Here is a 57671-nt window from a genome sequence, read left to right on the forward strand (position 1 = left end):
TTCAGCCAGTAGGTATCGGACAGGCTGTGCTTCAAACGCAGCACCAGGCACATGTTGCCCAGGTACTTGACGCGGCGCAGCTTGGCCAGCCACTGGTCGTCGGCCTTGCCTTCGAACAGGTCGGCGATCAATGGGAACGACGGCGTGAACAGGAACTTCTTGCCGGCGATCTCGCCCTTGTCAGTGGTCACGGCGGTGATCTGCTTGCCTTCGGTGACCAGGCCCTGGACTTTGGTGTTCAAGGTCACTTCGCCACCGTGCTCGCGGATGGCCGAGACCAGCGCTTCAGCCAGGCGACCGAAACCGCCCTTGAAGTAGGCCAGCTCTTCGCCGCCCTTGTCGTTACGGGTGCTGCCGCGCAGTACCAGCTTCTTCCACATCCACACGGCGTTGACGGCTTCGGCGTAGACGGAGAACTTGGAGTCGATCAACGGCTCCCAGACCACCTTGTACACCGACTTGCCGCACATGCCTTCCAGCCATTCACGAATGCTCAGGTGCTCGATGGACTTCCAGTCCTTGATCTTGCGCACTTGGAACACCAGCAGGCCCAGGCGAATACGGTCGACGAAGGACAGTGCCTTGAAGCGCAGCAGGTCCAGCGGCGTGGAGAGTTTCCACATGCGGCCGTTGAAATACATGCCGGTGCGGGTCGGCAGCAGAATCACGTCGCCTTCCAGACCCAGTTCCTTGACCAGTTCAGGTACGAACACGTCGTTGTTGAACCAGTGGTGGTAGAACTTCTCTACACGCACGCCATCGTCGAATTCGAAAATACCGGCCAGGCCGCCAGGGGTGGAGTCCGCTTCGATGACTTGTACGCTCTTGCCTTGCTTGGCCAGTACATACGCTGCGGTGAGGCCGGTAAAACCGCCCCCTACAATCACTACGTCGTAGTTATTCATTGATGATTACCAGAATGGATAGGGTCTTGATCACTTGCGGGCGGCCTTGAACAGAGCCGGCCGGGACCAGATGGCCAGAGCACCGACGATAGTGGTCGGCAGCCAAAGCGCCAGGTGTACGATCACGGCGTAACTGCCCGCTTGCGCGGAGGTACCGCCGATCAGGGAAACTGCGGTGAATGCCGCGAGGTGGAACGGACCTACATAACCGGGTGAAGACGGCGCAAGCGTGGACAGAGTGGTGATCGCCATGACCAGCAGAGCCATCAACGGCGTCGCCTCGAGGCCAAGACCTTGCAGGGCGAAATAGAACAACCCCGCCTCGCCCATCCAGACCAGAACCGACAACAGCAGCATCGAGCCCAGCACGCGCGGGCGCGACATCACGTCGAAGCTTTCGAACAGGCCAGCGATGGTGCGGAAAATCTGCTGCAGTTTGGCCGAACCCCTACTCGCTTCAGTGCCGCCGCCCAGCTTGTTGAACAGGCGCGCGAAACTGCCGGAGAAGAAGAAGCCCACGGCGAGGGCGATACCGCCCAGCAGTGCCAGCACCACTGCGCTTTCGCGCAATGCAGGCGGGACTTGCAGCGTCTGGATGGCGAGCACGCCCAGGGCGAGGCAAGCCAGCAGTGTGACCAGATCGATCAGGCGCTCGACCACCAGGCTGGTTGCCGCTGCAGTTTTCGTCACGCCCATGGCGCTCGGAAATACCAGCGCACGAACCACGTCACCCAGACGCAGCGGCAGCACATTGTTGAGCGCAATCGCACCCAGGAACGGCGCGGCGCAGTTCTTGAAGCTGACGTGGTTACCCGTAGCCGAAAGCATCACCGACCAGCGGAAGATCCGCACGCAGTAGCCGAACGCCAGGGACAGCACACCCAGGATCAGGTAGTGCCATTCGAACTGCTTGAGGGCGTCAACTACTTCGGAGAACTTCACCAGACGGAAAATCGCCGCCAGACAGATGAGCGTGATGCCGCCCCCTATCAGGTGCTTGATCCAACGCCTTTCTTTTACCGCTGTCGCTTGAGTCATGTGTTTGCTCAGATCCGCCACGGGGCTTTGTTGGCGGCCCACAGGGCTTCGAGCTCGCGCTTGTCACGCAGCGTGTCGCAAGGCTGCCAGAAACCTGTGTGGTGGAATGCAGACAGTTGTCCGTCCTTGGCCAGGTTTGTCAGCGGCTCGCGCTCCCAGGAAATGCTGTCGCCATCGATGTACTTGATGACTTCGGGCTCAAGGACGAAGAAGCCGCCGTTGATCCAGCCAATCTCGTCGCTTGGTTTTTCTTCGAAGCTCGACACGGCATTGTGGGCGTCGATGTTCAGTACGCCGAAACGGCCAGGGGGCTGGACCGCAGCAACGGTGGCCAACTTGCCGTGCTGACGGTGAAACTCTACTTCGGCACTGATGTTGATGTCGGACAGGCCGTCACCGTAGGTCAGGCAGAACGTTTCGTTGTTCAAATAGGGAGCAACGCGCTTGAGACGGCCACCGGTCATGGTTTCAGGGCCGGTGTCGACAAGCGTGATTTTCCAGTCTTCGGCCTGGCTGTTGAGGATCTGCGTATCGCCGGTTGACAGGTCGATGGTCATGTCCGACATGTGGCGGTAGTAGTTGAAGAAGAACTCCTTGATGACATAGCCCTTGTAGCCCAGGCAGATGACGAAGTCCTTGATGCCGTGATTGGCGTACGAACGCATGATGTGCCACAGCAGCGGCTTGCCGCCGATCTCGACCATCGGTTTTGGCTTGGTGTCCGACTCTTCTGCGATGCGAGTACCCAGGCCACCGGCCAGAATGACAGCTTTCATATTACGCTCCTTATAATTTGAGATCGGAGGGATCGAAATTGAGACTTTGCTGGATCACCGCGACAGGGTCAGCGCGCAGGACCAGATAGATACGCAGAATGTATTCGCCGATGATACCCAGCAGGAATGAATTCAAGCCAATACCGAACAACACCAGGATGTGAATGCTGGCAAGACCAGGCGGCAGCTCAGGGTGGAATAACCTGAGTATCACGTAATAGAGTGCGCCGATCAGGCTCGCTGCGAGGATCAGGCTGCCGACGAAGGAAGCGGCTCGCAGCGGCACGGTCGAATGGTTGAACACCGCCGTCAGACCCAAGCGAACCAGACGGTTGACGTTGAACTTGCTCTCACCAGCCACCCGCGCGTCGCGGTCATAGGCGATGCCAGTCTGGTTGAAACCTATACCTGCGATCATGCCCCGCAGGTACGGGTTGGCGGTCTTGGTCTTGAGCAGTACGTTGACTACCTTGCGGTCGATCAGGCGAAAATCGCCGACATCGCGAGGGATGGGATGCTCGCTGACCTTGTCGATTGCCCAGTAGCCCACGCGGCGAAAGTTGTTCAGCAACCAGCTTTCCGGGCGCTTGCGGCGCACGCCATAGACGACGTCGAAACCTTCCTGCCAGCGTTCGAAGAACGCTTCCAGCAATTCGGGCGGGTCTTGAAGATCGGCATCGATCTGCATGACGGCATCACCGCTGGTATGCATGTAGTTAGCAAGAATCGAACGCTGGAAACCGTAGTTCTTGGAAAACCGGATGGCACGAACTCGCGGGTCGGTTGCGGCCAGCTCGGTGAGCATGTCCCAGGTTGCGTCATCGGAGTGGTTGTCAGAGAAAACGAATTCCAAGTCGCAACGACTTTCCATCTTCGTGCCCAGTGCAACCAGGCGCTTGTAAAGGTTTGCGAGATTGCCCGACTCGTTGAGGACCGGAATCGATATCGAAACCAAAGGCTTTTTGTTTGATTCAAGCATGTGCGTATCGGAACCTTGCATTAACCATTCATCCTTGACTTCATGTATTCAACGACCGCTGGCAGCGTGTCTCTGAACGAATGGGTCTTGAGTGACTCAGGGACGCTAAAGACCCTGTCGAAATTATCCTGCGCAGGTTCCGGTACGGCGCCTACCTGCAGAAGATGAGTCTTGCCCTGGGATTCGAAGACGGCCTGCGCGAGGCTGCGCAGGGTTACCGGCTGGCCATGGGCCAGGTCAACCGGACCGATAACGTCGCTCGACACCAAAGCCTTGATGGCCCGCGCGTCATCTTCCACATGGTGATATTCACGCAGCTGCTTGCCCAAAGTCATCGCAAAGGCGGTATCACTGCGCAGCGCAGTCAATATCTGCCCCAGGAACATGAACGAGCTCGGCTCGCCCTCACCGTATTGCGTGTGGATGCGTACATGCGTCGCCCTCGCACCCGCCGCGTTGGCCTGCTCCACGAATTCGCCGAGCCTGACCTTGCTTTTGACATAGCGATTGTCGGTCATGCCATGTTCCATGGCCGTACCGAACGTAACGACTTTTGTTCCGAGACCTTCGACGCCTTCGATCACCGTGCGCGGCAGGTGATAGTTGACTGCCAGCAACGCTTCGTCGCTCAGGCGCGGGTCCAGCAGACCCGAACAGACGTAGATAACCGAGGGTGCAGATTTGACCTGGGAAAAGTACGACCTGACAGCGTCGGCACCTGCTGTTGGCCAAGCCTCATAATCCGCCCTGTCGAGGCAGATGAACTCGCTCGGCTCGTAGAGCGCAGAAAATGCCTGACCCAACCTGCCCCGTCCGCCCAGGATATAGATCACTCCTGAATGCCCGCGCGCCATTCGTTGACCTGGGCCAACGTGATCTCGCGGGCTTTTTCTGGATTGGCGTAGAAATCGCGATACCAGATGGCTGTCTGCCGAACGACTTCCTCGGTATCCCACACGGGAATCCAGTTCAGCTGGTTTCGCGCGATGGAGCTGTCCAGCGCCAGCGAGCCCGCCTCGGGCAGTGGGTTGTCCATGTACTTGAGGTCGGGGCGCTGCCAGTGCTCGCTCATGAGTTCCAGAACGCTTCTGACCGAGTACTGCTTGAGTTCCTGAGGACCGAGGTTCCAGGCCTTGGCGACGCGCTGCGGGTTATCTGATGCCAGTTCACCGAGGATAACCAGATAACCATGTACCAACGCCAGGACGTGCTGCCATGGGCGTGTCGCGTCCGGGTAGCGCAGGGTCATCGGCTGACCTTCGATAGCGGCGCGGACGAAGTCAGGCACCAGGCGATCTTCCGACCAGTCGCCACCTCCGATGATGTTACCGCCGCGGGCGGTGGCAATCGCCGGCCCCTGCCCTTCGGAGAAAGGATAGGAAGCCGCATAGCTCTGAATGATCATTTCCGCTGCAGCTTTAGAGGCGCTGTACGGATCCTTGCCACCCAGCGGGTCGTTTTCGCGGTAGGGCCAGGCCCACTCGTTGTTCTTGTAGACCTTGTCAGTGGTGATGCACAGCACACCACGCACGCTCTTGACCAGGCGTGCCGCTTCCAGCACATGAGCGGTTCCCTGGGCATTGACGAGGAACGTCTGAACCGGCTCGCGATAGGATTTGCGCACCAAGGGCTGGGCGGCCAGGTGGAGAATCAATTCAGGCTGAAAGGCTTCGACGGCCTTGTGCAGTGATTCGAAATCACAGATGTCGCCCAGCGTACTGTCGACGTCCTGATCCAGACCCATTTGCTCATAGAGCGAAGGGGATGTATCCGGAGCCAGAGCATAACCGGCAACTTTCGCACCGATAGATGTCAACCAAAGGCATGCCCAACTTCCGGTAAAACCGGTGTGTCCCGTTACAAGAATTTTCTTGCCAACAAGTTGGTTTTCAATCTTCAGGCTGGATGTCATCACACGTGCACCGTCAATGGTTTAGTTCGGTCCTGACCCACGAACGGGAGAACGCATATAGCCGCCAATAATACCTTGGAAACAGCCATTTGGGTATCACAGGGGCCGGCCGATAGCCGCCCCGGCGCCCTGCCATTGCCCCGGTCATTGGCTATGAACGCCACCAGGGCAATGCTTTGAAGGACTGCAAGGGGCAACATCAGCGCCCCCTTTGACACCTCAGCATTCCTGCCGAGTGCGCTCCGTTTCCTGCGCGGTATCGAGCGCGGCATCGGCATGGGCGATCGTCGACGGCGCTGTCTGTTCGATACCGAACAGCGCTTTCTTCAATTGCTCCGCACTTTGCTTCCAGGTCAGCCACGGCATCTCGTCGGAACGAATGGTGTTGCCCTCGGCATCGTTGCGGACCCACTGGTGCACGGCATCGGCCAAGGCCCGCGGCGTATCCCCTTCGAAGAAGGCGGCATGTTCACCTGCTACCTCACGGAACACTGGCAGCGCGCGCGCAAGGATCGGCAACTCGTGCTGGGCGGCCTCGATCAATGGCAGACCGAACCCCTCTCCTTCCGAAGCGGCAAGCAGGCACGACGAAGACTCGTACAGCTTCTCGAGGTATTCGTCGCTGATGCCTTCCAGCCAGAACAGGCGCTTGTTCAGCTGTGGATGCTTGCGCAGACTGGCCGCGAGCTTCTCGACCATCCAACCTTCCTTTCCGACGAAGACCAAGTTCAGCTCCTCGCCCTCGCCCCACAACAGGTCGAATGCCGCCAGCGTTTGGGCGTAACCCTTGCGCGGCTCGATGGTGCCTACCGAAAGGAAGCTCGGTGCACTGCGCAGGCGTGCGAGAATCTCGGCTGCCCCGTCCGGCATACCGCTGCTGGGCACCGACGAGTTCAGGTCGGCGCCCAGGTGGAACCAACTGGTTTCCAGGCGTTTGTGATCCGGACGCGGGGCGCCGTGTACAGCCAGCCAATACTGAAGGTCGTGAGCAACGGCCGCAGAAATGCACAGGGCAGAATCGGCTTGGGTGATTTCATACAGCCACTGGGCATGGGCATCCTTGGTACCTGGCGGGAAGTGCTCCTCGAACAGGATGGGGATCAGGTCGTAGACAACGAACGACGTTCTTACACCCCGCTCGCGCATACGAGCAAAGACCTTGGCCTTGCCGCCTTCCACGGTGTACGAGCCGCAGAAATCCAGGCCTAGGAACTGCTCTCCAGGCTGCATGTCGACCGGGTCATCGCGCAGCCATTCGTTGGCGCAGCCCATGAGCGTCATCATGAAGCTGCGCGCGTAGCGCCAGTGCCATGCACCACCCACGTTACTCAGCAGCACAGGCTCGAACAGGTAGCCTGGCGGCGGCGACTCGATCAGTGCCAGCAGTAACGCGCGTACCACGCGCTGAATGCCGGTGCGCAAATCAACGCGCGCCATGGCAGATACATCGACATAGATACGACGCAGGCCGATGGTCGGTGGCTGGTTGAGCGCGATGCACTTGGAGGTTTCAAGGATATCGACGTTGGCTTCGTCGCTGGCGACTACGTTGGCCACCGACGCCACGAAGGTCTTGTAGCGGCTGTGTTCTTCGTAGTGAGCTTCGATTCGCTCCATGTACAGCTTGGCGCACTGTGCTGGGGCGTGATCGGCATGCACAAAGGCAGCAGCCCGGTCGCCCAACTTACGGCAGAACTGGGGGTGACCGCGCAGTTGCTCAAGGGCATCGGTCAACTGGCTGTCGCTGAACTGGTCAGGCAGTTTGATCAATACGTCATCGGGCAGATCTGCCATTGCGCCGTTCGCGTTGACTATCGTACCTAAGCCGTAGTTGAAGCAATCAAGCACGGCCGCCGATGTTTCGCCGCGTGACAGCTCACGTAGCTGCACGCCCACGTCCGCCGCAGCCAGATACAGCTCGTAGGTCGAGTTGTCGGTCCAGCCGACGATATTCACGCCTGAAGCTTGCCTGCGCGCTTTGAGCTGTTTCTCGATGGCCTGGCCGTAATCGGACGCTTCGTTCTGACCTACGAAGAACAGCTTGCACTTGCGGTCCTGGCTCAAAACCGCAGAATCTTCCCACGCCGTGAGCAAGCGATGGTTGAGTTTGGTTTTGCCCATGAAACCGAAGGTGCACACCACGAAGTCGTCGGGCTTTAAGCCCAGTGCCTTACGTGCTCTGGCCCGGTCGGGTGCAGCCGCAGGAACACGCAGCAGAGGAATCATGGAGCAGTGTTCCGAGTTGCCATACCAGTGCCGCGCCAGCGACAGTGAGTATTCGGAATGCACGATCACGCCAAGCGCCTTGCTGAGCACACCCAGGCTGCCCGGATAGCGGGGAAGCGTGTCATGCACGCCGTCCTCGAAGAAGTCCGCTACCGCCTTGTAACCATGGCCTTGATACAGCTCCTGTACCCATGCGCCGGGTTTGAGCCCATGAGCCTGGCGATACCAATGCACGTTGCCCAAATAGAAATCGTGCAACACCACGATGCCTGGAATGTCCTCGAGCAACTCGAACATGAAGGCATGCATCGGGTTGTTGCCTAGGTGATAGATAACCCGCTGATAACTTGTGGCATTTTCCCGGAACCAATCAACGGTGCGCAGTGTGCAGTTGTCCAGCACCCACGCGTCGGTTACTTCCAGATGGCCCGTCACCACGTCGATATCATAGTAAGCGCTGAGCTCGGGAAGCAGCTCGGCGCTGTACCCGGCAATGCCACTTTTCTGTGGTGGCAAAGGCGAAACATAAGCCAGGCGATGACGCAACGCCGGCTTCTCCAATGGGGGAACGCCACTTCGCTCCAACAGCGCGAGCACTGTCAACGCGTCGCTACGCAGGTCTTCTTCGTTGAAGTCGGTAGCCGAATCGGTGGTCAGCGAAATGATCCGCCCGATAGGTATGTCCAACGCCTGGCTGACGGTTCCAGCTTCCAGCGGGCGCAGCAGCAAGATGCTGTGAGTCTGATCTTCCCGTTCGAACTGATGCACCCACTGCGGGCGCGGCACGCCTTCTTCGAACTCGCTCGCGCTTTCGACGATCACGCCGATCGACATACCGCTGGGCAACGCACTTATTAGCGACGCAGCTTCAATGCTGGTAGTGGCGCATGGGTAGGACAGCAGCAACAGGTCCGGCTCGAGATTGGCCAGGAAGGTTTCCCGCACCAACTCGGCTACCTTGGCGCGCCCGCCGTTTTCGCCATGCTGCAGGTCAATAGGCCCAGGCGCCGACCAGACACGAATGTTCTCGCTGGGTAATATACCGTGAAACTTCGCACGAATGGCTTCGATGGTCCCGTCGAGCAGGCTGCTCAGGGCCAGGAATATTTCGTGCTCTCCGCAATTTTCGACCAGGCTTTCTACAAGGTCCATGACGTAGCAAGGCGACTCGGAGGTAGCGCAATGAACCTGAGCGCCCTGCATGTCTATAACAATCCGCATTAGCCCCGGTCCTTTTGATCAATAGCTTTTTTCAGGTCGTGATAAATCTGACGTGCTTCGACCGACAGGCCCTCCAGGTGCGCAGGCACTGAACTGTCCGAAGGAAGACTGGACGCCAGCGCGGCATCGGGCATCATTCCATGGTTGTGCACGACGCTCTTGAGTGCCATGTACAGGCGCGGAGAACGCTTGAGGGCGGTGTTGAGCCGCTGATGCAGCATCGGGCGGCCCAGCACGAACTGAACAGCCGCGCCCAAGACCTTGCGACCAGAGCCGCGCACGATCCCCACCGCTGCACCGGGGGCGGTGCGGACCGTATGGACCGACCAACGGGCAGGACTGGTAACGCGCCAGAAGGTACTGCTCTGCATCTCCTGTAGTTGCTGCTCGTAGGCCACGGCGCGCAGATACCAATGATGGGCATGCCCCAGCGAAGCGTTGAGTTCGCTGCGAACCTGCTCCAGTTCCTGCACCGCGTTACTGTGGTGCTCGTGGGCTTGCGCCAGGCTGTTCTGCAAGTGGAAGCAACGCTGTTGCAGCTCGATCACGCTTTCGCTGAACCGATGCTGGTGCGCCTCCACTCCCTGGCTGAATCTTTGCTCCTGCGCGAAGGACGCTTCGATGATGCGCTGTTCCTGTGCCCCTAGCGCATCAGTGAAGCGTTGCTCCTGAGCAATGACCAGATCCTGGAAGCGTTGTTCCTGCGCCAGTACGGCTTCGGTGAAACGTTCTTCCTGGGCCAGCACCGCACCCGCGAAGCGTGCTTCCTGGGCCTGGGCTTCCTGACTGAAGCGGTCTTCGTGAACTTCGGCCGAATGCTGAAAATTCTCGTGCAGCAGCTTCAATTGCTCCGCGTGGTGGGCATGGATACGCTCAATCGCGTCCTGCAGACCTGGATAGCTAACATACTGCTCGCCGGGGTCCTGGCCGGGATTTTCCGCCAGCTTGGTTTCCATCGCGCTCAAGCGCTGCTCGATCGCATGGTCGTAACGCATTGCCAACTCGTGCAGCGCGACGCCATAGGCCACGTCGAACGCAGACGCAAAGGTCTCGAGCTGTTCGGCAGCAGCTGGCTTTTGCGCAACTACGGCGTAATCCGGGCTAGTGCCCGAAATCACGTCCCACACCCCGATTTTCTGGTCTTCGGCGCGCAGTTCGGAGCGCTCTTGAAGGCGGACGATTTTAGCGCGGGCAAACCCCGAATGCTCGGCCAGAAACGACAGCAGCAAACCCGGCAGTGGCCGTTCGTGGGTCGGGTCAAGATAGAACGTATTGGTCCCCACGACGAGACTTTCGGCATTCGGCGTTTCAAGGATCAGCAGCCCGGCTGGGCGCAATACGCGCTGGGCTTCGGCCACCACTTCCTGAAGAACGGGAAAAGGAATGTGTTCGGCAATGTGAAAGCCCGTCACGGCCACCAGGCTGTTGTCCGGCAGCTCTTTGAGCGCGGCAAGGGCATCTGCGTTACGCGCAGGCAAACCCAACGCCTGGCAGGCCTGCAGCATCCCCTCATCCAGGTCTACACCCACGGGAGCGTAACCTTCACGCTGAAGCAACTCTAGCCATTCGCCACGACCGCAGCCTAGATCCAGTATCGGATAATCTTGATAAAGGTCTTTGAGCGGGTCGAGAAATGGCAAATAGACTCGCAGTCGCTCGGTGATCAAATCCCGAGATCCGCGATAGCGGTCTTCGAAAGCGCGATAGAAACTGTCGTCCATCACTTGCACTCCACAGTCGGAGGTATCCAGGCCAAGCCGACGAAGCTGCCTTTGGACATGTTGACTACGTTGAACAGCAGCGCTAGATCGCGCCATTCGTAATTGTCGGCGATATGACTATCGGTGGCGTGCAGTGCGACGGCCACGGAATACGAACCCACACCCAACATGGCCGGGAAGCGAAATTCATATGTCAAGACTTCGCCTTCCTGCAGGTCGGTTCGCACGCACTTGAGATGGTGAGTGTTGGTGCCGAAGACATCCTGACCCAAGCGATCCTTGATCACATAGCCAACAACCAACTCTGGCAGTTCAACGTTGATCTTGACCTTGATGGTCAGGCACACGTCCTCGCCCACCGCTATGTACTCGACCGGGGCACCTTCGGTGTTGTAAAGCGTTACGCTGTCGATGGACGCCTTGCCACTGCCAGATTTGGTCTGGCGACCGCCATCGGCCAGCGTGTTGACTTCGACCACCGAGTTTTCTTTCTGGGCAATGATCGCGTTGTAGTAGTCCATGACTTCTTCAGGCGGGCCATCCTTGATGATGGTGCCGCCATCCAGCAGGATCGCACGACTGCACAGCGCCTGAATCGAGCCCCTGTCGTGGGACACGATCAGCAAGGTAGTACCCGCTTTCTGGTACTCCTTGATGCGCCCGAAGCTTTTGTGCTGGAAGTAACTGTCACCAACGGAAAGGGCCTCGTCGATGATCAGAATTTCCGGGCGGAATGCAGTCGCTACCGAAAACGCCACACGCATCTGCATGCCGCTGGAATAAGTCCGTACCGCGTGATCGAAGTACTCGCCGATTTCGGCGAAAGCCTCGATGTCATCGATCGCGCCATTGATTTGGCTGGCATTGAACCCCATCAGACCTGCGGCGTGATAGACGTTCTGCCGCCCTGTCAATTCAGGGTTGAAGCCCATCCCCAGCTCCAGAATGGCAGCAATGCGGCCATTCACCTGGACCGTTCCCTCACTGGGCTGCAGAGTGCCAGTGATCATTTTCAGCAATGTGGACTTTCCTGCGCCGTTCTGGCCCACCAAGCCAATGGCTTCGCCAGCGCCCAGTTCGAAGCTGATGTGCTTGAGGACCCAATGCTCTTCGGTGGGTTTCACAGGAAGGTAGAACCAGCGCGCCATGCGCTGCCACTCCGAGCGATAGGTGCGATACGCCTTGCCCAGATTGGTGACGGCTAGAAGTGTCATAGCGAATCCACCATTTCTGCCGATGCGCGACGGAACAGGAACAAGCCCACCAACATCAAGCCTGAAGCGATCAAGACGGTGATGCCAATTTGTTGGATGTCAGGCGGCACTTTGTAGACCAGTACATTGTGGTAGGCGGCAACGATGGGATACATCGGGTTGGCGTCCAGCGTGCCACGCAGGTACTCCGGCACGATGTTTATCGAATAGACGATCGGGGTGAACCAGAACCACACCTGCAGAATGATCGGCATGACCTGACCGATGTCGCGGACGAATACGTTCAGTACGCCCAATATCAGGCCAATGCCGACGGCCAAGGCAACGACGGTCAGCGTCAGAGGGATCAACCAGAACATCTGCATGTTCGGCGCATGACCCAGCGCGGCGAAGATGATCAACACAGCAGCGAACAGCAGCAGATTATTGAGGATGGCAGAGCCAACAACGATGATCGGCAACGCAATGCGCGGAAAGCGCATCTTCTTCATCAGGTTGCCCTGCTCGATGAACACCGTCAGGCAACGCCCGACGATTTCCGCGAACAGGTTCCAGGCCAGGATGCCGGCAATCAGGTACAGCGCGTAGGCGTACTTGTTGTCGATGCCCGGCAAGCGGGCGCCGAGCACGTTGGACAGGATGAGCGCGTAGATGGCGACCTGGGCCAGCGGATGAATGATCATCCAGAGGCCACCCAGTTTGCTGCGCGCAAAGCGCGCAACGAACTCGTTCTTGATGGAAGTTACAATGAAGCCTCTGTAGTCCCAGATGCCTCTCAACATGCCAAACATAATTATCCTTTGATCAAACGCTCTATCTCAGCAACACGCTGAGCCACCAATTCTTCGCTGCCGCGGCTTTCCACGTTCAGGCGCAGCAGTGGCTCGGTGTTCGAGCCTCGCAGGCTGAAGCGCCAGTCGGCGAACTCGACGCTGATGCCGTCGGTGCGGTCGACGTTGGGGTTCTGTGCGGTGTAGAACGCGAGGATCTTCTCGATCGAGCCTTTGACGTCGGCGACTTCGTAGTTGATCTCGCCGCTGCACGGGAACGCCTGGATGCGTTCGTCCACCAGTTGGGCCAGGGTCTTGCCGGTGACGCTCATCAGCTCGGCCACTAGCAGCCACGGGATATTGCCGCTGTCGCAGTAGGCGAAGTCGCGGAAATAGTGGTGAGCGCTCATTTCGCCGCCGTAGACGGCGTCTTCGGCGCGCATGCGCTCCTTGATGAAGGCGTGGCCGGTCTTGCTCTGGATGGCGACGCCACCGGCGGCTTCGACCTGTTCGATGGTGTTCCAGGTCAGGCGCGGGTCGTGGATGATCTTGCTGCCGGGGTGTTTCTTCAGCAGCATTTCAGCCAGCAGGCCAACCAGGTAGTAGCCCTCGATGAAGCGGCCCTTGTCGTCGAAGAAGAAGCAGCGGTCGAAGTCGCCGTCCCAGGCGATACCCATGTCGGCGCCGTTTTCCAGCAGGGCCTTGCGGGTCAGCTCGCGGTTTTCCGGCAGCAGCGGGTTGGGCACGCCGTTGGGGAAGTTGCCGTCTGGTTCGCCGTTGATGACGATCAGTTCAAGCGGCAGCTTGGCCTTGAGCAGTTCGATGGTCGGGCCGACGGCGCCGTTGCCGGGGTCGGCCAGCACCTTGAGGGGCTTGAGCGACTTGACGTCGATGTAGGTCAGCAGGTGCTCGATGTAGGCACTCTTGTCGAACACTTCGCGCACGTGGCCAGTGGTGGCGGCCTTGTCGTCGAAGTTGCCGGCTTCAACGCGGGCACGAATGGCGTCGAGGCCGGTGTCGCCGCTGATCGGCTTGGAGTGCTCGCGCACCAGTTTCATGCCGTTGTAACCCTTGGGGTTATGGCTGGCGGTGATCATGATGCCGCCATCGGCCTTGAGGTGGCTGGTGGCGAAGTAGACTTCTTCGGTGCCGCACAGGCCCAGGTCGAGCACGTCGGCGCCGGCCTCGGTCAGGCCCTTGATGAGAGCCGCGGCCAGGCCTGGGCTTTCCAGGCGCATGTCGCGCCCGACGACATAGGCTTTGCCGTGCAGTTCGGACACCAGCGCGCGACCGATACGGTAGGCGATGTCGTCATTGAGGTCGGCAGGGACTTGGCCACGAATGTCGTAGGCCTTGAAGCAACGGGTCTGGAGAGGGGGATACATGGCAATCGCTCGCTCTATGTGGCCGACGCGCGATGAGCGCGGACGTCGGTAGATTGGACGGTCGCTGACGAACGACCAGCGCAGTTCGGCCCCTGCGCATGCATTGGAGGCACGCGCAGAGGCCGAAGCGGGGTTTATCGGTCAGGCCTTGTCAACGCGGCCGTAGACGTCTTCGAAACGGACGATGTCGTCCTCACCGAGGTAGTCGCCGCTTTGCACTTCGATCAGCACCAGGTCGATCACGCCCGGGTTCTTCAGGCGATGCTGGTGGCCGGCACGAATGAAGGTCGACTCGTTAGTGTTGAGCATCAGCTCGCGATCATCGTTGACCACCACGGCCATGCCGCTGACGACGATCCAGTGTTCGCTGCGGTGATGGTGCATCTGCAGCGACAGCGACGCCTGGGGCTTGACCACGATGCGCTTGATCTTGAAGCGCTCACCCTCTTCCAGGGTGGTGTAGGTGCCCCATGGGCGGTGCACGGTGCGGTGCAGCTTGTGCAGGTGGTGGCCGCTGGCCTTGAGCTGGCCGACGATGTGCTTGACGTCCTGGCCGTGATCCTTGTGGCTGATCATCAAGGCATCCGGGGTGTCGATGACCAGCAGGTCTTCGACGCCAACCAGTGCGGTCAGGCGGTCTTCGCTGTGGACGAAGTTGTTGCGGGCATTGTGCGAGAGCACTTCGCCTTCGAAACGGTTGCCATTTTCGTCGGCGCCGGTCAGTTCACTGACGGCGTTCCACGAACCGATGTCGCTCCAGCCGATGTCGCACGGCACGGTGGCGACTTTGTCCGAGCGCTCCATCAGGGCGTAGTCGACCGAAATATCCGGGACCTGGGCGAACGCGTCGGCGTCCAGTGCCAGGCAGCGGTAGTTCGGTGCTTCGGTCAGGCGCGAGGCTTCCTTGACGGCAACGGCGGCGGCAAGAACGTCCGGCGCGTGTTTCTTCAGTTCTTCGAGGACGCTGCGGACCTGGAAGCAGAACATGCCTGAGTTCCAGAAGTAGTTGCCGGCGGCAACGTAGCCCTTGGCGGTTTCCAGGTCTGGCTTCTCGACGAAGCGGGCGACTTTCAGGGTACCTTCCAGGCCGGTGCCGACGCCGGCCTCGATGTAGCCAAAGCCGGTTTCAGGGTACTGCGGCTGAATGCCGAACGTGACCAGCCAGCCTTCGGCCGACAGCTTGACGGCTTTGGCGACGGCGGCGGAGAACGCGGCTTCGTTCTGGATCAGGTGGTCGGCCGCTAGCACCAGCATGTGGGCGTCGGGACCGTGGGAGTCATTGAGCTGCAGCGCGGCCATGGCGACGGCGGCGGCGGTGTTGCGGCCGAACGGCTCGAGGATGAAGCCCTGGGCGTGGCCGGTCTTGTTGACGGTGCGGTATTCGTCTTCGGTCTTGAACAGCAGTTCGCGGTTGGTGACGGTCAGCACTTCGGACACGCCCTCGAGCTTAGAGGCGCGCAGGAAGGTCTTCTGGATCAGGTTCTGGCCGTCAGGCAGTGCCATGAATGGCTTGGGATGGGCCTCGCGCGAAACGGGCCACAACCGGCTGCCAACGCCGCCGGAAAGAATAACGGGGATCAGGTTCATGCGTATTGGATCCTTTGTTTGCCGGTGTAGCGGCACTGTGAAAATCGATCTGTAGACCAGCTGTACATGGGGTGGAAACCACCGCTGCGCATCGAAGATCTGGCGGCTCCCTGCGCCGCAGACAACATATACGTCAAACCCTGAAGCCGCTCGCTGCTGATGAGTCAAGGAAGTGGCGGCTAGAATATCAGGAAACCCGGGGCCAAGCGCAAATCGTTCGCGCTTGGACACCCGGCCTGGCCCAGTAGTTCAGCGATCATTGCTTGGTGCTGATCTCGGCCAGCATTCGCTTCACGCCCACTTCCCAATGCGGCAGCGTCAGGCCGAAACGCTCGGTCAGTTTGGTGGTGTCCAGGCGAGAATTCAGCGGGCGCAGGGCGGGTGTCGGGTAGGCACTGGTGGGAATGGCCTCGACCGTTTCCACGGCCAGCTTGGTGCCTTGGCGGCGGGCGTTTTCGATGACCAGCTTGGCAAAGGCGTGCCAGGACGTTTCGCCCGTGGCGGCGAGGTGGTAGGTGCCGGCCAGGTCAGGGTTCGCCACGGCCATGGGAATGGCATGGGCGACGACGTCGGCCAGCAGCTCGGCGCCGGTGGGTGCGCCGATCTGATCGCTGATGACGCTCAGGCTCTTGCGGTCCTTGGCCAGACGCAGCATGGTCTTGGCAAAATTGTTGCCACGGGCTGCGTAGACCCAGCTGGTGCGGAAAATCAGGTGCTTGCAGCCGGACTCGCGAATGGCTTCTTCGCCGGCCAGCTTGCTCGCGCCGTAGTAGTTGACGGGGACCGTGGTGTCGCTCTCCTGCCAGGGCTTCTCGCCCGTGCCATCGAACACGTAGTCGGTGGAGTAGTGCACCAGCCAGGCGTCCAGATCGAGCGCTTCACGGGCGAGCACGGCGCTGGCCCGGTGATTGATCAGGTCGGCGGTGTCCTTTTCGCTCTCGGCCTTGTCCACGGCGGTATAGGCGGCAGCGTTGACGATAACGTTCGGCGCGATGCGCCGCACCGTTTCGGCCAGCCCTTGAAGCGATGCCAGGTCTCCGCAGAGACCGGCTTCATCGATGTTCCTGCCCAGCGCGACTACCTTGCCCAGCGGCGCCAAGGCACGCTGCAGCTCCCAACCCACCTGACCGTTCTTGCCCAGGAGCAATATTTTCACAGTTCACGCCCTTGATAATTCGTATCGATCCATTGCTGGTAGGCGCCGCTCTTCACGCGGTTGACCCATTCGGGATTATCCAGATACCACTGCACGGTCTTGCGAATACCGGACTCGAACGTTTCTACCGGCGTCCAGCCCAGCTCGCGCTGGATCTTGCTGGCGTCGATGGCGTAGCGAACGTCATGGCCGGGGCGATCTTGTACGTGGGTGATCAAATGCGCATGAGGACGATGGGGTGACTGCGGGCAGAGCTCGTCGAGCAAGGCGCAGACCGTGTGCACGACTTCGATGTTCTGTTTCTCGTTGTGGCCGCCGATATTGTAGGTCTCCCCTACCTCACCTTCGGTCACCACTTGATACAGCGCACGTGCATGGTCTTCGACATAAAGCCAGTCGCGAATTTGATTACCTTTGCCATAAATGGGCAAAGCCTTGCCTTCCAGGGCATTGAGGATGATCAACGGAATGAGTTTTTCCGGGAAATGGCACGGCCCATAGTTGTTCGAACAGTTGGTGATCAACGTCGGCAGCCCGTAGGTGCGCTGCCAGGCGCGGACCAGGTGATCGGAGCTGGCCTTGCTCGCTGAATACGGCGAGCTGGGCTGGTAAGGCGTGGTTTCGGTGAACAGGTCTTCAGGGCCTTCGAGGTCGCCATACACTTCATCCGTGGAGATGTGGTGGAAGCGGAAGGCGGCCTGGGGCTCGGCGTCGAGTTGCGACCAGTATTGGCGCGCGGCTTCGAGCAAGGTGTAGGTACCGATCACGTTGGTTTCGACGAACGCGGCAGGCCCGGTGATCGAGCGATCGACATGGGATTCGGCAGCCAGGTGCATGACCAGATCCGGCCGGTGCTCGGCGAACACTCGATCCATTTGCGCGCGGTCGCAGATGTCGACGTGCTCGAAGGCGTAACGCGGCGTGCGCTCGCTGCCCATGAGCGAATCCAGATTACCGGCGTAGGTCAATTTGTCGACATTGACCACGGCGTCGTCGGTATTTGCCAGGATATGGCGAATGACTGCCGAGCCAATGAAGCCTGCACCACCGGTTACGAGGATTTTCACGTTAAACAACACCATCAAGTTAAAAATGAGACGCGCTGGATCGATTCAGGGCGCGTCTGACGCATGCATGATTTTCAAAGGCCGGATGATACCAAACCACCCAAGGCCTGTCCCCACGGCACATACGGGCCGACAGCGAGGTTTGTAACACCGGTTGAACACACTGCCAAAAAAGTTGTTACGAGAGGTAACCGATCGTTCACATCTGGCGTCCGGATACCGGGCCTGTTCGATTTGCGAGGCAATGGACAACGCATTTCGTCTTTTCGTATATGACAGTTCCCTTCATCTGACGAAAGGCGCAACACGACCCTGGCGAAACCAGTTGATGGAAACGGTTATAGTGCCGATCTCACACAAGGAGTGGCAGGAATGAAAGCGTTGATAGGCGTCGTTGTCGCGGGACTGCTGGCGGGTTGCGGCACGATCAATACGGTGTTTCGCGATGATGTGGTGACCAGCGACAACTTGAAGGAAGCCGAGTCGTTCTGCGGCGCTGTACCTCGGGTGTACAGCGGCGTGGTCTATGACTTCTGCCTGCTGCATGGCCAGGCGCCCAAGCCCGGCCACTCGCGCAGCGGACCGCAGATGAGTTTCGTCGCGCTGGACATCGGCGTCTCGGCAATCCTCGACACGCTGATGCTGCCCTATACGCTGTATCGGCAACACAACGATGGCGGCATCGAGGTGGTGGGTCGCTGACCGCGGCCCTGGGGAAGCCTAGGGATTGAGGAAGCCGTCGAGGCAGGTCACAGAGGCACCGGTGACCTTGATCGACTGGTCGGTGATCGACAGCTGCATCTTGCCAGCGCGACCCAACGCAGCGCCCTGGGCGACTCGCAGCTGGGAGCCCAGCGAGGCGGTCTGCCCGGTGGCACGAATGAACGCGGCGACCGCCCCGCCGCCGCTGCCGCAGGCTGCATCTTCTGTGATGCCGCAGGTGGGCGCGAAGGTGCGGACTTCTATGTGCTCGTTGCTGCCTTCGGGGTGCGGGCCGAAGATCACCACGCCAGTGGTGCTGGTGCGGTGGTCGTTGATGGCCATGCGCGCCAGGTCAGGAATGACCGCCAGCACGGTTTGTGCGTCGCGCAGTTGCACCACCAGCCAGCGCGGGCCAACGGTCACGAAGCACGGCCTGCGGTCGCGCACCACGCTTACCCCCAGTACGGCCTGCAGCTCGCGATGATCACTGTCGTTGACCGGCTGGATCGTTGCGGGCGGCAATTCGAAGGTAATCAGCTGCGAGCCATCCGGCTGGCGGACCACATCAAGGTCGATCAGACCCAATGCACACTCCTGCACCAGACGGCCGTTGCGCGGCTCGATCAGGCCGGCTTCCATCAGGGCGTGGGCGCTGCCGAGGGTGGCGTGGCCGGCGAAGGGTAGCTCGGAGTTCGGGGTAAAGATGCGTACGCGGTAGTCCGCTTCAGGGCGAGTGGCGGGCAGCACGAAGGTGGTTTCGGAGAGGTTGTTCCAGTGGGCGATTTCTTGCATCTGTTCGCGCGTCAGGCTTTCGGCCTGCAGGATGACCGCCAGCGGATTGCCCTTGAAGCGCTGGGTGGTGAAGACATCGACTTGCTTGAACGCTAGACGGTGCATGGTCGGCCCTGGAAATGGAGGTGTGGAGACGTAGCACAGGTTCGCATGTTTTCTGTAGCAGCGGCGCGAGCCGCGTCCGGCAGCACCGTGATTTTTCCGACCTACCGTGTGTACCGCCGACGCGGCTTGCGCCGCTGCTACAGGGTGTGGGTTGGTTAGAGGGTGATGGGTCTGCGGCCGGCGAAGGAATGGGCCAAGGTGCCGCCGTCGACCAGTTCCAACTCGCCGCCCAAGGGCACACCGTGGGCGATGCGCGAAGCCACCAGGCCTTTCTTTGCCAACAGCTGAGCGATGTAATGAGCAGTGGCTTCGCCTTCGACAGTCGGGTTGGTCGCCAGGATGACTTCGGCGAAGGTGCCCTGCTCGTCTATACGGCTCATCAGTTGCGGGATGCCGATCGCCTCCGGGCCCAGACCGTCGAGGGGCGACAGGTGCCCCTTGAGCACGAAGTAGCGGCCGCGGTAGCCGGTCTGCTCAACAGCATAGACGTCCATCGGCCCTTCCACCACGCACAGCAGCGTATCGTCGCGACGTGGATCACCGCATTGCGGGCAAAGTTCTTCTTCGGTGAGGGTGCGGCACTGGCGGCAATGGCCTACGCCTTCCATGGCCTGGCTCAACGCCTGGGCCAGCCGACTACCGCCGCTGCGGTCGCGTTCGAGCAGCTGCAGGGCCATGCGCTGGGCGGATTTCTGGCCAACGCCGGGCAAGGTGCGCAGGCTGTCGATCAGTTGACGGATCAGTGGGCTGAAGCTCATGGAAGGCGGCCTGACGTAACGACGAGACGCGGTTTATACCCGCGCCTCCGAGTCACGTCAAATGCTCAGGCGTCGGAAACCTTGACCACCAGCTTGCCGAAGTTATGCCCTTGCAGCAGGCCAATGAATGCCTCCGGCGCTCGCTCCAAACCGTCGACCACGTCCTCGCGGAACTTGATCTTGCCGTCACGAACCCACGGCACCATGGCAGAGAAGAATTCTGCATGGCGATCGCCAAAGTCGTCGAACACGATGAAGCCCTGCATGCGGATGCGCTTGGTGAGCAGGGTGCGCGGCAACAGCGCGAAGCGGTCCGGACCTTCTGGCAGGTCGGTGGCGTTGTAGCCGGCGATCAGGCCGCACACCGGAATGCGCGCGCGAGCATTGAGCAACGGCATGACGGCGTCGAAGACTTTGCCGCCAACGTTTTCGAAGTAGATGTCGATGCCCTGGTCGCAGGCTTTGGCCAGGTCGTCGGCGAAGGTTTCGCTTTTGTGGTCGACACAGGCATCGAAGCCCAGCTCTTCAACGACGTAGCGGCATTTTTCCGGCCCGCCGGCAATGCCGACGACTTTGAGGCCTTTGATCTTGCCCACCTGCCCCACTACCGATCCTACTGCGCCGGAGGCGGCTGCGACGACCAGGGTTTCGCCTTCCTTGGGCTGGCCAATGTGGGTCAGGCCCATGTAGGCGGTCATGCCGGGCATGCCCAGAACGCCGAGTGCCATGGAGGGGCTGGGGATGCCGGCGGGCAGCGGCGTGAGATTGCTGCCGTCGGAGATGCAGTGGGTCTGCCAGCCGGTCATGCCGACGACCAGGTCACCTTCGCGGAACTTGGGGTGCTTGGAAGTTTCTACGCGGCTGACAGTGCCGCCGGTCATGACCTCGTCGATTTCGACCGGTGCGGCGTAGGACGGTGCGTCGCTCATGCGGCCGCGCATGTAGGGGTCCAGGGACAGGTACAGGGTGCGCAGCAGGACTTGCCCGTCTTCAAGATCCGGCAAGGCTTCGCGCTCCAGACGGAAATTCTCCGGCGTCGGCGCCCCGGTTGGACGGGAAGCGAGAACGAAGCGCTGGTTGAGGGTCAGGTCTTGGGACATTGCGGGGTATTCCTTCAGCAAGTGGCTATAGGAAAAGGACAGCATGGGGTGGCGGGATGTTCAACTGGGTGCTTGGCAAACAGCCGGCGGCTTGGCTTTCGCGGCCGATGACCGCTCCTACGGGGGGATTGGATTACGCGCGTATCCTGTAGGAGCGGTCTGTGGCCGCGAAGGGGGCACACGATGTGTCTGGTAGACCGCAGTGTAGCTTTCGCGGCCGATGACCGCTCCTACGGGGGGGATTGGATTGCGCGCGTACCCTGTAGGAGCGGTCTGTGGCCGCGAAGGGGGCACTTGGGTCACTCAGATACAAAAATGCCAGGCTGCGGGCCTGGCATTTTTGGGTCAGAACGGCATCTTGAAGCCGGGCGGCAGTTGCATCCCCGAGGTCATGCCGGACATCTTGTCCTTGCTGTTGGCTTCGATCTTGCGCACGGCGTCGTTGACGGCGGCGGCAATCAGATCCTCGAGCACGTCCTTGTCTTCCTGCATCAGGCTGTCGTCCAGGCTCACGCGCTTGACGTCGTGACGACCGGTCATTACCACGCTCACCAGGCCTGCGCCCGATTGGCCGGTCACTTCCGCCTTGGCCAACTCTTCCTGCATCTCGGCCATTTTTTCCTGCATCTGCTGGGCCTGCTTCATCAGGCCGGCCATGCCACCTTTCATCATGGGGTTCACCTCAAAGGTCAATGGGTATGACCGCGCAGTGCCGAAGGCGTCCTGCGCGGGCTTGGGTAAGAGCACTTAACGCGTTGGGCCGGCCACCGCCTCGACTGGTTCAATCGTATCGTCGCGAATGATGGCACCGAACTGTTGCAGCATTTGTTGAACGTACGGGTCTTGTTGAATCGACTGTTCGGCATCGGCCTGGCGATTCGCACGCCAGCGCGCGGCGGCCTGCGCCGGGGTTTCCTGTTCCGGGCGGATCAGCTCGATGGTCAGATTGAGCGTGCGCTGATGATACTGGTTCAGCGCATCGTTCAGGCGGCGCTGCTGGGTGCTGTTGAACAGCGCGCTGTGCGCCGGGTCCAGGTGCAGCAGCCAGTCGTCGCCCTCCACGGCGATCAAGGTACAGTTGGCGGCGATGCTGCCAGTCATCCCCGAGATCGGCAGTTTCGGAAACAGCTCGAGCCATTGCAAAGCCAGCCCGCTCGCTGGCTGCGCGGCGGGCAGCACTTCGGGCTCGGTTTCGACAGGCGTGTCGTGGACGGTTTCACTGGCCAGCTCGTCGAGGTAGCTGTAGGCGGCGCCGTCGGTTTCCGGGGCGTAGTAATCTTCGTCCAGCGGCGGCTCGTCGTCGCGGTCCATGCCGGCTGGTGTGTAATCGGCGGGCTCGGCATCGTCGGCAGGCGAGGCTGTCTGGGTTTCCGGGGCGTCCGGCACAGCACTGGCAGGCGTGGGCGCCGGCATTGGAGTCAATGCGGGCTGCTCGGCGACGACATCCAGGATCGGTTCCTGGGTGGGCGCAGCTGCGGGCTCTACCGGGTCGTTCCAGGGCAGATCGATAACGGGATCAGGGGCTGCCTGGGAATGCGCGGGGGATTCTTCGCGGCCGCTGACCGCTCCTACGGGGGGATTCGAGGGTGCGGGCATCTCGTAGGAGCGGTCCGTGGCCGCGAACGGCGCGACGCGGTCTGCCTGGGTATCCGCAACAGGGCCTTCGCGGCCGCTGACCGCTCCTACGGGGGGATTCGAGGGTGCGGGCATCTCGTAGGAGCGGTCCGTGGCCGCGAACGGCGCGACGCGGTCTGTCTGGGTATCTGCAGTGGGGCCTTCGCGGCCGGTGACCGCTCCTACGGGGGGATTCGAGGGGGCGGGCACCTCGTAGGAGCGGTCCGTGGCCGCGAACGGCGCGACGCGGTCTGTCTGGGTATCTGCAGTGGGGCCTTCGCGGCCGGTGACGGCTCCTACGGGGGTTGGAGCTGCCACGGAGTGGGTGGAATCAACTGTGGCCGCGCTGATCCCCACTGTCTTTAGCGGTTGACTGGGCCCATCGCTGCTGCCTGCGGGGCGGAACGCGAGCATGCGCAGCAGCACCATCTCGAAACCGCCACGCAGCTCCGGGGCCAGTGGCAGGTCGCGACGGCCGATCAAGCCCATCTGATAATAGAACTGCACATCTTCGGCCGGCAGCGCCTGTGCCAGCGCCAGCACCCGTTCGCGATCACCCTGGCCATTGTCTACCGCCTCGGGCAGCGCCTGGGCGATGGCCACGCGGTGCAGCACGTTGAGAATTTCAGCCAGCACGCCATTCCAGTCCGGCCCCTGCTCCGCCAGATGGCGGACGGCCTCGAGCACACCGCGGGCGTCACCTTCGAGCAATGCCTCCAACACGCCGTAAACCTGACCGTGGTCCAGTGTACCCAGCATCGCCCGAACATCGGCTGCCAGCACCTTGCCTTCGCCAAAGGCAATGGCCTGGTCGGTCAGGCTCATGGCGTCGCGCATGGAGCCATCGGCGGCGCGGCCGAGCAACCACAGCGCGTCGTCCTCGAAGGGTACGTTCTCGACACCCAGCACATGGCTCAAGTGCTCGACCACCCGCTCCGGCGTCATGTTCTTCAAAGAGAACTGCAGGCAGCGCGACAGAATGGTCGCCGGCAATTTCTGCGGATCGGTGGTGGCCAGAATGAATTTGACGTAGGGCGGCGGCTCTTCCAGCGTCTTCAGCAACGCGTTGAACGAGTGCGTGGACAGCATGTGCACTTCGTCGATCAGGTAAACCTTGAAGCGCCCACGGCTGGGTGCGTACTGCACGTTGTCGAGCAGCTCGCGGGTGTCTTCGACCTTGGTGCGGCTGGCGGCATCGATCTCGATCAGATCGACGAAGCGACCCTCGTCGATCTCACGGCAGACCGAACACTCACCGCACGGCGTTGACGTGATGCCGGTCTCGCAATTGAGGCACTTGGCGATGATCCGCGCGATGGTGGTCTTGCCCACGCCCCGAGTGCCGGTGAACAGGTAGGCGTGATGCAGCCGCTGGTTGTCCAGCGCATTGATCAATGCCTTGAGCACATGGGTCTGGCCGACCATTTCGCGGAACGAGCGCGGACGCCATTTACGTGCAAGAACCTGATAACTCATCGAAAACCGTCGCGACATGAAAGCGGAAGACCGCCAATGCTAATGGAGCAGGACCGAAATTGCATCCGTGCCCTGCTCTATTGCTGAGTTCGCCTGAAAAAACATCGGCAAGGATCAGCGATGGCGAGTTTTCGCCTGGGTATCGGTTTGGGATGGGTGATGCGATGAATCCGTGCGAAGACGAATTCTGGAAGAGGTGGCAACCCTACCAGCCACACCCCGGCACACAATGTTCCCGCTGTGGCTGCTTCCTTCCGGATCTGACCAGGTTCACGGGTAATCGTTGCGGGGGGACCGGCAGGGTCACCATAACGACACTCGCTTGGTAGCGAGCGGGGGCCATTGTACCGGTCCTGACAGAAGTTACAACCCGTTGCGCGAGATAAAATTTGTAGGGCTGTCAGGGACTTGGCGTGGGCTGCTTTGTACGGTACAGCGTAGGTGCGGATTGCTTGCGCGCAAGACAAGCGACAGCCGTGATGTGAATTGGTAACGTCGCGACATGTCCCCTGCCTGGTGCTTGCGATGAATGTTCTGACGCCCTACCCCGACTTGTCGCCTACACAGCTGCAGCAATTGATGGATATCGAGATTCGCCCGGAGCAGAAGCAGTATTCCGGGGATGTGGACATGGCGCTGTATACCTTGCTGGGCTGCACCGATGGTGAGATCCAAGGTTTCGCGCTGCTGGTGGATGAGGTGCCGAAAGGATTTCTGCTGCTCAAGCATGGACGATTCGTGCCGGAATGGGCGCATCCGCAGGCGGCGACCTTGCATGCATTGCAGGTGGATCGGCGCATGCAGGGCCGTGGGCTGGGGCGGGCTTGTCTGGAAGGCCTGCCTGATGCAGCGCGCGGTGCGTGGCCTGGGGTGCAACAGCTGGAGTTGTCGGTGGATGCTGACAATGTGGCGGGCATTGGGTTGTACAAGGCGCTGGGATGGGTGGATCGCGGTGAAGCGTACCGTGGACGGATTGGTTATGAGCGCAGGTTCGTGCTTGCGCTCTAGAGACAGCAGCTCTCTTTGCAGCAGCGCTACCCCGCCTTCGTGGGAGCAGGCTCTGCCCGCGAAGGCGTATGGATGGGCGGTGCACATTTCGGATCAGGCGGTGAATGTGCGGGCCTATTCGCGGGCAGAGCCCGCTCCCACAGGGGTTCGTGGGTAGGCCTGGGATTGTGGCGCTGCAGGAACTTGTGGGAGCGGGCTCTGCCCGCGAAGGCGTTTGAATGGGCGGTGCACATTTCGGATGAGGCGGTGAATGTGCGGGCCTCTTCGCGGGCAGAGCCCGCTCCCACAGGGGGGGGCGGGCATCGGCCGGTGTGTCACACCTGCAGGACGTCGTCGGCGCGGCCGCCGGCTTCCTGGACGACGACGTGGATGAAGTGCAGCTTGGCGATCACGGCCGGTGGCAGCACGAAGGGGTAGAAGTCGGGCTGGCCCATGGCGCGGGAAAGTTCGTTGAGCATGCCGGCCAGTTCGATCCAGGCGTTGACGAACGCGAGGAATGCAGGGCCGCTGGTGTGATCCGGGTCGTAAAGGGTGGCCAAGGGGAACGGCGTGTAGTCGAGGTCCATTTCCTTGGCGCTCATGCCGAAGCCCAACGCGGTGTCCACCGCGTCCATCATGTGCAGGTAGTGAGCCCAGGTTTCCGCCCAGTCTTCCCATGGGTGCATGGTGGCGTAGGCACTGACGAAGTTCTGTTGCCAATCGGCCGGGGCACCCTGGTCGTAATGGCGCTGCAGCGCGTCGGCGTAGCTTTGGCTTTCATCGCCGAACAGGCGGCGGTAGTCGGCCACCCAGTGAGTGTCGGCGATCAGCCGGTCCCAGTAGTAGTGCCCTACTTCGTGCCGGAAGTGTCCGAGCAGCGTGCGGTACGGTTCGCGCATCTGCACGCGGACCTTTTCCCGGTGGGCGTCGTCGGCTTCCTTGATATCCAGGGTAACCAGGCCATTGGCGTGGCCAGTGGTGGGCGCGTTGCCATTGAGGTCGGTGCCGATGAAGTCGAACGCCAGGCCGGTGGCTTCGTCTTCGGTCTTGGCGATGACCGGCAGGCCGAGGTTGATCAGTTGCGCGATCAGACGGCGCTTGGCTGTTTCAACCTTGCGCCAGTGTTCGGGGTTTTCCGGAATGCTCAGGTCGGGGATGGTCCGGTTCAGGTTGCAGGCGGTGCACAGGGCTGCGGGCCCCTTCTCTGCCGGTACCAGCCAGTTGCAGGCTGCGGGGGTATCGAGGTTGGCGCAGCGGCGGAACAGGCCTGCGTCGGGGGCGGCATGCAGGCGCCAGCTGCCTGCTTCGGGGCCGGCGTCGAGCGTGGACAGCACGTTCTTGGCCGACCAGAAACCGAGCAAGGCATTGCATGCCAGGCACTGGCTGTTGCGGAAGAAGATCGACTGCCCGCAGGTGCATTCCCATACCTTGCTGTGACGGTTTTCCGGTTTGGCGAATGGTGCGGTGATTCGGGTGCTGAGTTGTTCGAAAAAACGATACATGGCGATCTCCGGTGGCCTGCCATGACTAGAGCTTGCCGGCGTGGGAAAGGTTTCATTTGCGGCAGAGGTTGGGCGGAAATGCGGATGGGAGGTTGAAGAAGGTCATGTAGCAGCGGCGCGAGCCGCGTCGACGGTGGCCGCAGCCAGTCTGAATGAACGCGGTAGAACCGGACGCGGCTTGCGCCGCTGCTACAGGGGGGGGGTGGCCCTGGGCTCTGATTGCTGAGGTGCACCGCAGTTTGGGGGAAACTTGGGGTGCGTAATGTCATGATGTTACATGTTGGTGAGAAACTTCAGGAACTGCTCTTCGTCGAGGACCTTTATGCCCAGTTCGCTGGCCTTGGCCAATTTGGAGCCGGCGCCGGGGCCTGCCACGACGGTGTGGGTTTTGGCAGAAACCGAGCCGGAGACCTTGGCCCCAAGGGCTTCGAGCTTCTGCTTGGCTTCGTCGCGGCTCATCTGCTCCAGGGAGCCAGTCAGTACCCAGGTCTGTCCCGCCAGGGGCAGGCCTTCGACGACTTTTTTCTCGCTCGCCCAGTGCATGCCGAAGGTTTGCAACTGCGCTTCCACGGCCTTGGCCGTCTCGGCGTTGCGCGGCTCCTTGAAGTACTCGCGCACCGCCTCCGCCTGCCGGGCGTTGAGCGCCTGGCGCAGGTCGATGCCGTCGGCGGCGATGATCTGGTCCAGGCTGCCCAGCTTGGCCACCAGCTTCTCGGCGCCAGTCGGCCCTACCGAATTGATCTCCAGCTTGGCGATCATGCCGGCCAGGGTGGTGCTGGCGGCGTACTCGGGGTGTACGTCGCCCTCCTCCTGCAACTGCAGGCCGCGCTCGAGCAATTGCTGGATGACGCTGCGGTTGTGCGGATCTTCGAAGAAGCTGTGGATCTCGAAGGCCACTTCCAGGCCGACGTCCGGCAGATAAGTCAGCACCTGCGGCAGCGCTTCGCTGACGCGCTGCAGCGAGCCCAAGGAGCGCGCCAGCACCTTGGCAGTCTCCTCGCCCACATCAGGAATACCCAAGGCATAGATGAACCGCGCCAGGCTCGGCTGCTTGCTGTCGGCGATGGCCTTGAGCAGGTTGTTGCTGGACACCTCGGCGAAGCCGTCCAGCTTGACCACGTCGTCGAACTGCAGCGTGTAGAGGTCGGCGGGCGAACTGACCAGGCCTTCGTCGACCAACTGCTCGACGCTTTTTTCACCGAGCCCGTCGATGTCCATCGCCCGCCGCGAGACGAAATGTATGATCGCCTGTTTGAGTTGCGCACCACAGGCCAATCGCCCGACACAGCGATAGACCGCTCCTTCGCTGACGGTCTGCTTGCCCTTGCTGCGCTTGACCAGCTGGGTTCGCTCGACATGGGAGCCGCACACCGGGCAGGTTTCCGGCACCTGAACCGCACGGGCGTTGTCCGGCCGACGCTCGACCACCACCTGCATGACCTGGGGAATGACGTCACCGGCGCGACGGATGATCACGGTATCGCCAATCATCAAGCCCAGACGCGCCACTTCGTCCATGTTGTGCAGGGTAGCGTTGGCCACCGTGACGCCGGCCACCTTGACCGGCTTGAGCCGCGCCACGGGTGTAACGGCGCCGGTGCGGCCCACCTGAAATTCCACGTCGAGCAGTTCGGTGAGCTCTTCCATGGCGGGGAATTTATGGGCAATGGCCCAGCGCGGCTCGCGCGCGCGAAAGCCCAGCTCGCGCTGAGAGGCCACGCTGTTGACCTTGAACACCACACCGTCGATTTCATAGGGCAGCTGGGTTCGGCGGGCGCCGATGTCGTGGTAGTACTCCAGGCACTGCTCGATGTTTTCCGCGACCTTGAGCTCGCGACTGATCGGCATGCCCCATTTCTTGAGCTGTTCGAGGTTGCCGGTGTGGGTGGTGGCGATGTCTTCGGTAACCTGGCCGATGCCGTAGCAGCAGAATTCCAGGGGACGGCTAGCGGTGATCTTCGAGTCGAGCTGACGCAGGCTGCCGGCCGCAGCGTTGCGCGGGTTGGCGAAGGTCTTGCCGCCGACTTCCATCTGGCTGGCGTTGAGCCGCTCGAAGCCGGCCTTGGACATGTAAACCTCGCCGCGCACTTCCAGCACCGGTGGCCAGCCACTGCCGTGCAGCTTGAGCGGGATGTTGCGGATGGTGCGCACGTTGACACTGATGTCTTCGCCGGTGGTGCCATCGCCGCGGGTGGCGCCGCGAACCAGGGCGCCGTCCTGATACAGCAGGGAGACAGCCAGGCCGTCGAGCTTGGGTTCGCAGCTGTAGTGGATGGCCGCGCCGCTGCCGAACAGATCACCGGTGGGCAGGTCGAGGCCTTCGGTGACGCGGCGGTCGAATTCACGCAGGTCGACTTCTTCGAAGGCGTTGCCCAGGCTGAGCATGGGGATTTCGTGGCGCACCTGGGAGAACGCGGTCAATGCAGCGTTGCCGACGCGCTGCGTGGGCGAGTCGGGCGTGACCAGCTCGGGATGGGCGGCTTCGAGCGCTTTCAGTTCATGGAACAGACGGTCGTATTCGGCGTCGGGGATGCTGGGTTCGTCGAGCACGTGGTAACGGTAATTGTGCTGGTCGAGTTCGGCACGCAGTTCGAGGATACGGGTGGCGTCGGTCATGATCGGTTCTCGCTTGAAGCAAAAGAGCAGCCTGGGCTGCTCTTGGGTTGGATCTGGGGGTTCGGCGGCGCTCCGTTCGCGGGCACTGCCCGCTCCTACAAGGGCACGGGCTGCGGCAGTATCGGACTTACCGCTTGTGAGTCATGGCGCGGCGTTCGAATTCGACGATGCGCTGGCGGTAGTGCTCGATGGTCTGCGCGGTCAATACGCTGCGCTGGTCGTCCTTCAACTCGCCGTCCAGTTCATGGGCCAGCTTGCGCGCCGCGGCCACCATCACGTCGAAGGCCTGCTTGGGATGACGCGGGCCGGGCAGACCGAGGAAGAAGCTCACGGCACGGGTACTGAAATGGTCGATATCATCCAGATCGAAGATGCCCGGCTTGACCGCATTGGCCATGGAGAACAGCACTTCGCCATTGCCAGCCATGCTTTCGTGACGATGGAAAATGTCCATTTCGCCGAAGCGCAGGCCGCTTTCGAGGATGTTCTGCAGCAGCGCAGGGCCGCGGAAGCCGCTCTCGCTGCGCGAGATGACGCTGATCACCAGCACCTCTTCGACCGGTGGCAGGTCTTTCTCCACGGCCGGGGCACCGCTGCTGGAAAAACCCTTGCCCTCGCTGGCGAAATCGTCGTGGGCGTCACGCGCCGCTTTCATCGCAGGCTGCGGTTTGGCCGGCTTGGGCTCGCGTGCAGGCTTGGTCGGCCGGGCCTCGCGGGGCTCCTTGATCTCGTCCAGCTCCACGGCCAGGTTGAGATCAGCGTGGTCGGCCGACGGCTCGCGCTTGGCGCGCTGGTTGCCGCCGTCGCGCTGGGCGCTCATGGACGGCAGGTCATGCTCATCCAGTTGCGGCTCTTTATGAGCATCGAGTACGCGAGGCGGACCGAGCACTTCGGCGCCCGTGTCTTCCTCGGGAAGGTTGTTGATGTTGCGATCCAGGCGAAACTTGAGCTTGCCCTTGCCGCCACGCATCCGGCGCCAGCCGTCGAAAAGAATACCGGCAATGACAATGATGCCGATGAGGATCAGCCACTCGCGCAGACCGATTTCCATGTAATCCCGTGCCTCTATAAAAATGCTGAAAAATAAAGGGTGTGAACCCTCTTTAAGACGTGGCGCCAACTGTATGTTCTGACAGGCGTTTTCCCACGCGTAAACAAGACTTTGGTAAAACTAGCACGACCAGAAACAACTTTACACCGTCTGTCGCATTTGGCTCGATTTTAACGCCATGATAAGGGTTTTTCAGGCCTCGACCATGGCCAATGCCTCTTCCACGTCCACGGCCACCAGTCGCGAGCAACCGGGTTCGTGCATGGTCACCCCCATCAACTGATCGGCCATCTCCATGGCGATCTTGTTGTGGGTGATATAGATGAACTGCACCGTCTGCGACATCTCTTTCACCAACCGGGCGTAACGACCGACGTTGGCGTCGTCCAACGGTGCATCGACTTCGTCGAGCATGCAGAACGGCGCCGGATTCAGTTTGAAGATAGCGAAAACCAGGGCCAGTGCGGTCAAGGCTTTCTCTCCACCGGAGAGCAAATGAATGGTGCTGTTCTTCTTGCCGGGCGGACGCGCCATGATCGTCACCCCTGTATCGAGTAAATCTTCGCCCGTCAGTTCCAGATAAGCACTGCCACCACCGAAAACTTTTGGAAAAAGTGCCTGCAAACCGGCATTGATCTGGTCAAAGGTGTCCTTGAAGCGGCTGCGGGTTTCCTTGTCGATCTTGCGAATGACGTTTTCCAGGGTGTCCAGCGCTTCGGCCAGATCGGCGTTTTGCGCATCCAGATAGCGCTTGCGCTCGGATTGCTGCTGGTATTCGTCGATGGCCGCGAGGTTGATCGCGCCCAGGCGCTGGATGCGCCCGTCGATACGGTGCAGTTCTTCCTCGGCCTCCTGCTCGCTGGCCAACACGTCGAGGGTGGCGAGCACGCCGTGCAGGTCGTAGCCGTCGGCCTGCAGCTGCTCCTGCAGAGTCTTGCGCCGCACGCTGAGCCCCTGCCACTCCAGGCGGTGCTGTTCCAGCTGGCCGCGCAACAGCTGGCTCTGCTGCTCGGCCTGGGTGCGACGTTTTTCGACCTCGCGCAGCTCGCGATCGGCATCGTCCAGTGCCAGCCGCGCGTGGCGCATTTCTTCGTCGACGGCCATGCGCTGTCCGAGCAGGCCTTCGAGGTCCAGGCGCAGTTCTTCGAGCGGGGCCTCGCCCTCCTCCAGGTTCAAACTCAATTGTTCGCGTTTCTCGCCCAAACGCTCGGCCTGCAATTGCAGGCGTTCCAGCGCCTGGCCAGTGGAGTCGTGCTGGGCGCGCAGCGAGCCCAGGCGAACCGCCAACTGATGCGCGCGATCCTTGTGCTGGCGGGCGTCCTGGCGAATGCGCTCCAGGCCTTCGCGCAGGCTGTCGCGCTGCGCCATGAGCTGTTCGCGCTGTTCGGTGTCGATGGCCATGGCGTCGAGCGCGTCCTGCAACTGCAGGCGCGACTCACCGAGCTGCTCGTGTTCCAGGGCGCGCTGTTCGGCCAGTTCGCCGAGTTCTTCGTCGAGGCGCCGACGACGCAGCGCCAGCTGCTCGGCCCTGGCCCGGCTCGCCGAGAGCGTGGCCTTGAGCTCGCCCTGCTGACGGTTTTCATTCTGGATGCGGCGGCGCAGCTGTTCGCGCAGCTGTTCCTGGGCACCCTGCTGTTCACGGCAGGCCGCAAGCTGTTCCTGCAGTTGCGCAAGGGTCGCTTCGCGCGACTCGACGTCCAACTGCAGGGCCTGCAGCTCCTGCCCGCGGGCCAGAACTCCGCGGCTGGCGTCGTTGCCACGGCTGACGCGCAGAAAGTGCCGACCCAGCCAATAGCCGTCCTGGCTGACCAGGCTTTCGCCCGCGGCCAGTTGGCTGCGCTGGGCCAGCGCGGTGTCGAGGTCGGCGACCGTTCGCACCCCCGCGAGCCAGGGGCTCAGGTCGACCTGGCTGTGGACCTTGTGCAGCAGACTGTCTGGCAAAGCTACGGCGCCCGCAGCCGCGCTGATCAGGCGCAGTTCGCCCTGATCGAAGCCGGCCAGGTCGAGGCCTTGCAGATCATCGACCAGCACTGCCTGCAGATCGGCGCCCAACACGGTTTCCACCGCCAGCTCCCAGCCGGGCTCGACGCGCAGCCCTTCGGCCAGGCGCGGATGGCCGGCCAGCCCCTGTTGATCCAGCCACTGCGCGGTGCCCGTGCCCGGATCCAGCGCGGCCTGCTGCAAAGCCTCGAGGGAAGCCAGGCGGCCGTTGAGCCGCTGCAGCTCGCCCTGGGCCTGTTGCTGGGCCTGGGTCGCCTGTTGCAGTTGCTGACGGGTAGCGTCCAGCTGTTCGGCCTGTTGCCGTTCCTCGGCGGTCCACTCTTCGATGAGCATTTCGCTGCTGGCCAGCTGTTCAGCCAATTCCAGGATGGCGGCGTCTTCCGGGTCGGCCGCCAGCAGTTCGCGCTCTTCGCTATGCCGCCGCTGCCGCTCGGCCAGGCGCTGCATCGACAGTTCGAGCTGGGCGATGCGCGCCTGCTGAACTTCGGCCAGGCGCCGTGGCTCGGCCGAGTCAGTGTTGAACCGGTCCCACTGCTCCTGCCAACCGTGCATGCGGGTTTCCGCTTCTTCCAGCGCCGCCGCCGCTTCTTCGGCGGCGGCGCTGCTGGTCGCCTGCTCCGGCTCGAGCATGTCCAGCTCTTCGCCCAGGGTCGCCAGCAGGGTCTGGTCGTGGCCCAGGTGCGATTCGGTTTCCAGGCGAGCGCGTTCGGCTTCCTTGAAATCGTCCTGCAGTTGGCGCAGGCGCTGCTGGCCGTGCTGGATGTTCTGCTCGACCCGGGCGATGTCACCGCCCACGGAATAGAAGCGCGCCTGCACGGTATTGAAGCGTTCGGACAGCTCGTGATGGCCATCGCGCAGGCGCTCGATGCCCGCATCGGCGTTGCGCTGTTCTGCCACCAGCGCTTCGAAGGCCACCTCCTGATCGGCGATGACCGCTTCGCGCTGGCCCACCTGCTCGTTCAGGGTTTGCCAACGCAAGGCCGACAGCTGCGCCTTGAGCTGGCGTTCCTCGGCTTTGTACTGCTGGTATTTCTCGGCCGCCTGGGCCTGGCGGTGCAGGCGTTCGAGCTGGCGTTCCAGCTCTTCGCGCAGGTCGGTCAGGCGCGCCAGGTTCTCGTGGGTACGGCGAATGCGACTTTCGGTCTCGCGGCGGCGCTCCTTGTACTTGGAGATGCCGGCGGCTTCCTCGATGAAGTTGCGCAGGTCTTCGGGCTTGGCCTCGATCAGCTTGGAGATCATCCCCTGTTCGATGATCGAGTAGCTGCGCGGGCCCAGGCCGGTGCCGAGAAAGATGTCGGTGATGTCGCGGCGCCGACACTTGGTGCCGTTCAGGTAATAGGTGTTCTGGCTTTCGCGGGTGACCTTGCGCCGGATCGAGATTTCCGCGTAGGCCGCGTACTCGCCCACCAGCGTGCTGTCGCTGTTGTCGAACACCAGCTCGATGCTGGCCTGGCTGACCGGCTTGCGGCTGGTGGAGCCGTTGAAGATGACGTCGGTCATCGACTCGCCGCGCAGGTTCTTCGCCGAGCTCTCGCCCATGACCCAGCGCACGGCGTCGATGATGTTGGACTTGCCGCAACCGTTGGGCCCGACCACGGCAGCCATATTGCTGGGGAAGTTGACCGTGGTCGGGTCGACGAACGACTTGAACCCGGCCAGGCGAATACACTTGAGGCGCATGCTCAGCGCGCCGCCAGGGCGCTGAGCACCAGTTCACAGCTGCGCTGGCAGTATTCGCCGAGAACCTTGCGGATGAGCTGCGGATCGCGCGCGGAAACCGCCTGCAGCAGCCGCCCGAACAAGGCCAGGTATTCGCTCATCGAGGCCTTGCGCTGCTCCAGGGCCAGGTAGTAGGTGCGGTTCATGGCCGGCTGGAGGTTCTCGATGGTTTCTTGCAGGTACGGGTTGTTGGCGAACGGATAGGCGGCGCGCATGACGTTGAAGCTGTCCTCGACGAAGGCGGTGATGTCCTGGCGCTCGTAGCTGGTCTGCAGGCGTTGCTGGATGACCAGGAACGGTGCGAGGTCGGCCTCGGTCTGCCAGCGCTGGGCCACGGCGTCGCCGAGCATGATGTACATCTCGCCCATCAGGGCACAGAGGCTGCGCACCTTGTGCTCGGTGAGTTCGCTGACCTGGGCGCCGCGCCGCGGCAGGATCTCGACCAGGTGGCGGCGCTCGAGAATCAACAGGGCTTCGCGCACCGAGCCGCGGCTGACGTTCAGCGCCTGGGTGACCTTGAGTTCCTGAATGCGCTCGGCCGGCTTGAGCTCACCGCTGATGATGCGCTCGGCCAGATGATGGGCAATTTGCTCGGCGAGGCTGTCCGGCGCCTTGAACGTCATGGGTTTCCTTCGACAATCGGTAATCGGCAAGCTGTGATCAAAGCATGCGGCGCAGTGTACTCCAATTGAACGGCAAAGGCGGCAGTTGGCACGGATGTGGCTTGGCAAAGGCATGACTGCCGGGGTGCAGGCAACGGGTTCGCGAAACTTCCTGACCCGCAGGTCAGCTAATCGTTGACCGCTTCCCGGCCGCCGCATAGATTCTGCTCAAGGCAGACCCAAGAATCAGGTGTCGTGAGGCCATCCGTGATCCAGTTTCTCTTGAATCAACAGCTGCATACCGAGCACGCCCTGGACCCGAACCTGACCGTGCTCGACTACCTGCGCACCGATCTGGCGCGCCCAGGCACCAAAGAGGGGTGCGCCAGCGGCGATTGCGGTGCGTGCACGGTGGTCATCGGCGAACTGGTAGAAGACGGCGCGCAGGCGCAGATGCGCTATCGCAGCAGCAACGCCTGCCTGACCTTCGTCGCCAGCCTGCACGGCAAGCAACTGCTCAGTGTCGAGGACCTCAAGCATCAGGGCCGCCTGCACAGCGTGCAGCAGGCCATGGTCGACTGCCATGGCTCGCAGTGCGGGTTCTGCACCCCTGGCTTCGTCATGTCGCTGTTTGCCCTGCAGAAGAACCAACCCCAGGCCAGCCGCGATCAGGCCTGCGAAGCACTGGCCGGCAACCTGTGTCGCTGCACCGGCTACCGGCCGATTCTCGACGCCGCGGCCCAGGCCTGCGGCGGAACTGCGCTGCCCGATCAGTTCGACAGCCAGCGGGCGCAGACCATCGCCAGGCTGAAAACCATTGCACCGGCGCACACCGACGAACTCCACGGCGGCAACAACCGTTGCCTGGTGCCCTTGACCGTGGCCGATCTGGCCGAGCTGTACAGCGAGCAGCCCGAGGCACGGCTGCTGGCCGGCGGCACCGACCTGGCGCTGGAGGTGACCCAGGCGCACCGGGTGCTGCCGGTGATGATCTACGTGGGCCATGTGGCCGAGATGAAGCGCATCGACATTTTCGACGACCGCCTGGAGATCGGCGCGGCCACGCCGCTGACCGACTGCTATCAGGCACTGGCGCACGAGTACGCGGATTTCGGCCACCTGCTGCACCGCTTCGCCTCGTTGCAGATCCGCAACCAGGCCACCCTGGGCGGGAACATCGGCAATGCGTCGCCGATCGGTGATACCCCGCCGCTGCTGCTGGCCCTGGGCGCACAGGTGGTACTGCGCAAAGGCTCGCGCAGCCGCACCCTGCCCCTGCAGGACTATTTCATCGACTACCGCATCACCGCTCGCGAAGACGGCGAGTTCATCGAGAAGGTCATCGTGCCCCGCGCCGACCCGCGCCGGGCTTTCCGCGCCTACAAGGTGTCGAAACGCCTGGACGATGACATTTCCGCGGTTTGCGCCGCGTTCGACCTGTTGATCGAAGACGGTGTGGTGCACGAGGTGCGCGCCGCCTTTGGCGGCATGGCGGCAATTCCCAAACGCGCTGCGGCCTGCGAATCGGCACTGCTCGGCAAGCCCTGGAACAAGGCCAGCGTCGAGGCCGCCTGCGCCGCCCTGGCCGAGGACTTCACACCGCTGTCGGATTTTCGCGCGAGCAAGCAGTACCGCCTGCTGACCGCACAGAACCTGCTGCGCAAGTGTTTCCTCGAGCTGCAGTCGCCACACATTCAAACGCGGGTGAGCGCCCATGTCTGAGCATCCAGCGCCCGACAGCCAGGCACGCATGGCTGAACTGTTCGCCCAGGGCCTGACCACCGGCGTTGGCCGGGGCGTCAAGCACGACAGCGCCGACAAGCACGTCACCGGTGAGGCGGTGTACATCGACGACCGCCTGGAATTCCCCAACCAGCTGCACGTGTACGCCCGGCTTTCCGACCGTGCCCACGCGCGCATCGTGCGCATCGACACGTCGGCCTGCTACACCATTCCCGGCGTGCGCCTGGCAATCACCCACGAGGACATTCCCGGCCTAAAGGACATCGGCCCGCTGCTGCCGGGCGACCCGCTGCTGGCGATCGACAAGGTAGAGTTCGTTGGCCAGCCGGTGCTGGCCGTGGCGGCGCGCGACCTCGACAGCGCCCGCCGCGGGGCGATGGCCGCCGTGATCGAGTACGAAGATCTGCCGCCGGTGCTGGACGTGGTCGAGGCGCTGCGGCAGAAGCATTTCGTGCTCGACAGCCACACCCACCAGCGCGGTGATTCGGCGACCGCTCTGGCCAGCGCCACCCATCGCCTGCAGGGCAGCCTGCACATCGGTGGCCAGGAGCATTTCTACCTGGAGACGCAGATCAGCTCGGTGATGCCCACCGAGGACGGCGGCATGATCGTCTACTGCTCGACGCAGAACCCCACCGAGGTGCAGAAGCTGGTGGCCGAAGTGCTGGGCGTGTCGATGAGCCAGGTGGTGGTGGACATGCGCCGCATGGGTGGCGGCTTCGGCGGCAAGGAAACCCAGGCGGCCAGCCCGGCCTGTCTGTGCGCGGTGGTGGCGCACCTGACCGGGCAGCCGACCAAGATGCGCCTGCCGCGGGTCGAGGACATGCTCATGACCGGCAAGCGCCACCCCTTCTACATCGAGTACGACGTCGGTTTCGACGACAGCGGGCGCCTGCACGGGATCAACCTGGACCTGGCCGGCAACTGCGGCTACTCCCCTGACCTGTCGGCATCCATCGTCGACCGGGCGATGTTCCATGCCGACAACGCCTATTACCTGGGCGACGCCACCATCAATGGCCACCGCTGCAAGACCCACACCGCGTCGAACACCGCCTACCGTGGCTTCGGCGGCCCCCAGGGCATGGTCGCCATCGAGGAAGTGATGGACCGCATCGCCCGCCACCTGGCCCTCGACCCGCTGGCGGTTCGCAAGGCCAACTACTACGGCAAGACCGAGCGCAACGTCACCCACTACTATCAGACGGTGGAGCACAACCTGCTCGAAGAGATCACCGCCGAGCTCGAAGCCAGCTGCGACTATGGCCCGCGCCGCGAGGCGATCCGCGCGTTCAACGCCGACAGCCCGATATTGAAGAAAGGCCTGGCACTGACGCCGGTGAAGTTCGGTATCTCGTTCACCGCCAGCTTCCTCAACCAGGCCGGGGCGCTGATCCATATCTACACCGACGGCAGCATTCACCTGAACCACGGCGGCACCGAAATGGGCCAGGGCTTGAACGTCAAGGTCGCGCAGGTGGTGGCCGAGGTGTTCCAGGTCGATATCGGCCGCATCCAGATCACCGCGACCAATACCGACAAGGTGCCCAACACCTCCCCCACCGCGGCTTCCAGTGGCGCCGACCTGAACGGCAAGGCGGCGCAGAACGCCGCGCTGATCCTCAAGCAGCGGCTGGTGGAGTTCGCCGCCCGGCACTATCGGGTCAGTGAAGAAGACGTGGCGTTCAGCAACGGCCACGTGCGCGTACGGGACCAGTTGCTGACGTTCCAGAGCCTGGTGCAGCAGGCGTGGATGGGCCAGGTGTCGCTGTCCAGCACCGGTTATTACAAGACGCCGAAGATCCACTACGACCGCAGCCTGGCGCGCGGCCGACCGTTCTACTATTTCGCCTACGGCGCGGCGTGCTGCGAAGTGCTGATCGACACGCTGACCGGCGAGTACAAGCTGTTGCGCACCGATATCCTGCATGACGTCGGCGCCTCGTTGAACCCGGCCATCGACCTCGGCCAGGTTGAAGGCGGCTTCCTGCAGGGGGTGGGCTGGCTGACGTGCGAGGAACTGGTGTGGAGCGACCAAGGCAAGCTGCTGACCAGCGGGCCGGCCTCGTACAAGATTCCGGCGGTGGCCGACATGCCACAGGATCTGCGCGTGCACCTGGTTGAGAACCGCAAGAACCCGGAAGACACGGTGTTCCATTCCAAGGCCGTGGGCGAGCCGCCGTTCATGCTGGGAATCGCCGCCTGGTGCGCGATCAAGGACGCCGTGGCGAGCCTGGGTGATTACCGCCTGCAACCGAACATCGACGCCCCCGCCACCCCGGAACGGGTGCTCTGGGGCTGCGAGCAGATGCGCAAGGCGACCGAGGGGAGCACTGCCCATGACTGACTGGATCGGCGCGCTGGCCGAGCATCAGGCCCGCGGCGAAGCCTGCGTGCTGGTGACCATCATCGAAGAAAAGGGCTCTACGCCGCGCAACGCCGGGGCCAAGATGGTGGTCAGTGCCACCGCCCTGTACGACACCATCGGCGGCGGTCATCTGGAGTACAAGTGCCTGCACATCGCTCGACAGATGCTCGCCGAAGGCACCCGCGCCACGCGCCTGGAACGCTTCAGCCTGGGCGCCAGCCTGGGCCAATGCTGCGGCGGTGCCACGGTGCTGCTGTTCGAGCCCATGCTGCAGGCGCAGGCGCAAGTGGTGGTGTTCGGCGCTGGCCACGTCGGCCGCGCGCTGGTGCCCCTGCTGGCGAGCCTGCCGTGCCGGGTGCGTTGGGTCGATTCGCGGGCCGACGAGTTTCCGCCAAGCCTGCCCGATGGGGTCTGCCAGGTGATCACCGACGAGCCGGTGGATGAAGTGGCGAGCCTGCCGGCGGGCAGCTACTGCATCGTCATGACCCACGACCACTCGCTCGATCTGGAGTTGACCCGGGCCATTCTCGAACGCAACGATTTCACCTGGTTCGGCCTGATCGGCTCGGCCACCAAGCGCGCCCGCTTCGAGCATCGCCTGCGCGACCGCGGCATCGCGCCCAGTGTAGTGCAGCGCATGCGCTGCCCCATGGGCCTGGCGGCAGTCAAAGGCAAGCTGCCGATGGAAATCGCCGTTTCCATCGCCGCCGAGATCATCGCCACCTACAATGCGCACTTTGGCGCCCGCGCCGAGCCGGGGACAGCCAGCTCGCCGGAGGTCGCCCAACTGCTGCCGCGCTCGCGCCGCAGCCCCGTTACCTTGAGAGATGCACCATGAGCCTTACCCGCAAAGCCTATCGCGCCGCGATCCTGCACAGCCTCGACGACCCTGCCCTGGTCGGTGTCCAGGCCTCCTACCAATACTTCGCCGATGGCGTGCTGGTGGTGGAGGACGGTCGCATCCTGGCGCTGGGCGCGGCCGACGAGGTGCTGCCGACGCTGCCGGCCACCGTCGAGATCACTCATTACCCGGATGCCTTGATCACCCCCGGTTTCATCGACACCCACATTCATTTTCCACAGACCGGCATGGTCGGTTCCTATGGCGAGCAACTGCTGGACTGGCTGAACGAGTACACCTTCCCGTGCGAAGGCCAGTTCAGCGACAAGGCCCATGCCGACCAAGTGGCGGATATCTTCCTCAAGGAACTGCTGCGCAACGGCACCACCACCGCGCTGGTGTTCGGCAGCGTTCACCCTGAATCGGTCGACGCCCTGTTCGAAGCCGCCGAGGCCCTGGACCTGCGGCTGATCGCTGGCAAGGTGATGATGGACCGCAACGCCCCGGACTACCTGACCGATACTGCCGACAGCAGCTATGCCCAGAGCAAGGCGCTGATCGAGCGCTGGCACGGCAAGGGCCGCCTGCACTACGCGGTGACGCCACGCTTCGCGCCGACCAGCAGCGAGGCGCAGTTGACCCTGGCCGGGCAATTGCTGCGCGAATACCCGGACGTCTACCTGCAGACCCACATCAGCGAGAACCTCAAGGAAATCGAGTGGGTCAAGGCGCTGTTCCCCGAGCGGCGCAACTACCTGGACGTGTACGACCATTACCAGCTGCTCGGCGAGCGCTCGGTGCTGGCCCACGGCGTGCACCTGTGCGACGAGGAATGCCAGCGCCTGGCCGAAACCGGCTCGGCCATCGCCTTCTGCCCCACCTCGAACCTGTTCCTGGGCAGCGGCCTGTTCAACCTGCCCCAGGCCGAGCGTTTCAAGGTCAATGTCGGCCTGGGCACCGACGTCGGCGGCGGCACCAGCTTCTCGCTGCTGCAGACCCTGAACGAGGCGTACAAGGTCATGCAGTTGCAGGGTGAAAAGCTCAACCCGTTCAAGTCGCTGTACCTGGCGACCCTGGGCGGCGCCCGCGCACTGCGCCTGGAAGACCGCATCGGCACGCTGCAACCAGGCACCGACGCCGACTTCGTGGTGCTCGACTACCATGCCACGCCGCTGCTGAGCTATCGCATCGGCCAGGCCAAGACCTTCGAGGAAGTGCTGTTCGTGCTGATGACCCTGGGCGACGACCGCGCGGTGCTGCAGACCTACGCCGCAGGGCGCCAAGTGCACAGCCGCGACTGATCGCCGCGGACATTCACATGGAACTTTTGCAGGAAAATGCCCCCTCAATCGGGTACCCTGCCCACTTTTTCAGAAAGGAGAATCACCATGGCTAAAGCCACTGCCCGCCACATCCTGGTTGCCGACGAAGCCAAGTGCAACGACCTCAAGGCCCAGATCGAAGGCGGCGCCGATTTCGCGGAGATCGCCAAGGCCAACTCCACCTGCCCGTCCAGCCGCCAAGGTGGCGATCTGGGTTCGTTCGGCCCAGGCCAGATGGTCAAGGAATTCGACACCGTCGTGTTCAGCGCGCCGATCAACGTCGTGCAGGGCCCGGTGAAGACCCAGTTCGGTTACCACCTGCTGGAAGTCACCAGCCGCCAGGACTGATCAGTCCGCGGTCTGCGTTACACCCGAACGGCCCGTCTATCGCGGGCCGTTCTGCATTTGCAATGCCACCGGGCCATGATGTTAGGCTGCACCCTTCGCTCTTCGACTCAGGCAGACAATGCGCGCAGCTTTCCTCTCATTCGTTCTTTGTGCCCTGTTCACCACCGCGAGCAATGCCCAGGCTGCGCCGCAGCACGCATTGACCGTCTACGGCGAAGCGCCCCGCTACCCTGCCGACTTCCAGCATTTCGACTATGTGAATCCCGACGCGCCCAAGGGCGGCAGCCTGCGTCGCTCGGCGGTGGAGATCGGCCAGTACGACCACATTCTGCCGTACATCGACAAGGGCATTGGCGTCAGCCAGGTCGACGGCCTGCTCTACGCCCCTCTGGCGGTGCGCTCGCTGGACGAGCCGTACACCGTGTACGGGCTGGTGGCCGAGCGCATGGAGCGCGCTGAAGACGGCCTGTGGCTGCGCTTCTACCTCAACCCCAAGGCGGTGTTCGCCGACGGCCAGCCGATCACCGCGCAGGACGTGCGCTACACCTTCGAGCTGTTGATGCGCGAAGGCAGCCTGGGCTACCGCACGCAGTTCGCCAATGTCGCGGACGTGCAGGTCGAGGGCCCACGGCAGGTGCGCTTCAACTTCAAGAACGCCGAAAGCCGCACCCTGCCGCTGGACCTGGCGACACTGCCGGTGCTGCCCGAACACTGGTGGAAAACCCGCGACTTCGCCAACGGCGGCGGCTTCGAGGCACCGCTGGGCAGCGGCCCGTACCGTATCGACAAGATCGACAACGGCCGCAGCATCACCTTCCAGCGCAACCCCGACTGGTGGGGCAAGGACCTGCCCGAAGCACGCGGCATGTACAACTTCGACCGCTTCAGCATCGAGTACTTCGGCGACACCGATGTGGCTCGCCAGGTGCTGCGCGGCGGCGGTTACGACTACAACCGCGAGTTCTCCGCCACCGCCTATACCATCGGCTACAACGGCCCGGCGCTCGACGATGGCCGCCTGCAACGCGCGCACCTGGCCAAGCAGGGCCTGCAATCGGCCCAGGGCTTCATTTTCAATCTGCAGCGACCGGTGTTCCAGGACCGCCGCGTGCGCCAGGCGCTGGCCATGCTCTGGGACTTCGAATGGAGTAACCGGCAGATGATGCGCGGCATGTACATCCGGCAGCAGAGCTTCTTCTCCAACAGCCCGCTGGCCGCCCGTGAATTGCCCAGCGACGGCGAATTGCAGATTCTGGAAAAACTGCGTGGCCAGGTGCCGGATGAAGTGTTCAGCAAAGTCTTTCATGCGCCCGTCAGCGACGGCTCGGGCTTGATCCGCGACAAGCAGTTGCAAGCCTTGCGCCTGCTGCAGCTGGCCGGCTGGCACGCCGACGGCGACCGTCTGGTGAACGCCGAAGGCCAGCCGCTGAGCTTCACCTTTCTCAATACCCAGAACGGTCTGGAGCGCTTGCTGCTGCCGTGGAAACGCAACCTGGCGCAGATCGGCATCACCATGGAGATTCGTCGCATCGATTCCTCGCAGTACGTCAACCGCTTGATGGCGCGCGACTACGACATGATCATCAGCGGCTACCCGGTGACCCCGACGCCGGGCATCGAGCTGTACAACTTCTTCGGCTCGAGCGTGGCCACCGACCCCGGCTCGAACAACCTGATGGTGCTCAAGGACCCGGCCGTGGACCAGTTGATCAATGGCCTCGGCGCGGCCAGCACGCAACCGCAGATGCGCGACTACGCGCACGCCCTCGACCGGGTGCTGCAGTGGAACTACTACTGGGTGCCCAACTATTACCCGCCGGGCACCTCCACGGTGTGGTGGAACCGCTTCGGCATGCCCGCCTCGCCAGCGCCCAATGACCCGGCCATCGAAACCTGGTGGGAGGTCAGCCCGACGGCGCTGACCACCGAACAGATGCGCGACCGCCTGACAGGGAAGACTCACTGATGCTGGGTTACACGCTACGTCGCCTGCTGCTGATCGTGCCGACCTTGCTGGCGATCCTGCTGGTCAATTTCGCCATCGTCCAGGCCGCGCCGGGCGGCCCGGTCGAGCAAGCCATCGCGCGCCTGCAGGGCGTAGGCGGCGCCAGCGTCACCGGTGGCGGCGGCGACACGCTGCAGGGCGGCTCGCGGGCCAGCCGTGGCCTGGACCCGAAACTGATCAAGGACATCGAGCGCCAGTACGGTTTCGACAAACCGGCCCACGAGCGCCTGTGGCTGATGATCAAGAGCTACGCGGTGCTGGATTTCGGCAGCAGCTTCTTTCGCGGCGCCAAGGTCACCGACCTGATCTTGGACAAGATGCCGGTGACCCTCTCGCTGGGCTTCTGGGCCACCTTGATCACCTACCTGGTGTCGATCCCGCTGGGCATTCGCAAGGCGGTGCATCATGGCAGCCGCTTCGACATCTGGAGCAGCAGCCTGATCATCATCGGCTATGCCATGCCGGCGTTCCTGTTCGCCATGCTGCTGATCGTGGTGTTCGCCGGCGGCACCTCGTTGAACTGGTTTCCGGTGCGCGGGCTGGTCTCGGACAATTTCGCCGAGCTCAGCCTGCTGGGCAAGGTCGCCGACTACTTCTGGCACCTGGTGCTGCCGGTCACCTCGCTGGTGATCGGTGGTTTCGCCACCTTGACCATTCTTACCAAGAATTCCTTCCTCAACGAGGTCACCCGGCAATACGTGGTGACGGCGCGGGCCAAGGGCCTGAGCGAGCAACGGGTGCTATACGGCCATGTGTTCCGCAACGCCATGCTGCTGGTGGTGGCCGGCCTGCCACAGGCGTTCATCAGCGTGTTCTTCGCCGGTTCGTTGCTTATCGAGGTGATCTTTTCCCTCGACGGGCTCGGTCGCCTGAGCTATGAGGCCGCCGTGGCGCGGGATTATCCGGTGGTGTTCGGCTCGTTGTTCATCTTTACCCTGCTGGGGCTGCTGATCAAACTGATCGGCGACCTGTGCTACACCCTGGTCGATCCCCGCATCGACTTCAGCGCGAGGAATGCCTGATGCGCCTGTCGCCCCTGGCCCGTCGTCGCCTGGACCGCTTCAAGCAGAACCGTCGCGGCTGGTGGTCGCTGTGGCTGTTCCTGGCCCTGTTCGCCCTGACGCTGGGCGGCGAGCTGGTCGCCAATGACAAACCGCTGGTGCTCAAGTACGACGGCGAGCTGTATTTCCCGGTGTTCAAGCGCCATACCGAGCAGGAATTCGGCGGCCAGCTGCCGTTCCAGGCCGACTACCGCAGCGAGTATGTGCGGCAGTTGATCGAGGCGCGCGGCGGCTGGATGCTGTTTCCGCCGATTCCGTTCAGCGCCGACACGCCCAACTACGACCTGAGCCAACCGGCGCCCAGCCCGCCGTCGACCACCAACTGGCTGGGCACCGACGACCAGTCGCGCGATGTGCTGGCGCGGGTCATCTTCGGCGCGCGGGTGTCGATCCTGTTTGCCCTCGCATTGACCTTGATCAGCTCACTGATCGGCATCGGCGCCGGTGCTCTGCAGGGCTACTACGGCGGTTGGGTGGACCTGTTCGGCCAGCGTCTGCTGGAGGTCTGGTCTGGGCTGCCGGTGCTTTACCTGCTGATCATCCTGTCGGGCTTCGTCGAACCCAATTTCTGGTGGTTGCTGGGGATCATGGCGCTGTTTTCCTGGTTGGCGCTGGTGGACGTGGTGCGCGCCGAGTTCCTGCGCGGGCGCAATCTGGAATACGTCAAGGCAGCGCGAGCGCTGGGGCTGTCGGACCGCAAGATCATTCTGCGGCACATTCTGCCCAACGCCATGAACGCGACCCTGAGCTTTCTGCCGTTCATTCTGACCGGGGCGATTTCCACGCTGACGGCGTTGGATTTCCTCGGTTTCGGCATGCCGGCCGGTAGCGCTTCGCTGGGGGAATTGATTGCCCAGGGCAAGCAGAACCTGCAGGCACCCTGGTTGGGGTTTACCGCGTTTTTCACGCTGGCGCTGATACTGTCGCTGCTGGTGTTCATTGGAGAGGGGCTGCGCGATGCGTTCGATCCGCGTGCTTGACTGGCGATTTGTAGGGGTTCATTCGCGGCCGCTGACCGCTCCTACAGTGGATGCAGGCACTTCACCAATCCCTGTAGGAGCGGCCAGTGGCCGCGAACGCGGTATCCCAGTCCCCGCAGAAGGCCCTGCCCATGACCGCTGAAAACCTCATCGAAATCCGCGACCTGAGCGTGGCGTTCAATGGCCAGGCGGTGGTCAAGGACGTGAGCTTCGACATTCCCGTCGGCCAGTGCGTGGCCCTGGTCGGGGAATCGGGTTCGGGCAAGTCGGTGACTGCCCACTCCATCCTGCAACTGTTGCCCGGCACCGCTTGCACCAGCAGCGGCAGCGTGCGCTACCAGGGGCAGGAACTGATGGGCGCCGATGCAGCGACCCTGCGCCGCATGCGCGGTGACCGCATCGCCATGATTTTCCAGGAGCCCATGACCTCGCTCAATCCCTTGCACACCGTGCACAAGCAGATCGGTGAAACCCTGCTGGTGCACAAGGGCATGGGCGGCAAGCAGGCCGAGGCACGCATCCTGGAATTGCTCGAGATGGTCGGCATCCAGAACCCGCGCAAACGCCTCAAGGCCTACCCGCACCAGTTGTCCGGTGGCCAGCGCCAGCGCGTGATGATCGCCATGGCATTGGCCTGCGAGCCACAGCTGTTGATCGCCGACGAACCCACCACCGCCCTCGACGTGACGGTGCAACGGCGCATCCTGCTGTTGCTGCAGTCATTGCAGAAGCGCCTGGGCATGTCGCTGCTGCTGATCAGCCACGACCTCAACCTGGTGCGCAGCATTGCCCAGCATGTCTGTGTGATGCGTGCCGGCGAAATCGTCGAGCAGGCCGCTTGCGAGCAGCTGTTCAGTGCACCGCAGCACCCCTACAGCCAACTGCTGCTGGACGCTGAACCGGCCGGTGCGGTGCTGTGCCAGGAGAATCGGCCGGAACTGTTGCAGGTCGACGGCCTGAAGGTCTGGTACCCCCTGGACGGCGGTCTGTTTCGCAAGCCGCGCGAGTTCGTCAAGGCAGTGGACGGCATCAGCCTGAGCGTGCAGCAGGGCAAGACCCTGGGCATCGTCGGCGAGTCCGGTTCGGGCAAGTCGACCCTCGGCCAGGCGATCCTGCGCCTGCTCGACTCCCAGGGCGGCATTCGCTTCCAGGGCCAGGCACTCGATGGTCTGGATCAGAAGCAGATGCGGCCGTGGCGCAAGCAGATGCAGGTGGTCTTCCAGGACCCCTTCGGCAGCCTCAGCCCGCGCATGTCGGTGGCGCAGATCATCAGCGAAGGTCTGGAAGTGCACAGCGGCGCCAACGCCCGGGCCTGCGACGAGCAGGTCATCCAGGTGCTGCGCGAAGTCGGCCTGGACCCCGCGGCACGGCACCGCTACCCCCACGAATTTTCCGGCGGCCAGCGTCAGCGTATCGCCATCGCGCGGGCACTGGTGCTGCGCCCGGCGCTGATTTTGCTGGACGAGCCGACCTCGGCCCTCGACCGCACGGTGCAGAAGCAGGTGGTGCAACTGCTGCGTCAGTTGCAGGAGCGCCACGGCCTGACCTACCTGTTCATCAGCCATGACCTGGCGGTGGTGCGGGCGCTGGCCCATGATGTGATCGTGGTCAAGGACGGCCAGGTGGTGGAGTACGGCCCTACCGACCGACTGTTCACCGACCCTCGGCATCCCTACACCCAGGAATTGCTGCAGGCGGCGCTGGTGTAGCGTGGTATAGATTGCAGGACAACCCCAGAGGCAATGCATATGGCACTCGACGGCAAGACGGCTTTGGTTACCGGCTCCACCAGCGGCATCGGCCTGGGCATTGCCTCGGTGCTGGCCCGCCACGGCGCCAACGTGGTGCTCAACGGTTTCGGCGATCCGGCGGCGGCCCTCGCGGAAGTACGCCGGCATGGCACCCAGGTCGCCCACCACGGTGCCGACGTGAGCGACCCGACGCAGCTGGCCGAGCTGTTCGAGTACGTGCAAGCGACGTTCGGCGGTGTCGATATCCTGGTCAACAACGCCGGCATCCAGCACGTGGCGGCGGTCGAGGCATTTCCCGTGGAGCGCTGGGATGCGATCATCGCGATCAACCTGTCCTCGGTGTTCCACGGCACTCGCCTGGCGCTGCCGGGCATGCGTGAGAAAGGCTGGGGGCGGATCGTCAATATCGCTTCGGTGCACGGTCAGGTCGGCTCGGTCGGCAAGGCCGCCTATGTCGCCGCCAAGCATGGCGTGATCGGCCTGACCAAGGTGGTCGGCCTGGAAACCGCGACTACGCAGATCACCTGCAACGCCATCTGCCCCGGCTTCGTGCTGACTCCGCTGGTGCAGAAGCAGATCGATGATCGTGCGGCCACGGGTGGTGACCCGGTTGACGCCCAGCGCGAATTGCTCGCGGAAAAACAGCCCTCGCTGGAATTCGTCACGCCCGAGCATCTGGGCGAACTGGTGATGTTTCTGTGCACCGAGGCCGGCAGCCAGGTGCGCGGTGCGGCGTGGAACATCGACGGTGGCTGGCTGGCGCAATGACGCGGGGAACCGCCCCGTGCCGGCAAAGTCGGAGTAAGGACATTACCATGTGCAAGGAGCTTCTGTGACCATCGCTCCCCCCAGCGAACCGCTCGGCCCGCAAGCGCCGGACCAGACCCGTGAAGTGCATCGCCTGCGGGTGCTGACGGTGAATACACACAAGGGTTTTACCGCATTCAACCGCCGTTTCATCCTGCCCGAATTGCGTGAGGCGGTGCGCAGCACCAGCGCCGACCTGGTGTTCCTGCAGGAAGTGCTGGGCGGCCACGACGGCCATGCGTCGAAGTTCTCCAACTGGCCGCAGATGTCACAGTACGAGTTTCTCGCCGACAGCATGTGGAGCGATTTCGCCTACGGGCGCAACGCGGTGTACCCGGACGGCCACCATGGCAACGCGGTGCTGTCCAAGTACCCGATTCTGCGCTACAGCAACCTCGACATCTCGATCACCGGGCCCGAGCGCCGCGGCTTGCTGCATTGCGTGTTGCAGGTACCGGGGCACGACGAGGTGCATGCGATCTGTGTGCACTTGTCGCTGCTGGAAAGCCACCGCCAACAGCAATTGGCGCTGTTGAGCCAGCTGCTCGATTCGTTGCCCGAGGATGCGCCGGTGATCATTGCCGGCGATTTCAACGACTGGCAGTTGCGCGGCAACGCTACGCTGGCCAAGCGCAAGGATCTGCACGAGGCGTTCGAACGGCACAACGGGCAGTTGGCCAAGACCTACCCGGCGCGCTTTCCGCTGCTGCGCCTGGATCGGATCTATGTGCGCAACGCAACCAGCCACGGGCCGATCATTCTGGGCAACAAGCCGTGGACGCACCTGTCGGACCATTTGCCGTTGGCGGTTGAGATTCATCTGTAGCGCAGACCCTTGTAGCAGCGGGGCGAGCCGCGTCCGGGTGCGCTGCGGTGTATCTGTAAAACCGCGATGAGGCCGGACGCGGCTCGCGCCGCTGCTACAAGGATCATTGGCGGGTCACTACTGGCTTTCGGGGTCGTCGCTCACCAGGCCCCAATCTGCGCTTTTGCGGTCGGATGCAGGCGTGGGCGAGGCGGGCGCCGAGGTGTGCTGCACGCCCTCCTCGCCGTGCAGCTTCAAGCGCAGGCGCAGGTTGTTCACCGAATCGGCATTCTTCAACGCTTCTTCCTCGCTGATCGCCCCCTCAATGGCCAGCTCGTACAAAGCATGGTCGAACGTCTGCATGCCCAGGTTCACGGATTTCTCCATGATGCCCTTGAGCTCGGAAAACTCGTTGCGGTGAATGAAGTCGCGAATCGTCGGCGTGCCCAGCATCACCTCGACCGCCGCGCGGCGCTTGCCGTCGGTGGTGCGTACCAGCCGCTGCGAGACGAACGCCTGCAGGTTGTTGCCCAGATCGTTGAGCAACTGCGGGCGGCGGTCTTCGGGAAAGAAATTGATGATGCGGTCCAGCGCCTGGTTGGCGTTGTTGGCGTGCAAGGTGGAAATCGCCAGGTGGCCGGTGTCGGCGAATGCCAGTGCGTGTTCCATGGTTTCGCGGTCGCGGATCTCGCCGATCAGGATCACGTCCGGCGCCTGGCGCAGGGTGTTCTTCAGGGCGGCCTGGAAGCTGCGTGTGTCGACCCCCACCTCACGCTGATTGATGATCGACTTCTTGTGCCGGTGGATGAACTCCACCGGGTCCTCGATGGTGATGATGTGCCCGCTGCTGTTGCGGTTGCGGTAGTCGATCAATGCGGCCAGCGACGTCGACTTGCCGGAACCGGTCGCGCCGACGAACAGCACCAGGCCGCGCTTTTCCATGATCACGTCGAGCAGCTTGCGCGGCAGCTTGAGGTCTTCGAAGCTGGGAATGTCGAGCTTGATGTTGCGTGCGACAATGGACACTTCGTTGCGCTGCTTGAAGATATTGACGCGAAAGCGCCCTACCCCGTGGATCGACAACGCCAGATTCATTTCCAGCTCACGCTCGAAGTCTATACGCTGCTCGGCGTCCATGATGCTGGCCGCGATCGCGGCAATGTCGCCTGGTTTCAAGGCTTCGGCGCTGAGCGGCTTGAGCACGCCGTTGAACTTGGCGCAGGGTGGCGCGCCAGTGGACAGGTAGAGGTCGGAGCCATCCTGACTGGCCAGGAGCTTGAGCAATGCCTGGATTTCCATAGGCTTGGGGTCCTGTAAAGGCGGTCGATAGAAAGTACGCTATAGCTTGGCTGGATAAGCAGCCGCGGTAAATCAAAGGATAACGCAATGAATGCCTCACCTGTGGGCGGCAAGGTCGCGACACTGATCGCCAGCATGGACTGGACCGACAGCCCCCTGCCCGGCCCCGATGCCTGGCCACAGAGCTTGCGCACGGCCGTGGACATCGTCACCCACTCGCCCATGCCGATGCTGCTGCTGTGGGGCACGCAACTGTGCCAGCTGTACAACGACGCCTTTGCCTTGCTGGTGGGCAGCAACCACCCCCGCGCCCTGGGCCAGCCGGTGGACCGCATCTGGCCCGAGCTCAAGCCGTTTTCCGATCCCATCTACGCCGCGGTGATGCGCGGCGAAGTGCGTGCCTTCACCGAGAAGGGCTTCAATCTGCCGCGCGAAGGGCATTCGGCGCGGGTCTGGCTGGACCTCACCTACAGCCCGATTCGCGACGAAAACGAGCGCGTCGCCGGCATTCTGGTCACGGCCATCGAGGCCAACGAGCGCCGTGAAGTGAGCGCGGTGGGCAAACGCACCGAGCAGGAGTTGCGCGACAGCGAGGCGCATTTCCGCATGGCCATCGAGCTGTCCCCGGCGGTGCACTGGACCGCCGACGCCAACGGCCGCACCGACGGCGAAAGCCAGACCGAGCGCTGGCGCCAGCTGACCGGCATGCGCAGCCTGCGACCGGACGACGACTGGGCGCAGCTGGTGCATCCGGATGACCACCTGCCGACCCTCGACGCCTGGCATCTGGCGGTGAGCACTGGTCGCCCCTACGATGCCGAGTACCGTCTGCGCATGGCCGATGGCAGCTACCACTGGATGCACGCCCGTGCGCTGCCCCAACTGGATGCCGACGGCGTGATCCGGCAATGGTTCGGCATGACCGAAGACGTGCAGAATCGGCGTCAGGTGGAGCAGGCGCTGCGCGAGCTCAACGAGCATCTGGAAACCCGCGTCAGCGAACGGACCCAGGCCCTGGCCGAGGTCAACCTGCGCCTGCAGAACGAAATGCAGGAGCGCGAACGCGCCGAAGAGGCGTTGCGCCACGCGCAGAAGATGGAAGCGCTGGGGCAGTTGACCGGTGGCATCGCCCACGACTTCAACAACATGCTCACCGGCATCATCGGCAGCCTCGACCTGATGCAGCGCTACATCGACGCCGGGCGCAGCAGCGAAATCAAGCGCTTCAGCGAGGCCGCAGTCAGCTCGGCCCATCGCGCCGCCGGTCTCACTCACCGCTTGCTGGCGTTTTCGCGACGGCAGTCGCTGGACCGCAAGCGCCTGGCGCCCAACGCGCTGGTGCATTCGCTCGAAGAGCTGTTCAGCCGCACGCTCGGCGAACATCTACAGTTGCAGCTGCAACTGGCGCCCGACGTCTGGCCGGTGAACACCGATGCCAGCCAGCTGGAGAACGCCCTGCTCAATCTGGTGATCAATGCCCGCGACGCTATGCCCGACAGTGGTGTGCTGACCATCGAAACCGCCAACTGCGAGCTCGACGCCACCCCCGAAGGCGCTACGCTGGAGCCGGTCAAGCCGGGTGCCTACGTGATGTTCCGGGTCAGCGACAACGGCAGCGGCATGAGTGCCCCGGTGCTGGCCAAGGCATTCGATCCGTTCTTCACCACCAAGCCCATCGGTCAGGGCACCGGGCTGGGGTTGTCGATGATCTATGGCTTCGCCCAGCAGTCGGGCGGACAGGTAACGCTGCAGAGCCGTCCCGGCGAGGGCACCTGCGTGCGCCTGTACCTGCCGCGGCACAGCGAACCGTCCGATGCGCTGGCCGAGCAGCGCGCTCCGGCCGTGTTGCCCATGGCCCGGGACGGTGAAAGCGTGCTGGTGGTCGAGGACGATCCAGCGGTGCGGATGCTGGTGCTCGATGTGCTCGACGAACTGGGCTACGCCGCGCATTCCGCCGGCGAGGCCACGGCGGCGCTGGCCTTGCTCGACGCGGGATTGGACATCGATCTGCTGGTGACTGACGTAGGCCTGCCCGGGCTCAACGGCCGGCAGTTGGCGGAGATCGCGCGGCAGCAGCGGCCAGGCCTGAAGGTGCTGTTCATCACCGGGTATGCCGAGAAAGCAGCGGAACGCTATGGCTTTCTTGCCGAGGGCATGGACATGATCACCAAGCCGTTTTCCATCGAGCGCCTGGGCAGCAAGATCCGCGACATGATCAACCTGGCGTGATTTGCGGCATAATCAGCGGCTTTTTCCAGCGAGCATCGGGCAATGAAGGCACAAGCTAGGCACATTCTGGTCAAAACCGCCGAGGAGGCGGAGGCGCTGCGCCTGCGGATTGCCAAAGGTGAGGCGTTCGATGTGCTGGCGAAGAAGTATTCGACCTGCCCGTCAGGCAAGCGCGGCGGTGACCTGGGTGAAGTGCGACCGGGGCAGATGGTTGGCGCCATCGACCAGATCATCTTCAAGAAACCGCTGCGTACGGTGCACGGGCCGGTGAAAAGCAAGTTCGGTTATCACCTGGTGCAGGTGTTCTACCGCGATTGACGAGCATCTGTAGGAGCGGTCAGCGGCCGCGAAGGCCCAACGCGTACCTGCGGATGCACCGCGGTGTCTGGTTCGCGGCCACAGACCGCTCCTACGGCGGAAAAAGGCCGCTGCTACAAGGTTAGAGGTACTCGCCAACCGCCTTGGGCCTTTGGTGCTGCAATTTGAGGTCGGTGCGCATGCCTGCGATGAGGTTCGAGATCGCGCGGCTGCTGGTCAATTGCTCGGTGCGAATGCCGCTGAGCATGTAATCCACCTTGTGCGAAGTGCGGTCGAACACGCGCACGGTCAGCGAACGGTCATGGGCTTGGGTACATTGGCAGCGTTGCGGCAGAAAACTGCTTTCAATGATATTGCGCAGTTCAAGGGTGGACAACATGATGACACTCCATTCTTGGTCTTATCCCTGAGATCGGGCTTGCCCGAATACAGTGCACATTCCATGCCCCACGCCCCGCCATGCACTCGCCATACAAATCAAACACTTACCCACTAAAGCGCCTAACCGTATCGTGCATTGTGCAATATCCAGGTGCAACAGCGTTGCAAATTGCACAGCATTCAGCGCATTGAAACTTAGCGGGCGGCTGCAAGGTCACCTGCAAACACACCGCGCAGGAGCACCCTTCACCATGGCACGAGCAATCTGGAAAGGCGCGATCAGCTTCGGGCTGGTTCATATTCCCGTAGCGCTGGTATCGGCCACTGCCTCCCAGGGCGTCGACTTCGACTGGCTGGACAAACGCAGCATGGACCCGGTCGGCTACAAGCGTATCAACAAGAAAACCGGCAAGGAGATGGACAAGGAAAACATCGTAAAAGGCGTGCAGTACGAAAAAGGCCGCTACGTGGTGCTGAGTGAAGACGAGATCCGCGCCGCTCACCCTGTTTCAACCCAGACCATCGATATTTTCTCCTTCGTCGACCGCAACCAGATTCCCCTGCCCAACATCGACACACCCTACTTCCTGGCGCCTGACCGACGTGGCGAGAAAGTCTACGCGCTGTTGCGCGAAACGCTGATCAGTACCAAGAAAGTTGCACTTGCATTGGTGGTATTGCACACCCGTCAGTACTTGGCGGCACTGATGCCATTGGACGGCGCGCTGGTGATGGTCAAGTTGCGCTGGCCTTCGGAAGTTCGCGACCTGGACATACTCGAGCTGGGCAAAGAGGTGAGGAAACCCGAACTGACCAAGAAGGAACTGGACATGGCCAAACGCTTGGTCGAAGACATGAGTGGCGACTGGCAGCCTGAAGAGTATGTCGACAAGTTCGAGCAGAAGATCATGGCGCTGGTGGAAAAAAAGGCCAACAAGGGCGAGATCGAAGACGTGGAAACCGAGGTCGGCCAGGAAGCGCGCAAGACTGCGGATGTCATCGACCTGACCGAACTGCTCAAGCGCAGCCTCGCTGGCAAATCACCCACCACGTCGAAGGCCAAGCCTGCCAAGGAAAAATCCGCGACGAAAAAAACGCCTGCACGTCGCAGCCCGCGCAAGGCTTCTTGAATATCGATAGACAGCAACAATGCGCTCACTGCCAACGGTATTGATGAATAGATATTTTCATCAATACCGTTATTGAATAACTTGATATAAAGCTGCTTTCAATACCAACTTTAAAAACCTCTCGACTACACTCGTTGCATTGCAAGTCTGCATTGACCACCTGATCGCCCACCGCGCCTTGTTTAATCCGCGCGCGTGGCTGTGGGAGTTGCCAATGAATACCAACGAGTTGTTGATACGCACCAGTCTACTGACCGCACTGGCCGTACCGTGCGAATACGCCCGGTCCGATTGCACCTTCAGCCCCGGCGTCGGCAATGACGCCTACGTGTGCGACAGCGGAACGGCGCCGGGGCTTTCCGACCTGCTGGGCAACAACAGCCTTACCCTGCCCGCCGACGGCACGGGCACCATCACCGGCGCGGTCGAGTTCGGCCCTGGCCAGGACAGCTTGTTGATGCGCTCGGGCACTGTGGGCGGCGCACTGAACACCGGCGCGGGTGCCGATACCGTGTTCATCAGCGCCGGGCGCCTGTTGTCCCTGACCCAAGGCGATGGCGCCGATACGCTCGAAGTCGTTGGCGGCACCGTCAGCGGTACGGTGAACCAAGGCAGCGGCATCGACAACTTCATCATGCGCGGCGGGCAGATCCTGGCTTTGGGGCAAGGTGACGGGCTGGATACCTTTCTCATGACCGACGGCACCATCGTCGGCGCCTTCGAGGACGGCGACATCGCGCGGATGAGCGGCGGCACCATCGGCCGGGTCGACATGAAGCTCGACAACAACCTGTTCGAGCTGTCCGGCGGGCGCATCAATGGCAACCTGGTTGCCGGCTTCGGCAATGACACCATCGCCGTTTCCGCAGGCAGCATCGGCGGCAACATCAGCGTCAGTGGCGGCACCGACCAGGTGACGGTGAGCGGTGGTGATATCGGCGGCAACGTCTTGCTCAGCTTTGGCGACGACCGTTTCATCTGGCGCGACGCGGGCCTGATCCACGGCGCCATCAGCCTGGGCCCAGGCAACGATACGGCGCTGCTGAGCAACCTGGGCGAGACACAACTGGCCTCCCCCAGCCTGGTCTACGGTGATGCCGGAGTCGATACCCTGACCCTGGACAACAGCCGCACCACCGGCGGCGCGCGCTACAGCTACTGGGAAACCATCAACCTGAACAACGGCTCGGTGCTGGACCTGCCCGACCGGCTGAGCCTGGCCGATGACTCGACGCCGCTGGACAGCGGTCTGCTCAACCTTGACCGCACCAGTACACTGGGCGCCACCCAGGGCTGGGTCGGGCCGATAGTCGCCGGGCAAACGGTGACCCTGAACAACGCCGGCCTGATCGATCTGACCCGCAGTGGCGCCGACGCGAGTGACCGGCTGACTGTGATTGGCAACTATGTGGGCAATGACGCGCGTTTGCGCTTGCAGAGCGTGCTGGGTGGTGACGACGCGCCTGCCGACCGGCTGATCGTGGCGCGCGGCACCATCAGCGGCAGCACGGCGATCACGGTGGACAACCTCGACGGCCAGGGCGCGCTGACCCTCGCCAACGGCATTGCCGTGGTCGAGGCCACGCAGGGCGCGACCAGCACTGACGGCGCTTTCAACCTGGCGCAAGACTTGTCGGTCGGGGCCTATCAGTATTACCTGTTCAAGGGCGGCGTGACCGCAGGCAGCGAGAACAGCTGGTTCCTGCGGTCTTCCGTGGTGGCAGCGCCGCCGGTGACACCGCCTGTGGTCGAACCGCCGATCATTCAGCCCCCGGTGGTCGAACCCCCGATAGCCGAACCACCGATCATCGAGCCGCCCGTTGTCCAACCTCCGGTGACGCAACCCCCGGTCGATGAGCCGCCACCGGTAACACCGCCGGACGCCGAACTGCCCGAGGAGACCCCGGTCGAGCCATTCGTGCCGCCTGCGCCCGTGCAGCCGGAAACACCTGTGGCCGAACCGGCACCAACGGAACCGGCTCCAGCCGCCCAGGCACCCGTTGCTGCGGTCGGCACGCCGACCTTGCCGCAGGCCACTCCGGGCCAGCGTATCGTGCTCTACCGGATCGAGGTGCCGGCCTACAGCGTCGTACCTCCGGCCGCCGCCTTGCTGGCGCTGGACAGCCTGGGCAGCTTCCACGAGCGGCAGGGCGAACAAAGCCTGCTCGGTGAGCGCGGCGCCCTGGCGGCGGGCTGGGCACGCACATTCGGCAGCCACGGGCGGCAGAAATGGGCCGGGGCCGCAGCGCCAAGCCTCAAAGGCAACACCCGCGGCTACCAGGTCGGTCACGACTTGTTCGCCACCCTCGGCGACGGCGGCTATCGCCAGCATGCAGGACTGTTCGCTGGGCATTCACGTGTGGACGGCCAGGTGCGTGGCTTCGCCCTGGGGTTCGACGACACCCCCTCCGGCGACATCCGCCTGCGCGCCGACAATCTAGGTGCCTATTGGACCCTGGTGGGCCCGGCCGGCGGCTACGTGGACGTGGTGGCCATGGGCACCCGGTTCACCGGACGCAGCCGCTCCGAACGCGGCTATAGCCTGGATCTCGATGGACACGGCATCACCCTTTCCGTGGAAGGCGGCTATCCGATTGCTTTATCCGGGGACTGGACACTGGAGCCGCAGGCGCAACTGATCGGCCAGAGGATCACGCTGGACACGGCTCGCGACCCGGTATCGAAAGTGGACTTCGACAGCGAAGACTATTGGCGCGCCAGATTGGGCGCGCGCTTGAAGGGCGAGTACCGTGTCAGCGGTACCCCGGTCGAGCCCTACGTACGGGCCAACCTGTGGCACACCTTCCAGGGCGAAGACGCAGTGACGTTCGATGACAGCGACACCTTGCGCACCCAGCATCGCAGCACGCAGGCTCAGCTCGGGTTGGGCATCGCAGCCCGATTGAGCAGCGATGTCAGCCTGTACCTCAATGCCGACTACGCCCGCAGCCTGGACGCACAACCCCAGGAAAGCCTGCAAGGCAGCCTGGGGGTGCGCATCAGTTGGTAGCTTCAGGCGGAATCGTCAGGGCTCATGTCAGCCTCACCGGTCTGGGTGCGGACCTCACGCGGATCCATCTCCCGATCGCGGTCCATCGGTACGGGCGAAAGATTCTCGTCGCCGGGACGTGGGTCTTCGGCAGGCTTGCCCTCGGCAAACGGCTCGGGTTCGATCGGATCGTTGGGACGATCCAAAGGGTCGGGAATCTGCGTCGAACTGCTGGGTGCCATATCATCCTCGCTGAAAGCACATGGGGTTCAGCGCATATGACGCCGTCGCAGCGCCGAGGTGCAGATTGCT

44 protein-coding genes and 1 other RNA gene (1 of these 45 cut by a window edge) are annotated in these 57671 nt (G+C 62.6%); 17 read left to right on the top strand and 28 right to left on the bottom strand.

Features of this window, described 5'->3' with window-relative positions:
- From IFT76_RS01675 to rfbB, 14 genes are all read right to left on the bottom strand, one after another.
- On the bottom strand, positions 1 to 905 hold the 5' portion of the coding sequence (locus IFT76_RS01675) for an NAD(P)/FAD-dependent oxidoreductase (RefSeq protein WP_185793498.1). Its footprint begins 397 nt before the window's first position; only the first 905 of its 1302 coding nucleotides appear in the window; it begins with the start codon at positions 903 to 905; its stop codon lies beyond the left edge, outside the window.
- Positions 906 to 935: 30 nt separating this feature from the next.
- Positions 936 to 1943 carry a lysylphosphatidylglycerol synthase transmembrane domain-containing protein gene (locus IFT76_RS01680; RefSeq protein WP_192057210.1) on the bottom strand — a complete coding sequence of 336 codons (1008 nt, stop codon included), beginning with the start codon at positions 1941 to 1943 and terminating at the stop codon, positions 936 to 938.
- A gap of 8 nt (positions 1944 to 1951) precedes the next feature.
- Positions 1952 to 2719, bottom strand: coding sequence for a glucose-1-phosphate cytidylyltransferase (rfbF, locus tag IFT76_RS01685; RefSeq protein ID WP_122714167.1), 768 nt, complete (start codon positions 2717 to 2719; stop codon positions 1952 to 1954).
- 10 nt (positions 2720 to 2729) lie between these two features.
- Positions 2730 to 3719, bottom strand: a complete 990-nt coding sequence (locus IFT76_RS01690; RefSeq protein ID WP_122714168.1) for a glycosyltransferase family 2 protein — start codon at positions 3717 to 3719, stop codon at positions 2730 to 2732.
- The gene (locus IFT76_RS01695; protein ID WP_192057211.1) at positions 3719 to 4531 is read right to left on the bottom strand and encodes an NAD-dependent epimerase/dehydratase family protein; all 813 of its coding nucleotides are present in this window, start codon (positions 4529 to 4531) and stop codon (positions 3719 to 3721) included. Before IFT76_RS01695 ends, IFT76_RS01690 begins: the two co-directional genes overlap by 1 nt.
- The gene (rfbG, locus tag IFT76_RS01700) at positions 4528 to 5610 is read right to left on the bottom strand and encodes a CDP-glucose 4,6-dehydratase (RefSeq protein WP_192057212.1); all 1083 of its coding nucleotides are present in this window, start codon (positions 5608 to 5610) and stop codon (positions 4528 to 4530) included. Before rfbG ends, IFT76_RS01695 begins: the two co-directional genes overlap by 4 nt.
- A gap of 219 nt (positions 5611 to 5829) precedes the next feature.
- Positions 5830 to 8988 carry a glycosyltransferase gene (locus IFT76_RS01705; protein WP_192057213.1) on the bottom strand — a complete coding sequence of 1053 codons (3159 nt, stop codon included), beginning with the start codon at positions 8986 to 8988 and terminating at the stop codon, positions 5830 to 5832.
- Between the two features lie 68 nt (positions 8989 to 9056).
- Positions 9057 to 10778, bottom strand: coding sequence for a class I SAM-dependent methyltransferase (locus IFT76_RS01710; protein ID WP_192057754.1), 1722 nt, complete (start codon positions 10776 to 10778; stop codon positions 9057 to 9059).
- Positions 10778 to 11992 carry an ABC transporter ATP-binding protein gene (locus tag IFT76_RS01715; RefSeq protein ID WP_192057214.1) on the bottom strand — a complete coding sequence of 405 codons (1215 nt, stop codon included), beginning with the start codon at positions 11990 to 11992 and terminating at the stop codon, positions 10778 to 10780. The genes IFT76_RS01710 and IFT76_RS01715 overlap by 1 nt, the downstream gene beginning before the upstream one ends.
- Positions 11989 to 12783 carry an ABC transporter permease gene (locus IFT76_RS01720; protein ID WP_192057215.1) on the bottom strand — a complete coding sequence of 265 codons (795 nt, stop codon included), beginning with the start codon at positions 12781 to 12783 and terminating at the stop codon, positions 11989 to 11991. The genes IFT76_RS01715 and IFT76_RS01720 overlap by 4 nt, the downstream gene beginning before the upstream one ends.
- Before the next feature lie 2 nt (positions 12784 to 12785).
- Positions 12786 to 14147 carry a phosphomannomutase gene (locus IFT76_RS01725; protein WP_192057216.1) on the bottom strand — a complete coding sequence of 454 codons (1362 nt, stop codon included), beginning with the start codon at positions 14145 to 14147 and terminating at the stop codon, positions 12786 to 12788.
- A 141-nt stretch (positions 14148 to 14288) separates the two neighbouring features.
- Positions 14289 to 15734 carry a mannose-1-phosphate guanylyltransferase/mannose-6-phosphate isomerase gene (locus tag IFT76_RS01730; RefSeq protein WP_122478398.1) on the bottom strand — a complete coding sequence of 482 codons (1446 nt, stop codon included), beginning with the start codon at positions 15732 to 15734 and terminating at the stop codon, positions 14289 to 14291.
- 256 nt (positions 15735 to 15990) lie between these two features.
- Positions 15991 to 16890, bottom strand: coding sequence for a dTDP-4-dehydrorhamnose reductase (rfbD, locus tag IFT76_RS01735; RefSeq protein WP_192057217.1), 900 nt, complete (start codon positions 16888 to 16890; stop codon positions 15991 to 15993).
- Positions 16887 to 17957, bottom strand: a complete 1071-nt coding sequence (gene rfbB / locus IFT76_RS01740) for a dTDP-glucose 4,6-dehydratase (RefSeq protein ID WP_122714224.1) — start codon at positions 17955 to 17957, stop codon at positions 16887 to 16889. Before rfbB ends, rfbD begins: the two co-directional genes overlap by 4 nt.
- A 372-nt stretch (positions 17958 to 18329) precedes the next feature.
- Here rfbB and IFT76_RS01745 point away from each other — a divergent pair, with 372 nt between their 5' ends.
- On the top strand, positions 18330 to 18659 hold the full coding sequence (locus tag IFT76_RS01745) for a YceK/YidQ family lipoprotein (protein WP_122478402.1): 330 nt from the start codon (positions 18330 to 18332) through the stop codon (positions 18657 to 18659).
- Between the two features lie 18 nt (positions 18660 to 18677).
- Here IFT76_RS01745 and IFT76_RS01750 read toward each other — a convergent pair whose 3' ends face one another.
- The 6 genes from IFT76_RS01750 to ffs all read right to left on the bottom strand — a co-directional run bounded on the left by IFT76_RS01750 (position 18678) and on the right by ffs (position 24804).
- Positions 18678 to 19556, bottom strand: a complete 879-nt coding sequence (locus tag IFT76_RS01750; protein ID WP_192057218.1) for a PhzF family phenazine biosynthesis protein — start codon at positions 19554 to 19556, stop codon at positions 18678 to 18680.
- Between the two features lie 155 nt (positions 19557 to 19711).
- Entirely contained in the window at positions 19712 to 20314 is a 603-nt protein-coding gene (gene recR, locus IFT76_RS01755; protein WP_185793511.1) for a recombination mediator RecR, read from the bottom strand.
- Between the two features lie 65 nt (positions 20315 to 20379).
- Complete coding sequence (locus tag IFT76_RS01760) at positions 20380 to 21414, bottom strand: NADP-dependent oxidoreductase (protein WP_122800126.1); 1035 nt, start codon at positions 21412 to 21414, stop codon at positions 20380 to 20382.
- A 345-nt stretch (positions 21415 to 21759) separates the two neighbouring features.
- The gene (locus IFT76_RS01765) at positions 21760 to 22086 is read right to left on the bottom strand and encodes a YbaB/EbfC family nucleoid-associated protein (RefSeq protein WP_122478410.1); all 327 of its coding nucleotides are present in this window, start codon (positions 22084 to 22086) and stop codon (positions 21760 to 21762) included.
- 75 nt (positions 22087 to 22161) lie between these two features.
- A complete protein-coding gene (gene dnaX / locus IFT76_RS01770) occupies positions 22162 to 24504 on the bottom strand; it encodes a DNA polymerase III subunit gamma/tau (protein ID WP_192057219.1) in 2343 nt (780 codons plus the stop codon).
- Positions 24505 to 24707: 203 nt separating this feature from the next.
- Positions 24708 to 24804, bottom strand: an RNA gene (ffs, locus tag IFT76_RS01775) — signal recognition particle sRNA small type.
- Between the two features lie 225 nt (positions 24805 to 25029).
- Between ffs and IFT76_RS01780 the strand changes: the two genes are divergently transcribed.
- The gene (locus tag IFT76_RS01780) at positions 25030 to 25512 is read left to right on the top strand and encodes a GNAT family N-acetyltransferase (protein WP_192054468.1); all 483 of its coding nucleotides are present in this window, start codon (positions 25030 to 25032) and stop codon (positions 25510 to 25512) included.
- Between the two features lie 314 nt (positions 25513 to 25826).
- Here IFT76_RS01780 and IFT76_RS01785 read toward each other — a convergent pair whose 3' ends face one another.
- From IFT76_RS01785 to IFT76_RS01805, 5 genes are all read right to left on the bottom strand, one after another.
- Complete coding sequence (locus IFT76_RS01785) at positions 25827 to 26993, bottom strand: zinc-binding metallopeptidase family protein (protein WP_192057220.1); 1167 nt, start codon at positions 26991 to 26993, stop codon at positions 25827 to 25829.
- 273 nt (positions 26994 to 27266) lie between these two features.
- Complete coding sequence (ligA, locus tag IFT76_RS01790; protein ID WP_192057221.1) at positions 27267 to 29609, bottom strand: NAD-dependent DNA ligase LigA; 2343 nt, start codon at positions 29607 to 29609, stop codon at positions 27267 to 27269.
- Positions 29610 to 29736: 127 nt separating this feature from the next.
- On the bottom strand, positions 29737 to 30660 hold the full coding sequence (zipA, locus tag IFT76_RS01795; protein WP_192057222.1) for a cell division protein ZipA: 924 nt from the start codon (positions 30658 to 30660) through the stop codon (positions 29737 to 29739).
- A 192-nt stretch (positions 30661 to 30852) separates the two neighbouring features.
- The gene (gene smc, locus IFT76_RS01800) at positions 30853 to 34341 is read right to left on the bottom strand and encodes a chromosome segregation protein SMC (protein WP_192057223.1); all 3489 of its coding nucleotides are present in this window, start codon (positions 34339 to 34341) and stop codon (positions 30853 to 30855) included.
- A gap of 2 nt (positions 34342 to 34343) precedes the next feature.
- Entirely contained in the window at positions 34344 to 35003 is a 660-nt protein-coding gene (locus IFT76_RS01805; RefSeq protein WP_192057224.1) for a GntR family transcriptional regulator, read from the bottom strand.
- Between the two features lie 246 nt (positions 35004 to 35249).
- Here IFT76_RS01805 and xdhA point away from each other — a divergent pair, with 246 nt between their 5' ends.
- From xdhA to IFT76_RS01860, 11 genes are all read left to right on the top strand, one after another.
- Complete coding sequence (gene xdhA, locus IFT76_RS01810; protein WP_192057225.1) at positions 35250 to 36704, top strand: xanthine dehydrogenase small subunit; 1455 nt, start codon at positions 35250 to 35252, stop codon at positions 36702 to 36704.
- Positions 36697 to 39072 (top strand): xanthine dehydrogenase molybdopterin binding subunit, encoded by a 2376-nt coding sequence (xdhB, locus tag IFT76_RS01815; RefSeq protein ID WP_192057226.1) that lies wholly within the window; start codon positions 36697 to 36699, stop codon positions 39070 to 39072. Before xdhA ends, xdhB begins: the two co-directional genes overlap by 8 nt.
- A complete protein-coding gene (xdhC, locus tag IFT76_RS01820) occupies positions 39065 to 39931 on the top strand; it encodes a xanthine dehydrogenase accessory protein XdhC (protein ID WP_192057227.1) in 867 nt (288 codons plus the stop codon). The genes xdhB and xdhC overlap by 8 nt, the downstream gene beginning before the upstream one ends.
- Complete coding sequence (gene guaD, locus IFT76_RS01825) at positions 39928 to 41235, top strand: guanine deaminase (protein ID WP_192057228.1); 1308 nt, start codon at positions 39928 to 39930, stop codon at positions 41233 to 41235. Before xdhC ends, guaD begins: the two co-directional genes overlap by 4 nt.
- 87 nt (positions 41236 to 41322) lie before the next feature.
- The gene (locus IFT76_RS01830; RefSeq protein ID WP_043189047.1) at positions 41323 to 41604 is read left to right on the top strand and encodes a peptidylprolyl isomerase; all 282 of its coding nucleotides are present in this window, start codon (positions 41323 to 41325) and stop codon (positions 41602 to 41604) included.
- A 118-nt stretch (positions 41605 to 41722) separates the two neighbouring features.
- The gene (locus IFT76_RS01835) at positions 41723 to 43570 is read left to right on the top strand and encodes an extracellular solute-binding protein (RefSeq protein ID WP_192057229.1); all 1848 of its coding nucleotides are present in this window, start codon (positions 41723 to 41725) and stop codon (positions 43568 to 43570) included.
- Positions 43570 to 44631, top strand: a complete 1062-nt coding sequence (locus tag IFT76_RS01840) for a microcin C ABC transporter permease YejB (protein WP_192054449.1) — start codon at positions 43570 to 43572, stop codon at positions 44629 to 44631. Before IFT76_RS01835 ends, IFT76_RS01840 begins: the two co-directional genes overlap by 1 nt.
- On the top strand, positions 44628 to 45650 hold the full coding sequence (locus IFT76_RS01845) for an ABC transporter permease (protein WP_192054519.1): 1023 nt from the start codon (positions 44628 to 44630) through the stop codon (positions 45648 to 45650). The genes IFT76_RS01840 and IFT76_RS01845 overlap by 4 nt, the downstream gene beginning before the upstream one ends.
- A gap of 131 nt (positions 45651 to 45781) precedes the next feature.
- Entirely contained in the window at positions 45782 to 47359 is a 1578-nt protein-coding gene (locus IFT76_RS01850; protein WP_192057230.1) for an ABC transporter ATP-binding protein, read from the top strand.
- Positions 47360 to 47398: 39 nt separating this feature from the next.
- Positions 47399 to 48169 (top strand): 3-hydroxybutyrate dehydrogenase, encoded by a 771-nt coding sequence (locus tag IFT76_RS01855; RefSeq protein ID WP_192057755.1) that lies wholly within the window; start codon positions 47399 to 47401, stop codon positions 48167 to 48169.
- Positions 48170 to 48239: 70 nt separating this feature from the next.
- Positions 48240 to 49034, top strand: coding sequence for an endonuclease/exonuclease/phosphatase family protein (locus tag IFT76_RS01860; protein WP_122714227.1), 795 nt, complete (start codon positions 48240 to 48242; stop codon positions 49032 to 49034).
- Between the two features lie 117 nt (positions 49035 to 49151).
- Here IFT76_RS01860 and IFT76_RS01865 read toward each other — a convergent pair whose 3' ends face one another.
- Positions 49152 to 50312: a PilT/PilU family type 4a pilus ATPase gene (locus IFT76_RS01865; RefSeq protein WP_192057231.1), complete on the bottom strand. Its 1161-nt coding sequence runs from the start codon at positions 50310 to 50312 to the stop codon at positions 49152 to 49154.
- 87 nt (positions 50313 to 50399) lie between these two features.
- On the opposite strand from IFT76_RS01865, the gene IFT76_RS01870 reads away from it, so the two are divergent.
- Positions 50400 to 52541, top strand: a complete 2142-nt coding sequence (locus tag IFT76_RS01870) for an ATP-binding protein (protein ID WP_192054444.1) — start codon at positions 50400 to 50402, stop codon at positions 52539 to 52541.
- A gap of 42 nt (positions 52542 to 52583) precedes the next feature.
- Positions 52584 to 52859, top strand: coding sequence for a peptidylprolyl isomerase (locus IFT76_RS01875; RefSeq protein ID WP_043189034.1), 276 nt, complete (start codon positions 52584 to 52586; stop codon positions 52857 to 52859).
- A 121-nt stretch (positions 52860 to 52980) separates the two neighbouring features.
- On the opposite strand, the gene IFT76_RS01880 is transcribed toward IFT76_RS01875, so the two are convergent.
- Positions 52981 to 53238: a DUF1652 domain-containing protein gene (locus IFT76_RS01880; protein ID WP_122714198.1), complete on the bottom strand. Its 258-nt coding sequence runs from the start codon at positions 53236 to 53238 to the stop codon at positions 52981 to 52983.
- 253 nt (positions 53239 to 53491) lie between these two features.
- Between IFT76_RS01880 and ku the strand changes: the two genes are divergently transcribed.
- Both ku and IFT76_RS01890 read left to right on the top strand, forming a co-directional pair.
- Entirely contained in the window at positions 53492 to 54370 is an 879-nt protein-coding gene (gene ku, locus IFT76_RS01885) for a non-homologous end joining protein Ku (RefSeq protein ID WP_192057232.1), read from the top strand.
- 214 nt (positions 54371 to 54584) lie between these two features.
- On the top strand, positions 54585 to 57380 hold the full coding sequence (locus tag IFT76_RS01890) for an autotransporter outer membrane beta-barrel domain-containing protein (RefSeq protein WP_192057233.1): 2796 nt from the start codon (positions 54585 to 54587) through the stop codon (positions 57378 to 57380).
- Between the two features lie 2 nt (positions 57381 to 57382).
- Here IFT76_RS01890 and IFT76_RS01895 read toward each other — a convergent pair whose 3' ends face one another.
- On the bottom strand, positions 57383 to 57601 hold the full coding sequence (locus IFT76_RS01895; RefSeq protein ID WP_122478450.1) for a hypothetical protein: 219 nt from the start codon (positions 57599 to 57601) through the stop codon (positions 57383 to 57385).
- Positions 57602 to 57671 lie beyond the last annotated feature (70 nt).

It is taken from the genome of Pseudomonas sp. CFBP 13727 (assembly GCF_014841915.1).
Classification (GTDB): Bacteria; Pseudomonadota; Gammaproteobacteria; order Pseudomonadales; family Pseudomonadaceae; genus Aquipseudomonas; species Aquipseudomonas baltica.

What these genes read in the sequence shown, in the direction of transcription:
- IFT76_RS01710 (WP_192057754.1), bottom strand. Translation starts at nt 10,778, where the DNA reads ATGGACGACAGTTTCTATCGCGCTTTCGAAGACCGCTATCGCGGATCT.
- IFT76_RS01850 (WP_192057230.1), top strand. Translation starts at nt 45,782, where the DNA reads ATGACCGCTGAAAACCTCATCGAAATCCGCGACCTGAGCGTGGCGTTC.
- IFT76_RS01780 (WP_192054468.1), top strand. Translation starts at nt 25,030, where the DNA reads ATGAATGTTCTGACGCCCTACCCCGACTTGTCGCCTACACAGCTGCAG.
- smc (WP_192057223.1), bottom strand. Translation starts at nt 34,341, where the DNA reads ATGCGCCTCAAGTGTATTCGCCTGGCCGGGTTCAAGTCGTTCGTCGAC.
- guaD (WP_192057228.1), top strand. Translation starts at nt 39,928, where the DNA reads ATGAGCCTTACCCGCAAAGCCTATCGCGCCGCGATCCTGCACAGCCTC.
- IFT76_RS01865 (WP_192057231.1), bottom strand. Translation starts at nt 50,312, where the DNA reads ATGGAAATCCAGGCATTGCTCAAGCTCCTGGCCAGTCAGGATGGCTCC.
- IFT76_RS01720 (WP_192057215.1), bottom strand. Translation starts at nt 12,783, where the DNA reads ATGTTTGGCATGTTGAGAGGCATCTGGGACTACAGAGGCTTCATTGTA.
- IFT76_RS01835 (WP_192057229.1), top strand. Translation starts at nt 41,723, where the DNA reads ATGCGCGCAGCTTTCCTCTCATTCGTTCTTTGTGCCCTGTTCACCACC.
- IFT76_RS01805 (WP_192057224.1), bottom strand. Translation starts at nt 35,003, where the DNA reads ATGACGTTCAAGGCGCCGGACAGCCTCGCCGAGCAAATTGCCCATCAT.
- IFT76_RS01745 (WP_122478402.1), top strand. Translation starts at nt 18,330, where the DNA reads ATGAAAGCGTTGATAGGCGTCGTTGTCGCGGGACTGCTGGCGGGTTGC.
- IFT76_RS01880 (WP_122714198.1), bottom strand. Translation starts at nt 53,238, where the DNA reads ATGTTGTCCACCCTTGAACTGCGCAATATCATTGAAAGCAGTTTTCTG.
- IFT76_RS01760 (WP_122800126.1), bottom strand. Translation starts at nt 21,414, where the DNA reads ATGTCCCAAGACCTGACCCTCAACCAGCGCTTCGTTCTCGCTTCCCGT.
- IFT76_RS01680 (WP_192057210.1), bottom strand. Translation starts at nt 1,943, where the DNA reads ATGACTCAAGCGACAGCGGTAAAAGAAAGGCGTTGGATCAAGCACCTG.
- IFT76_RS01725 (WP_192057216.1), bottom strand. Translation starts at nt 14,147, where the DNA reads ATGTATCCCCCTCTCCAGACCCGTTGCTTCAAGGCCTACGACATTCGT.
- IFT76_RS01855 (WP_192057755.1), top strand. Translation starts at nt 47,399, where the DNA reads ATGGCACTCGACGGCAAGACGGCTTTGGTTACCGGCTCCACCAGCGGC.
- IFT76_RS01840 (WP_192054449.1), top strand. Translation starts at nt 43,570, where the DNA reads ATGCTGGGTTACACGCTACGTCGCCTGCTGCTGATCGTGCCGACCTTG.
- zipA (WP_192057222.1), bottom strand. Translation starts at nt 30,660, where the DNA reads ATGGAAATCGGTCTGCGCGAGTGGCTGATCCTCATCGGCATCATTGTC.
- IFT76_RS01730 (WP_122478398.1), bottom strand. Translation starts at nt 15,734, where the DNA reads ATGAACCTGATCCCCGTTATTCTTTCCGGCGGCGTTGGCAGCCGGTTG.
- IFT76_RS01890 (WP_192057233.1), top strand. Translation starts at nt 54,585, where the DNA reads ATGAATACCAACGAGTTGTTGATACGCACCAGTCTACTGACCGCACTG.
- ligA (WP_192057221.1), bottom strand. Translation starts at nt 29,609, where the DNA reads ATGACCGACGCCACCCGTATCCTCGAACTGCGTGCCGAACTCGACCAG.
- recR (WP_185793511.1), bottom strand. Translation starts at nt 20,314, where the DNA reads ATGAGCTTCAGCCCACTGATCCGTCAACTGATCGACAGCCTGCGCACC.
- IFT76_RS01895 (WP_122478450.1), bottom strand. Translation starts at nt 57,601, where the DNA reads ATGGCACCCAGCAGTTCGACGCAGATTCCCGACCCTTTGGATCGTCCC.
- IFT76_RS01705 (WP_192057213.1), bottom strand. Translation starts at nt 8,988, where the DNA reads ATGGACCTTGTAGAAAGCCTGGTCGAAAATTGCGGAGAGCACGAAATA.
- xdhB (WP_192057226.1), top strand. Translation starts at nt 36,697, where the DNA reads ATGTCTGAGCATCCAGCGCCCGACAGCCAGGCACGCATGGCTGAACTG.
- IFT76_RS01715 (WP_192057214.1), bottom strand. Translation starts at nt 11,992, where the DNA reads ATGACACTTCTAGCCGTCACCAATCTGGGCAAGGCGTATCGCACCTAT.
- IFT76_RS01875 (WP_043189034.1), top strand. Translation starts at nt 52,584, where the DNA reads ATGAAGGCACAAGCTAGGCACATTCTGGTCAAAACCGCCGAGGAGGCG.
- IFT76_RS01785 (WP_192057220.1), bottom strand. Translation starts at nt 26,993, where the DNA reads ATGTATCGTTTTTTCGAACAACTCAGCACCCGAATCACCGCACCATTC.
- IFT76_RS01690 (WP_122714168.1), bottom strand. Translation starts at nt 3,719, where the DNA reads ATGCAAGGTTCCGATACGCACATGCTTGAATCAAACAAAAAGCCTTTG.
- rfbF (WP_122714167.1), bottom strand. Translation starts at nt 2,719, where the DNA reads ATGAAAGCTGTCATTCTGGCCGGTGGCCTGGGTACTCGCATCGCAGAA.
- IFT76_RS01765 (WP_122478410.1), bottom strand. Translation starts at nt 22,086, where the DNA reads ATGATGAAAGGTGGCATGGCCGGCCTGATGAAGCAGGCCCAGCAGATG.
- IFT76_RS01870 (WP_192054444.1), top strand. Translation starts at nt 50,400, where the DNA reads ATGAATGCCTCACCTGTGGGCGGCAAGGTCGCGACACTGATCGCCAGC.
- IFT76_RS01750 (WP_192057218.1), bottom strand. Translation starts at nt 19,556, where the DNA reads ATGCACCGTCTAGCGTTCAAGCAAGTCGATGTCTTCACCACCCAGCGC.
- ku (WP_192057232.1), top strand. Translation starts at nt 53,492, where the DNA reads ATGGCACGAGCAATCTGGAAAGGCGCGATCAGCTTCGGGCTGGTTCAT.
- rfbG (WP_192057212.1), bottom strand. Translation starts at nt 5,610, where the DNA reads ATGACATCCAGCCTGAAGATTGAAAACCAACTTGTTGGCAAGAAAATT.
- IFT76_RS01830 (WP_043189047.1), top strand. Translation starts at nt 41,323, where the DNA reads ATGGCTAAAGCCACTGCCCGCCACATCCTGGTTGCCGACGAAGCCAAG.
- dnaX (WP_192057219.1), bottom strand. Translation starts at nt 24,504, where the DNA reads ATGAGTTATCAGGTTCTTGCACGTAAATGGCGTCCGCGCTCGTTCCGC.
- xdhC (WP_192057227.1), top strand. Translation starts at nt 39,065, where the DNA reads ATGACTGACTGGATCGGCGCGCTGGCCGAGCATCAGGCCCGCGGCGAA.